The sequence below is a fragment of the Methylobacterium ajmalii genome (assembly GCF_016613415.1).
Lineage (GTDB): Bacteria > Pseudomonadota > Alphaproteobacteria > Rhizobiales > Beijerinckiaceae > Methylobacterium > Methylobacterium ajmalii.
Genome location: NZ_JACWCT010000170.1, coordinates 1 through 43,177 on the forward strand (window position 1 = coordinate 1; position 43,177 = coordinate 43,177).

General features: G+C 70.9%; 42 protein-coding genes, 1 other RNA gene and 2 pseudogenes. 22 read left to right on the top strand and 23 right to left on the bottom strand.

Annotation, left to right across the window (positions count from 1 at the left end; all coding sequences use genetic code 11):
- The 3 genes from HPY23_RS29985 to HPY23_RS29995 all read right to left on the bottom strand — a co-directional run.
- The coding region (locus HPY23_RS29985) for a transposase (protein WP_200647236.1) at positions 1–192 on the bottom strand (192 nt) is incomplete at its 3' end.
- 526 nt (positions 193–718) lie between these two features.
- Complete coding sequence (locus tag HPY23_RS29990; RefSeq protein WP_091889380.1) at positions 719–1,258, bottom strand: GNAT family N-acetyltransferase; 540 nt, start codon at positions 1,256–1,258, stop codon at positions 719–721.
- Between the two features lie 198 nt (positions 1,259–1,456).
- Positions 1,457–2,623: a type III PLP-dependent enzyme gene (locus HPY23_RS29995; RefSeq protein WP_091889392.1), complete on the bottom strand. Its 1,167-nt coding sequence runs from the start codon at positions 2,621–2,623 to the stop codon at positions 1,457–1,459.
- 693 nt (positions 2,624–3,316) lie between these two features.
- Between HPY23_RS29995 and HPY23_RS30000 the strand changes: the two genes are divergently transcribed.
- The 3 genes from HPY23_RS30000 to HPY23_RS30010 all read left to right on the top strand — a co-directional run bounded on the left by HPY23_RS30000 (position 3,317) and on the right by HPY23_RS30010 (position 6,049).
- Entirely contained in the window at positions 3,317–4,936 is a 1,620-nt protein-coding gene (locus tag HPY23_RS30000; RefSeq protein WP_060850693.1) for a glucan biosynthesis protein G, read from the top strand.
- On the top strand, positions 4,933–5,433 hold the full coding sequence (locus tag HPY23_RS30005; RefSeq protein ID WP_175540040.1) for a GNAT family N-acetyltransferase: 501 nt from the start codon (positions 4,933–4,935) through the stop codon (positions 5,431–5,433). Before HPY23_RS30000 ends, HPY23_RS30005 begins: the two co-directional genes overlap by 4 nt.
- Before the next feature lie 175 nt (positions 5,434–5,608).
- Complete coding sequence (locus HPY23_RS30010) at positions 5,609–6,049, top strand: hypothetical protein (protein WP_091889379.1); 441 nt, start codon at positions 5,609–5,611, stop codon at positions 6,047–6,049.
- A gap of 408 nt (positions 6,050–6,457) precedes the next feature.
- On the opposite strand, the gene secA is transcribed toward HPY23_RS30010, so the two are convergent.
- Positions 6,458–9,328: a preprotein translocase subunit SecA gene (secA, locus tag HPY23_RS30015; protein WP_091889377.1), complete on the bottom strand. Its 2,871-nt coding sequence runs from the start codon at positions 9,326–9,328 to the stop codon at positions 6,458–6,460.
- A gap of 245 nt (positions 9,329–9,573) precedes the next feature.
- Between secA and HPY23_RS30020 the strand changes: the two genes are divergently transcribed.
- The gene (locus HPY23_RS30020; RefSeq protein WP_060850689.1) at positions 9,574–10,809 is read left to right on the top strand and encodes an ABC transporter substrate-binding protein; all 1,236 of its coding nucleotides are present in this window, start codon (positions 9,574–9,576) and stop codon (positions 10,807–10,809) included.
- Positions 10,810–10,851: 42 nt separating this feature from the next.
- On the opposite strand, the gene phbB is transcribed toward HPY23_RS30020, so the two are convergent.
- Together phbB and HPY23_RS30030 are read right to left on the bottom strand one after the other, a co-directional pair.
- Positions 10,852–11,580 (bottom strand): acetoacetyl-CoA reductase, encoded by a 729-nt coding sequence (phbB, locus tag HPY23_RS30025; RefSeq protein WP_060850688.1) that lies wholly within the window; start codon positions 11,578–11,580, stop codon positions 10,852–10,854.
- A gap of 219 nt (positions 11,581–11,799) precedes the next feature.
- The gene (locus tag HPY23_RS30030) at positions 11,800–12,981 is read right to left on the bottom strand and encodes an acetyl-CoA C-acetyltransferase (protein WP_060850687.1); all 1,182 of its coding nucleotides are present in this window, start codon (positions 12,979–12,981) and stop codon (positions 11,800–11,802) included.
- A gap of 291 nt (positions 12,982–13,272) precedes the next feature.
- Between HPY23_RS30030 and phaR the strand changes: the two genes are divergently transcribed.
- Together phaR and HPY23_RS30040 are read left to right on the top strand one after the other, a co-directional pair.
- Positions 13,273–13,875, top strand: coding sequence for a polyhydroxyalkanoate synthesis repressor PhaR (gene phaR, locus HPY23_RS30035; protein WP_091889375.1), 603 nt, complete (start codon positions 13,273–13,275; stop codon positions 13,873–13,875).
- A 78-nt stretch (positions 13,876–13,953) separates the two neighbouring features.
- Positions 13,954–14,169, top strand: a complete 216-nt coding sequence (locus HPY23_RS30040; protein WP_060850685.1) for a hypothetical protein — start codon at positions 13,954–13,956, stop codon at positions 14,167–14,169.
- Positions 14,170–14,253: 84 nt separating this feature from the next.
- Here HPY23_RS30040 and HPY23_RS30045 read toward each other — a convergent pair whose 3' ends face one another.
- Positions 14,254–15,117 carry a LysR family transcriptional regulator gene (locus tag HPY23_RS30045; RefSeq protein ID WP_175540039.1) on the bottom strand — a complete coding sequence of 288 codons (864 nt, stop codon included), beginning with the start codon at positions 15,115–15,117 and terminating at the stop codon, positions 14,254–14,256.
- Positions 15,118–15,191: 74 nt separating this feature from the next.
- Between HPY23_RS30045 and HPY23_RS30050 the strand changes: the two genes are divergently transcribed.
- Positions 15,192–16,391 (top strand): YbfB/YjiJ family MFS transporter, encoded by a 1,200-nt coding sequence (locus HPY23_RS30050; protein WP_091889371.1) that lies wholly within the window; start codon positions 15,192–15,194, stop codon positions 16,389–16,391.
- An 87-nt stretch (positions 16,392–16,478) separates the two neighbouring features.
- Here the strand turns inward: HPY23_RS30050 and rpmF are convergent, their stop codons facing one another.
- A complete protein-coding gene (gene rpmF, locus HPY23_RS30055) occupies positions 16,479–16,664 on the bottom strand; it encodes a 50S ribosomal protein L32 (protein ID WP_048425702.1) in 186 nt (61 codons plus the stop codon).
- Between the two features lie 270 nt (positions 16,665–16,934).
- Between rpmF and HPY23_RS30060 the strand changes: the two genes are divergently transcribed.
- The 5 genes and pseudogenes from HPY23_RS30060 to HPY23_RS30080 all read left to right on the top strand — a co-directional run.
- A complete protein-coding gene (locus HPY23_RS30060; protein ID WP_091889369.1) occupies positions 16,935–17,333 on the top strand; it encodes a ComEA family DNA-binding protein in 399 nt (132 codons plus the stop codon).
- A gap of 105 nt (positions 17,334–17,438) precedes the next feature.
- Positions 17,439–18,053 carry a ribonuclease D gene (locus HPY23_RS30065; protein ID WP_060850682.1) on the top strand — a complete coding sequence of 205 codons (615 nt, stop codon included), beginning with the start codon at positions 17,439–17,441 and terminating at the stop codon, positions 18,051–18,053.
- Positions 18,054–18,244: 191 nt separating this feature from the next.
- Positions 18,245–18,979, top strand: coding sequence for an LPS export ABC transporter periplasmic protein LptC (lptC, locus tag HPY23_RS30070; RefSeq protein ID WP_244533677.1), 735 nt, complete (start codon positions 18,245–18,247; stop codon positions 18,977–18,979).
- Between the two features lie 4 nt (positions 18,980–18,983).
- Complete coding sequence (locus HPY23_RS30075) at positions 18,984–19,784, top strand: LptA/OstA family protein (RefSeq protein WP_244537655.1); 801 nt, start codon at positions 18,984–18,986, stop codon at positions 19,782–19,784.
- 328 nt (positions 19,785–20,112) lie between these two features.
- A pseudogene (locus HPY23_RS30080) lies at positions 20,113–20,294 on the top strand (transposase); the annotation flags it as partial.
- A 254-nt stretch (positions 20,295–20,548) separates the two neighbouring features.
- On the opposite strand, the gene HPY23_RS30085 reads toward HPY23_RS30080, so the two are convergent.
- From HPY23_RS30085 to HPY23_RS30100, 4 genes are all read right to left on the bottom strand, one after another.
- Positions 20,549–21,445 carry an alpha/beta fold hydrolase gene (locus HPY23_RS30085; RefSeq protein ID WP_091889367.1) on the bottom strand — a complete coding sequence of 299 codons (897 nt, stop codon included), beginning with the start codon at positions 21,443–21,445 and terminating at the stop codon, positions 20,549–20,551.
- A gap of 81 nt (positions 21,446–21,526) precedes the next feature.
- Complete coding sequence (locus HPY23_RS30090; RefSeq protein ID WP_091889365.1) at positions 21,527–23,764, bottom strand: xanthine dehydrogenase family protein molybdopterin-binding subunit; 2,238 nt, start codon at positions 23,762–23,764, stop codon at positions 21,527–21,529.
- An 8-nt stretch (positions 23,765–23,772) separates the two neighbouring features.
- Positions 23,773–24,786, bottom strand: a complete 1,014-nt coding sequence (locus HPY23_RS30095; protein WP_091889363.1) for an FAD binding domain-containing protein — start codon at positions 24,784–24,786, stop codon at positions 23,773–23,775.
- Entirely contained in the window at positions 24,783–25,304 is a 522-nt protein-coding gene (locus HPY23_RS30100) for a (2Fe-2S)-binding protein (RefSeq protein ID WP_048426467.1), read from the bottom strand. The genes HPY23_RS30095 and HPY23_RS30100 overlap by 4 nt, the downstream gene beginning before the upstream one ends.
- Positions 25,305–25,609: 305 nt before the next feature.
- Here HPY23_RS30100 and HPY23_RS30105 point away from each other — a divergent pair, with 305 nt between their 5' ends.
- The gene (locus HPY23_RS30105) at positions 25,610–26,992 is read left to right on the top strand and encodes a M20/M25/M40 family metallo-hydrolase (RefSeq protein WP_091889360.1); all 1,383 of its coding nucleotides are present in this window, start codon (positions 25,610–25,612) and stop codon (positions 26,990–26,992) included.
- 77 nt (positions 26,993–27,069) lie between these two features.
- Positions 27,070–27,777 carry an aspartate/glutamate racemase family protein gene (locus tag HPY23_RS30110; protein ID WP_280142909.1) on the top strand — a complete coding sequence of 236 codons (708 nt, stop codon included), beginning with the start codon at positions 27,070–27,072 and terminating at the stop codon, positions 27,775–27,777.
- Here HPY23_RS30110 and HPY23_RS30115 read toward each other — a convergent pair.
- Complete coding sequence (locus HPY23_RS30115) at positions 27,774–29,129, bottom strand: 8-oxoguanine deaminase (protein ID WP_091889357.1); 1,356 nt, start codon at positions 29,127–29,129, stop codon at positions 27,774–27,776. The genes HPY23_RS30110 and HPY23_RS30115 overlap by 4 nt on opposite strands.
- Before the next feature lie 118 nt (positions 29,130–29,247).
- Here HPY23_RS30115 and uraH point away from each other — a divergent pair, with 118 nt between their 5' ends.
- Positions 29,248–29,610, top strand: a complete 363-nt coding sequence (gene uraH / locus HPY23_RS30120) for a hydroxyisourate hydrolase (protein ID WP_060850674.1) — start codon at positions 29,248–29,250, stop codon at positions 29,608–29,610.
- 25 nt (positions 29,611–29,635) lie between these two features.
- Here the strand turns inward: uraH and HPY23_RS30125 are convergent, their stop codons facing one another.
- Complete coding sequence (locus tag HPY23_RS30125) at positions 29,636–29,938, bottom strand: hypothetical protein (RefSeq protein WP_060850673.1); 303 nt, start codon at positions 29,936–29,938, stop codon at positions 29,636–29,638.
- Positions 29,939–30,253: 315 nt separating this feature from the next.
- Between HPY23_RS30125 and HPY23_RS30130 the strand changes: the two genes are divergently transcribed.
- Entirely contained in the window at positions 30,254–30,532 is a 279-nt protein-coding gene (locus tag HPY23_RS30130; protein ID WP_060850672.1) for a DUF6894 family protein, read from the top strand.
- A gap of 198 nt (positions 30,533–30,730) precedes the next feature.
- Positions 30,731–30,982: a hypothetical protein gene (locus HPY23_RS30135; RefSeq protein ID WP_060850671.1), complete on the top strand. Its 252-nt coding sequence runs from the start codon at positions 30,731–30,733 to the stop codon at positions 30,980–30,982.
- Between the two features lie 196 nt (positions 30,983–31,178).
- Here HPY23_RS30135 and HPY23_RS30140 read toward each other — a convergent pair whose 3' ends face one another.
- The 7 genes from HPY23_RS30140 to HPY23_RS33950 all read right to left on the bottom strand — a co-directional run bounded on the left by HPY23_RS30140 (position 31,179) and on the right by HPY23_RS33950 (position 37,764).
- Positions 31,179–32,693 (bottom strand): Do family serine endopeptidase, encoded by a 1,515-nt coding sequence (locus HPY23_RS30140; protein ID WP_091889355.1) that lies wholly within the window; start codon positions 32,691–32,693, stop codon positions 31,179–31,181.
- Between the two features lie 160 nt (positions 32,694–32,853).
- Entirely contained in the window at positions 32,854–33,048 is a 195-nt protein-coding gene (locus tag HPY23_RS30145) for a DUF2065 family protein (protein ID WP_060850669.1), read from the bottom strand.
- A 174-nt stretch (positions 33,049–33,222) separates the two neighbouring features.
- On the bottom strand, positions 33,223–34,152 hold the full coding sequence (gene hflC, locus HPY23_RS30150; protein ID WP_091889353.1) for a protease modulator HflC: 930 nt from the start codon (positions 34,150–34,152) through the stop codon (positions 33,223–33,225).
- Positions 34,149–35,360: an FtsH protease activity modulator HflK gene (hflK, locus tag HPY23_RS30155; RefSeq protein WP_060850667.1), complete on the bottom strand. Its 1,212-nt coding sequence runs from the start codon at positions 35,358–35,360 to the stop codon at positions 34,149–34,151. The genes hflC and hflK overlap by 4 nt, the downstream gene beginning before the upstream one ends.
- A 208-nt stretch (positions 35,361–35,568) precedes the next feature.
- The gene (locus HPY23_RS30160) at positions 35,569–36,063 is read right to left on the bottom strand and encodes a dihydrofolate reductase (RefSeq protein WP_060850666.1); all 495 of its coding nucleotides are present in this window, start codon (positions 36,061–36,063) and stop codon (positions 35,569–35,571) included.
- Between the two features lies 1 nt (position 36,064).
- The gene (locus HPY23_RS30165; protein WP_091889351.1) at positions 36,065–36,859 is read right to left on the bottom strand and encodes a thymidylate synthase; all 795 of its coding nucleotides are present in this window, start codon (positions 36,857–36,859) and stop codon (positions 36,065–36,067) included.
- A gap of 161 nt (positions 36,860–37,020) precedes the next feature.
- Complete coding sequence (locus HPY23_RS33950; protein WP_091889349.1) at positions 37,021–37,764, bottom strand: CPBP family intramembrane glutamic endopeptidase; 744 nt, start codon at positions 37,762–37,764, stop codon at positions 37,021–37,023.
- A 33-nt stretch (positions 37,765–37,797) separates the two neighbouring features.
- Here HPY23_RS33950 and ssrA point away from each other — a divergent pair.
- Together ssrA and HPY23_RS30180 are read left to right on the top strand one after the other, a co-directional pair.
- Positions 37,798–38,162, top strand: a transfer-messenger RNA (tmRNA) gene (gene ssrA, locus HPY23_RS30175).
- Positions 38,163–38,206: 44 nt separating this feature from the next.
- Entirely contained in the window at positions 38,207–38,866 is a 660-nt protein-coding gene (locus tag HPY23_RS30180; RefSeq protein ID WP_060850663.1) for an SspB family protein, read from the top strand.
- A gap of 122 nt (positions 38,867–38,988) precedes the next feature.
- Here the strand turns inward: HPY23_RS30180 and HPY23_RS30185 are convergent, their stop codons facing one another.
- Positions 38,989–40,380, bottom strand: a complete 1,392-nt coding sequence (locus HPY23_RS30185; protein WP_091889347.1) for a cytochrome P450 — start codon at positions 40,378–40,380, stop codon at positions 38,989–38,991.
- Between the two features lie 103 nt (positions 40,381–40,483).
- Here HPY23_RS30185 and fumC point away from each other — a divergent pair, with 103 nt between their 5' ends.
- The 3 genes from fumC to HPY23_RS30200 all read left to right on the top strand — a co-directional run bounded on the left by fumC (position 40,484) and on the right by HPY23_RS30200 (position 42,569).
- On the top strand, positions 40,484–41,893 hold the full coding sequence (gene fumC / locus HPY23_RS30190; RefSeq protein WP_091889345.1) for a class II fumarate hydratase: 1,410 nt from the start codon (positions 40,484–40,486) through the stop codon (positions 41,891–41,893).
- Between the two features lie 77 nt (positions 41,894–41,970).
- Entirely contained in the window at positions 41,971–42,162 is a 192-nt protein-coding gene (locus HPY23_RS30195) for a DUF4169 family protein (RefSeq protein WP_060850660.1), read from the top strand.
- Between the two features lie 104 nt (positions 42,163–42,266).
- Positions 42,267–42,569 carry a ribbon-helix-helix domain-containing protein gene (locus tag HPY23_RS30200; protein WP_060850935.1) on the top strand — a complete coding sequence of 101 codons (303 nt, stop codon included), beginning with the start codon at positions 42,267–42,269 and terminating at the stop codon, positions 42,567–42,569.
- Between the two features lie 33 nt (positions 42,570–42,602).
- Here HPY23_RS30200 and HPY23_RS30205 read toward each other — a convergent pair.
- Positions 42,603–43,177: pseudogene (locus HPY23_RS30205) on the bottom strand (hypothetical protein); the annotation flags it as partial.

The following is a 43,177-nucleotide window of genomic DNA, read 5'->3' on the forward strand; positions in this document are numbered from 1 at the left end:
CTCCAGCTCCTTCATCCGGCGCACCTGGTCGGACTTCAGCCCACCGAACTCCTTGCGCCAGCGGTAATACGTGACCTCGGTCACGCCGATACCCCGGATCGCGTCAGCCACGCTCTGACCCTGCGAGACCAGCACGTCCACCTGCCGCAGCTTGGCCACAACCTCTTCCGGTTTGTGCTTCTTCGTTCCCATCGCGTCCGTCCTCCGTCGGCTCAAAGCCATACTTCAGCGCGGACCACTCCGATGGGGGCTGACCACTCTCGCCCGTCCAGTGCCCCTGCTGCCAGCACCGCTTCCGCTTGCCCTCTGATCTCAAAGTGCCCAAGTAGTGCTAGATCTCGCAGGGGAAGGTATCGACCTTAGGATTGTAAGCTAAAAAAGCGCACGAAACGAGTGTGGCCACCGGAACCGCTGCGACAAAACAGCAGATGCAGAATTTATTTCAGGCGTCGCGTCGCGTCGCGCCGACCGCCGCGTCATGCCCCGATGGAGCGAGTCCCCGATCCGCGAGGTACGTACCGGCTTCCGGCGGGCGACGTACGACTCGGGATGAGGCCGGACAGGACTCGTCCACCGGCCTCGGTTATGAAAGGCGATCGATGCCGTCCGCCGCCGTCGCGCCGGTTCGTCCCCGTAGCCAGCGCGGGCGTTGGAGACCCCGTACCGCTCCAAGGCGGATGGCCGGCGAGGGCACAGCCCTCGCCCCGGCTCCCCGTCGTCACGCCGCGGCGCGGTAGCCTTCGCCCGCCAGGCCGGCGGACGGATCGTGGCGGCCGGTCGCCCGCACCATGCCGTCGGCGCCGTCCAGCGTACCGGGCACGAGGTCAAGGGCGAGGAAGCGCTCCGGCGCGTAGGGGCCGGGCAGGCGCAAGCCGCCGACCCGCTCGCGGGTGAAGCCGAAGCGGGCGTAGTAGGGCGCGTCGCCGACCAGGATCACGGCCCGGTGACCGAGGGCGGCGGCGCGGGCGAGCGCCGCGCGCATCAGCCCGTGGCCGATGCCGAGGCCGTGGAGGCCGGGCTCGACGGCGATCGGTCCGAGCATCAGGGCGGGCGTGCCCCCGGCATCGACGTCCCACAGCCGCACGGTGGCGACCAGTCGGCCGTCGAGCTCGACCACGAGGGCGAGGCCCTCCGCGGGAAGGCGGCCCTCTCGCAGGCGCTCGCAGGTCTTGGTGAAGCGGGCCTCGCCGAAGCACGCGTCGAGCAGGTGCTCGCGGGCGGCGACATCGGCGGCGCGCTCGTCGCGGATCTGGATCATGGCCGTACCCTCCCGAGACTGACAGAAGACGGGCAAAGGACAGCCCTCGCACCCGCCGCATCGGCGGGCCGTCCGGGACTTGAGGATGGGTGACGAGGAGAGGCGTCGATGCGCCGGGCTCCCTAGAACGGGGAACCCGGCGCATCGTTCCGTTGGGTCAGCGCCGTGTCGGCCCCGGACCTCGATGGGAGACCCGGATCAGATCACGTAGGACTGGAGCGGCGGGAAGCCGTTGAACGCCACCGCCGCGTAGGTGGTGGTGTAGGCGCCCGCGCCCTCGATCAGCACCTTGTCGCCGATCGCGAGCGAGATCGGCAGCGGGTACGGGGTCTTCTCGTAGAGCACGTCGGCCGAATCGCAGGTCGGGCCGGCGAGCACGCAGGGGACCGTGCGGTCCTCGTCGTGCTCGGTGAGGATGCGGTAGCGGATCGACTCGTCCATCGTCTCGGCGAGGCCGCCGAACTTGCCGATGTCGAGGTAGACCCACCGCACCTCGTCGGTGGCGTCCGACTTCTGCGAGACCAGGACGACCTCGGCCTCGATCATGCCGGCATTGCCGACCATGCCACGGCCCGGCTCGATGATCGTCTCGGGGAGCTGGTTGCCGAAATGCTTGGTCAGCGCCCGGAAGATCGCGTCGCCGTAGGATTCCACGCCCGGCACCGCCTTGAGGTACTTGGTCGGGAAGCCGCCGCCGAGGTTCACCATCGAGAGATGGATGCCGCGATCGGCGCACTCGCGGAAGATCATCGCGGCCGAGGCGAGCGCCCCGTCCCAGGCTTCCGTGTTGCCCTGCTGCGAGCCGACGTGGAACGACACGCCGTAGGCGTGCAGGCCCGCCCGGGTGCCGTGCTCGAGCACGTCCACCGCCATCTCGGGCACGCAGCCGAACTTGCGCGAGAGCGGCCACTCGGCCCCGGCGCCGTCGCACAGGATGCGGCAGAACACCTGCACGTCCCCGCGGGGGACCTTGACCGCGTCGGCGGCGCGGGCGATCTTGTCGACCTCGGCCTGGCAGTCGACGGCGAAGAGCCGCACGCCGAGCTGCAGCGCGCGGGCGATGCAGCGCTCCTTCTTGATGGTGTTGCCGAACGACACCCGGTCGGCGGTGGCGCCGGCGGCGAGCGCCATCTGGACCTCGACCACCGAGGCGGTGTCGAAGCAGGAGCCCATCTCGGCGAGCGCGCGCAGCACCTCGGGGGCCGGGTTCGCCTTGACGGCGTAGAACACCCGGGTGTCCGGCAGGGCACGGGCGAAGGCGGTGTAGTTGTCGCGCACGACGTCGAGGTCGAGGACCATCACGGGACCCTCGTCCCGGCCGAGCTCGCGGCGCACGCGCAGGAAATCGCGGATGCGATCGGTCATGATCAGCCCCACCAAAGGTTCGAGAGGGCTCCCGCGGGAACCCGATGTCGAGATCAAGACGGCGCGCGTCGGCCGTCCGGCGTCAGGGGGCGATGCGGCGCGGCGCGGACGTGCTGTGGAGACACGCCGTGCGTCGCGGGCACAGAGCACCCGGAAGCTGCCTTTGCTTGGAACGGGGAAACCCGATCCGCACTCGGGGCAAGGAGAAACAAGCCTCTTCGGTGTCGGCCTTTGGAGGGCCGACGAGACCAAAAAAGCCCGTTCGTCGTTGCTTTAAGCTGCGTCCCCCGTGGAGAGCGGGGTTCGCCGGTTTTGCCTCCGGCTGCCGGTTGTTGTCGGGGTCCGGTGTTTCCACCTGGATGCCGGCCGGAGGGATCCACCCTTCCCGGCCATCGATCCTTTAAGACCCCTGGCGGCTGTCCGGCCTCTTGTCCGGATGCCCACCAACCGGCACGCGGCCACAGGCACGTGCGAAATTGGGCAAGGCGGTAGATACGGACCACGGCCCCCCGCCGCAAGCCCCATCGCGGGGTTTTTCGCCGGATTTCCCCGGCGTGGCCCGCGCGCCACGCCCCCTGGAGAGGCCGTCGCGCCGCGGGGCCTTCTCAAGCGGCGCCGGACGCGCCATTCAACCCGGCGACAGACAGCAAAGAGGCGCGCGTTCAGGACCCGCGCCCTATCCTCCGGGACACCATGACGATCTCGCCCTCGCGCCGCGCGCTCCTCGCCGGCCTGCTCTCCTCCGCCGCCCTCAGCCGGGCGGCCTCCGCCCAGGTCGGGCCGACCCAGCCCGGCCCGAGCGCCCTGCCGCCGCCCGAGCCCGCCCCGGCGCCCTCCGGCCCGCCGCGCTTCCGCTTCGACGAGGTGGTGCGGCGCGCGAAGGCCCTGGCCGGCGCCCCGTTCGAGGCGAGCGTCGCGCCGCTGCCGGCGCCGCTCGCCTCCCTCGACTACGATGCCTGGCGCGACATCCGCTTCCGGCCCGACAAGGCCCTCCTGGGAGACCAGGACGGGCCGTTCCGGCTCCAGCTCTTCCACCTCGGCTTCCTCTATACCCGCCCGGTCGTCGTGAACGTGGTGCGGGACGGGGTGCCGACGCCGGTGCCCTACCAGCCGGCCCTGTTCGATTACGGTCGCACCACCATCGACAAGCCGCTGCCGGTCAATCTCGGCTTCGCCGGTTTCCGGCTGCACTATCCGCTCAACAAGCCGGGCGTGCTCGACGAGCTGATCTCGTTCCTCGGCGCCAGCTACTACCGCTTCCTCGGCCGCGACCAGCTCTACGGGCTCTCGGCCCGGGGGCTCGCCGTCAACGTCGAGGGCGTCGGCGGGCCGGAGGAATTCCCGGTCTTCCGCGAGTTCTGGATCGAGATGCCGCCGAAGGGTGCCGACCGGGCGGTGATCTACGCGCTGCTCGACGGGCCGTCCTGCACCGGCGCGTTCCAGTTCCTGGTCTATCCGGGCGACGAGACCGTGGTCGACGTGCGCTGCACGCTCATTCCGCGCCGCGAGATGGCGACGGTCGGCCTCGCGCCGCTGACCTCGATGTTCTTCATCGGCGAGAACGACCGCCACCATTCGGACGATTACCGCCCCGAGCTGCACGATTCCGACGGGCTCCTGATGCAGTCGGGCGGCGGCGAGTGGATCTGGCGGCCCCTGCGCAACCCCAAGGAGCGCTGGGTCTCGGCCTTCGAGGACCGCAACCCGAAGGGGTTCGGGCTGATGCAGCGCGACCGGGTGTTCGAGGACTACCAGGACCTCGAGGCGTTCTACCACCGCCGCCCGGGCTACTGGGTCGAGCCGCAGGGCGAGTGGGGCGAGGGCACGGTGCGCCTCGTCGAGCTGCCGACCGAGAACGAGACCCACGACAACATCGTGGCCTCCTGGCAGCCGAAGCAGCCCTACAAGCCCGGCGAGGCGGTGGAGCTGTCCTACAAGATCCGCTCGCTCGCCGAGACCGACGACCTGCATCCCGGCGGGCGGGTGGTGAACACCTACGTCGCCCGCACCACGGCGAGCGGCGGCACGGCGGATGCGAGCGAGCCGCGCACCCGGCGCTTCCTCGTCGACTTCTCCGGCGGCGACCTCGCCTACTGGCTCACCGACCCGAAGGCGGTCGAGATCGTGCCCTCGACCACCGCCGGCAAGATCACCGCGATCTCCCTGGTGCCCAACCTCCACGTGAAGGGCTTCCGCGCGGCGATCGACGTGCGGCTCGACGGGGCCGGGCAGTCGACGGAGCTGCGCGCTTTCCTGCGCGCGCGCGGCCAGACCCTGACAGAGACCTGGACCTATCCGTGGAAGGCCGCGTGAGCGCGCGCCCCGCCCAGGCGCCGGCCGTCACCATCCGGCCGGCGCGTCCCGAGGACCTCGACGCCCTGGTGGCGCTCGAGGCCGCGGCCTTCGCCACCGACCGGGCGGAGCGCCGGGCGATCCGCCACGCCATCGGCTCGCCGTCGATCTCGCTGCTCGTCGCCCTCGACGACGCGGTCCTGGTCGGCGCTGCCACGATCGAGCGCCGCCGCGGCAGCCGGCGCGCCCGTCTGTCCTCGATCGCGGTGGCGCCGAGCCGGGCCGGCACGGGTTTGGGCCGGGTGCTGCTCGCGGCCGCCGAGGCCGAGGCCCTGGCGCGGGAGTGCGACCGGCTGCGGCTCGAGGTCCGCGAGGACAACGGCGCCGGCATCCGCCTCTACGAGCGCAGCGGCTACCGCCGCTTCGAGACCGTGACGGACTACTACGAGGACGGCACCACCGCCTGGCGCTACGAGAAGCCGCTGGCCGGGGAGGGGGGCGGGAGGCGCCGTCCCTGATCCGTCCTGATACAACCATGGAACGAGCGGGCCGGCGGCGGTACCACTGTTCGCCCTTGACGCAGCGAAATGTGCCGATCCGAAATGGTTTCCGATCGGTTACCGTTGGCACGCCGCACGCACAGATCCCGGAGACCGAGGCACAGGATGCCTCACATCGGGATGAGGTGCCACCATGGCCACGACGAACGCCGAACTCCGCCGGACGATCTTCGCGCAGCATAGCGGGATGATCGGGGCGGCAGCGCCCGCCATCGTGCCCGATCGGTTCTCTCAGCGTTTCGAGCCGGACTCTCGACGTCCGGCGCGCGGGCAGGATGGTTTCGCCGACCGTCCCGACGCGCGCGAGGTGCGCACCATCGAGATCGTCCTCGTGCCGGATCGACGGACCGGGGGCGGCTGGCTCCGGGGGCTCGGGACCGTCGCGAAGATCCTGGCGGTACCGGCCGTCATCGCCGGCGCGCTCCTCGCCGAGCCGGTCTACGATTGCCGCAAGCAGAAGAGCTACGGGATGCTGTATTACGGCACCACCGTGCAGATGTGCGTGAGCGAGCGCCTGTCCGGCCGCTTCGGCGGCGTGCAGGCGGCCGTGGACCGGACGATGCGGGCGATGTGAGGATCACGGTCCCCACCCCGCGGAGCAGGGCTGTCCGGGGAAAGGAGGAGACGCGTGTTTCCCCTCTCCCCGCGGGCGGCTAGAGCATTTTCCGACGAAGTGGAAACCGGCTCGTCGCAGAAAATGCGACAAAACAATGACTTGGAGAGCTTCGCGATTGCAGCGCGATCGTGAAGTGCTCTAGCGTATTCACACAACTCGGTTCGAGCGGTTTACCCATTGAAGGTCGCGCGCCTCTCCTCCCCCTTGTGGGGAGGAGTTGGAGGTGGGGTGGTGCCGCGTAGAACTCGACGCCCCATTCTGCACCACCCCCACGCGGGATCTTCGATCCCCATAACCCCTCCCCACAAGGGGGAGGGGGCAGGCGCACGGCAGCGAGAGGCTTGGGAGAAAGGCCTCGGGGGCCGATCACTCGTCCGCGGCGAAGCGACCGTGGCAGTGCTTGTACTTCTTGCCCGAGCCGCAGGGGCAGGGCTCGTTGCGGCCGACGCGGCCCCAGGTGGTGGAATCGTCGGGGTTGCGCTCCAGCACCGGCGCGTCGGCGGCGAGCGCCTGGCCGGCGAACTCGTAGGCGCCGCCCCCGCCGCCCGCCGCGCCCTCCGCGAAGGCGAACTCGTTCTCGCCGGTCACGGGATCGAGGTGCTGGGCGAACATCGGCGGCAGGCTCGGCTGCTCCGGCTCCTGGTACATGATCTCGACCCGCATCAGCTGGCCGGTCACCTGCTCGCGCAGGGAGCCGACGAGGCTGTTGAACAGGTCGAACGCCTCCGACTTGTACTCGTTGAGGGGATCGCGCTGGGCGATGCCGCGCCAGCCGATCACCTGGCGCAGGTGGTCGAGGGTGACGAGGTGCTCGCGCCAGAGATGGTCGAGGCTCTGAAGCAGCACCTGCTTCTCCACGTAGGCCATCACCTCCGGGGTGTTGCGGGCGGTGCGCTCGGCATAGGCCTCGTCGGCCGCCTTGCGCAGGCGCTCGCGGATCTCCTCGTCGGCGATGCCCTCTTCCTTGGCCCAGTCCTCGACCGGGACGTCGAGGTTGAGGTCGCGGGTCACGCTCTCGCGCAAGGACGCGATGTCCCACTGCTCCGGATAGGCGTCCTCCGGGATGTGGCGCGCCACCACGTCGTCGATCACGCCCTGGCGCATCTCGTCGACGGTCTCGCGGACGCTCTCCTGCGCCATGAACTCGCGGCGCTGCTCGAACACGACCTTGCGCTGGTCGTTCATGACGTTGTCGTACTTCAGCACGTTCTTGCGCATGTCGAAGTTGCGCGCTTCGACCTTCTGCTGCGCCTTGGCGATCGCCTTGTTGATCCAGGGATGGATGATCGCCTCGCCCTCCTCGAGCCCGAGGCGCTGGAGCATGCCGTCCATGCGGTCGGAGCCGAAGATCCGCATCAGGTCGTCCTGAAGCGAGAGGTAGAACTTCGAGCGGCCGGGATCGCCCTGGCGGCCGGAGCGGCCGCGCAGCTGGTTGTCGATGCGCCGGCTCTCGTTGCGCTCGGTGCCGACGATGTAGAGGCCGCCGGGCAGCGCGGTCTTGCGTCCCGCCTCCGGGTCGGCGGGCTCGCCCGAGGCCAGGACCTTGGCGCGGTTCTGGTCGATCTCGGCCTTCAGGGTCGCGATGCGGGCGTCGCGCTCCGGCCCCTCGGGGACGTTGGCGAGCTCCTGCTCGATGCGCATGTCGAGGTTGCCGCCGAGCTTGATGTCGGTGCCGCGGCCGGCCATGTTGGTGGCGATGGTGATCGCGCCGGGCACGCCCGCCTCGGCCACGATGTAGGCTTCCTGCTCGTGGAAGCGGGCGTTCAGCACCGCGAAGCGCTTGGTCACCCGGCCCTCGCGGGCCGCCGCGTAGACGTCCTCCAGCGCCGACGGGTCGCTGTAGTCGAGCGGCGTGTAGCCGTGCTTCACCAGGAGGCCGGCGATGTGCTCCGAGCGCTCGATCGAGCCGGTGCCGACCAGCACCGGCTGCAGCCGGGCATGCGCCTTGTCGATCTCCTTGATGATCGCGGCGTACTTCTCGTCGACGGTGCGGTAGACCTCGTCGTCCTCGTCGACGCGCTCGACCTCCTTGTTGGTCGGGATCTCGACCACTTCGAGGTTGTAGATCTCGTGGAACTCGTCCGCCTCGGTCGAGGCGGTGCCGGTCATGCCGGCGAGGTGCTTGTAGAGCCGGAAGTAGTTCTGGAAGGTGATCGAGGCGAGCGTCTGGTTCTCGGGCTGGATCTCGACCCGCTCCTTGGCCTCGAGCGCCTGGTGCAGACCCTCCGAGTAGCGCCGGCCGGGCATCATGCGGCCGGTGAACTCGTCGATGATCACCACCTCGTCGTTGCGGACGATGTAGTCCTTGTCGCGGGTGAACAGGGTGTGGGCGCGCAGAGCCTGGTTGACGTGGTGGACCAGCGTCACGTTGTGGGCGTCGTAGAGGTCGCCCTCCTTGAGGATGCCGGCCTCGCGCAGCAATTCCTCGATGTGCTCGTTGCCGGCCTCGGTCAGCGAGACGGTGCGCTGCTTCTCGTCGAGGTCGTAATCCTCCCGCACCAGGCGCGGCATCACCGCGTCGATCATGGTGTAGAGGTCGGAGCGGTCGTCGATCGGACCGGAGATGATCAGCGGGGTGCGCGCCTCGTCGATCAGGATCGAATCGACCTCGTCGACGATCGCGAAGTTGTGGCCGCGCTGGACCATCTGGCCCAGCTCGTACTTCATGTTGTCGCGAAGGTAATCGAAGCCGTACTCGTTGTTGGTGCCGTAGGTGATGTCGCAGGCATAGGCGGCCTTGCGCTCGGCGTCGTCGAGCCCGTGCACGATGATGCCGGTGGTGAGGCCCAGGAAGCGGTAGACCCGCCCCATCCATTCCGCGTCGCGGCGGGCGAGGTAGTCGTTGACCGTGACGACGTGCACGCCCTTGCCCGACAGGGCGTTGAGGTAGGTGGCGAGCGTCGCCACCAGGGTCTTGCCCTCCCCGGTCTTCATCTCGGCGATGCCGCTCTCGTGCAGCACCATGCCGCCGATCATCTGCACGTCGAAGTGGCGCTGGCCGAGCACGCGCTTGGCCGCCTCGCGCACGGTGGCGAAGGCCGGGACCAGGATGTCGTCGAGGGTCTTGCCGGCGGCGAGCTCGGCCTTGAGCGCGTCGGTGCGGGCGCGCAGGGCCTCGTCGGACAGGGCGGCCAGCTCGGGCTCGAGGGCGTTGATGGCCTGGACGCGGGGTCGGTATCCCTTCACCCGGCGGTCGTTGGACGACCCGAAGATCTTCTTGGCAAGGGAACCCAGCATCGTGAACCTGCGATCGATCGTAGCGGTAGTGGCGCGCGCCGCGGGCGCCTTATAGGCCCATATAGGGAGCCGTGCACCCAAAAGGCAGCCGTCGCCCGGCACGAGCGTGGCCGTGCTGCGAAAGACGGGGGGAGGGGGCGGACGACGCCGCTTGATTCCCGCCCCGGCACCGCCCTAGCTGCCGTGCTGCGATCAGCAAGGACGACGGCCGGCGGGGAAACAACCGCGGCCCGGGGAGGAACATCATGACACGCTTGAGCCGGGCGCTCGCCCGCACCACCGCCCTCGCCGCCGGGCTGGCTTTCGCCGTCGCCGCCCAGGCCCAGAATGCCGCACCGAAGGGCGCCTCCGACGGCGTGGTGAAGATCGGCATCCTCAACGACCAGTCGGGCGTCTACGCCGATTTCGGCGGCCGCGGCTCGGTCGAGGCGGCCAAGATGGCGGTCGAGGATTTCGGGGGCAAGGTCCTCGACGTGCCGGTGCAGATCGTCGACGCCGACCACCAGAACAAGCCCGACATCGCCTCGAACGTCGCGCGCCAGTGGTACGACACCGACAAGGTGGACGCGATCATGGAGCTGACCACCTCCTCGGTGGCTCTCGCCGTGCAGGGCCTGTCGAAGGAGAAGCGCAAGATCACCATCGTGGACGGCGCCGCCACGTCCGATCTCACCGGCAAGCAGTGCACGCCCTACGGTTTCCACTGGGCCTACGACACCCACGCGCTCGCGGTCGGCACCGGCGGCTCGCTGGTCGAGACCGGCGGCGACACCTGGTTCTTCCTCACCGCCGACTACGCCTTCGGCACCGCGCTGCAGGCCGACGTGACGCAATACGTCACCCAGAAGGGCGGCAAGGTGGTGGGCGCGGTGCGCCATCCGCTCAGCGCCCAGGACTTTTCGTCGTTCCTGCTCCAGGCGCAGGGGTCGGGCGCCAAGATCATCGGGCTCGCCAATGCCGGGCTCGATACCTCGAACGCGATCAAGCAGGCGGCGGAATTCGGCATCGTCCAGGGCGGGCAGCGGCTCGCCGCCCTGCTGTTCACGCTCTCGGAGGTCCACGGCCTCGGCCTCAAGGCGGCCCAGGGCATCGTGCTGACGGAAGGCTACTACTGGGACCTCGACGACCAGGCCCGGGCCTTCGCCAAGCGGTTCATGGCCAAGACCGGCAAGATGCCGAACATGATCCAGGCCGGCACCTATTCCTCGGTGCTGCACTACCTGAAGGCCGTGAAGGCCGCCGGCACCGACGACACCGACGCGGTGGCGGCCAAGATGCGCGAACTGAAGGTCGACGACTTCTTCGGCCGCGGCGGCACGGTGCAGGCCAACGGCCGCATGGTCCACGACATGTACCTGTTCCAGGTCAAGTCGCCGGCCGAGTCAAAGGCGCCGTGGGACTACTACAAGCTGCTCGCGACCATTCCGGGCGACAAGGCCTTCCTGTCGGCCAAGGCGAGCGGGTGCCCGCTGACGCAGTAACCACGGAAGCGGGGGCGCCGGACCGGCGCCCCCGCTCTTGCATCAGGCGAAGTACTGGCCACCGTTGATCGTCAGCGTCGAGCCGGTGATGAAGCCCGCCTGCTCGCCGGCCAGGAACTCGACCGCGCGGGCGATCTCCTCGGCCTCGCCGAGGCGGCCGACCGGGATGTGCGGCAGGATCTTGGCCTTCAGCACCTCCTCGGGGATCGCCTTCACCATCTCGGTGCCGATGTAGCCGGGCGCGATCACGTTGACGGTGATGCCCTTGTTGGCGTTCTCCTGCGCCAGCGCCTTGGCGAAGCCGATCACGCCGGCCTTGGCGGCGGAGTAGTTGGTCTGGCCCATCTGGCCCTTCTGGCCGTTGATCGACGAGATCAGGATGATGCGGCCGAAGCCGCGCGAGCGCATGCCGTCGATCAGCGGACGGGTGCAGGTGAACATCGAGTCGAGGTTGGTGCGGATCACCGCCTGCCACTGCTCGAAGGTCATCTTGTGGAACATGCCGTCGCGGGTGATGCCGGCATTGTTGACCAGGATCTCGATCGGGCCGAGCTCGGCTTCCGCGGCGCGGATGCCGGCCTCGCAGGCGGCCGGATCGCCGACGTCGAACTTGAAGACCGGGATCCCGGTCTCGGCCTTGAAGGCCTGCGCGGCCTCGTCGTTGCCGCCGTAATTCGCCGCGACCTTGTAGCCGGCCTCCTTCAGCCCCTTCGAGATCGCGGCGCCGATGCCGCGGGTGCCGCCGGTGACCAGTGCGACGCGTTCTGCCATGTGCCCTCTCCTCTTGGACGTGCGAGCGGTTTCATCCCTCGGCGCATCTCCGTGGTACTTTACGGAAGGCCGACGTTCCACAACGAAGGCGGGTGCTGTCCCGCTTCTTTAAGTACTAACTGTAAGGGGCGGCCGGACTTCCGGCCGCCCCTCGTCGCGCGGCTAATATTTCAGCGCGACTTGATCGATCGATCGAGCCTGTGCCGACGCGTGCGGCGTTCAGCGCTCGAGGCACATGGCGACGCCCATGCCGCCGCCGATGCAGAGCGTGGCGAGGCCTTTCTTGGCGTCGCGGCGCTGCATCTCGTGCAGCAGCGTGACGAGGACGCGTGCGCCGGACGCGCCGATCGGGTGGCCGATGGCGATGGCGCCGCCGTTCACGTTGACCTTCGCATCGTCGAAGCCCAGGTCCTTGTTGACCGCGAGCGCCTGGGCGGCGAAGGCCTCGTTGGCCTCGATCAGGTCGAGGTCGGAGGCCTTCCAGCCGGCCTTCTCCAGCGCCTTGCGCGAGGCCGGGATCGGGCCGGTGCCCATGATCTTCGGGTCGACGCCGGCGGTGGCCCAGGAGGCGATGCGGGCGAGCGGCTTGAGGCCGCGCTTCTCGGCCTCCGCCGCCGACATCAGCACCAGGGCGGCGGCGCCGTCGTTGATGCCCGACGCGTTGCCGGCGGTGACCGTGCCGTCCTTCGAGAAGGCTGGCTTCAGCTTGGCCATCCCCTCGGGGGTCGCGCCGTCGCGGATGTACTCGTCGGTGTCGACCACCACGTCGCCCTTGCGGCCGGGCACGGTGACGGGGGCGATCTCGTCCTTGAAGCGGCCGTCCTTCTTGGCGGCCTCGGCCTTGTTCTGCGAGCGGGCCGCGAAGGCGTCCTGCTCCTCGCGGGTCAGCTGCCACTGCTGGGCGATGTTCTCGGCGGTGTTGCCCATGTGGTAGCCGTTGAAGGCGTCCATCAGGCCGTCCTTCAGCATCGTGTCGACGAGCTTGAGGTCGCCCATCTTCTGGCCGCCGCGCAGGTACTGGGCGTGGGGGGCCATCGACATCGATTCCTGGCCGCCGGCCACGATGATGTCGGCGTCGCCGTTGGCGATCTGCTGCATGCCGACCGCGACGGTGCGCAGCCCCGAGCCGCAGAGCTGGTTGAGACCCCAGGCGGTCTTCTCCTGCGGGATGCCGGCGGCCATGGCGGCCTGGCGGGCCGGGTTCTGGCCCTCGCCCGCGGCGAGCACCTGGCCGAAGATCACCTCGTCGACCTCCTCGGGGGAGACCTTGGCGCGCTCGAGCGCCGCCTTGATGGCGACCGCGCCGAGCTTGTGGGCCGGGACGGTGGCGAAGGCCCCGTTGAACGAGCCGACCGGGGTGCGGGCCGCACCCACGATGACGATATCTGCCTTCTCAGCCATGCGCCTCTCCTGACCCTCTCCCAGCGTCGTGGGCTGCCGCCGGCGCGATCTCCCGGCGGCCGCGCCTCACGCGCTTTGGGGTGGATGAAAGCTTTGCCCTCCGGGAAGTCAAGGCATGCTCCGTCCGTTATCGCGCTGGCAGCGCGGCCAGTTTGCGTGGACGGCGCGCAGATTGCTGTTTTCGCCGGCACACGAAGGCTTTAAGGTCGGTTCATGAGACACGGTGAAAATTCGGCTCGCCCGGTACCGTCCAGTTCCCGCCGGGTTCGCCAAGAGGGAGACAACGCACCGATGGCGGACAGCGGCAAGTCGACACCCACCGTCATCAAGAAGTACGCCAACCGGCGTCTCTACCACACGGGCACCTCGACCTACGTCACCCTCGAGGACCTCGCCGCGATGGTGCAGGCCGGCGAGGACTTCGTGGTCTACGACGCCAAGTCGGGCGAGGACATCACCCGATCGGTGCTGACCCAGATCATCTTCGAGCAGGAGAACAAGGCAGGGGCCGAGAACCTCCTGCCGGTGGCGTTCCTGCGCCAGCTGATCCGCTTCTACGGCGACAGCATGCGGGCGATGGTGCCGAGCTTCCTCGAGCATTCCATGCACCACCTCGCCCGCGAGCAGGACGGCCTGCGCGAGAAGATGTCCCAGACCTTCGGCCCCACCGCCTTCCAGCACGCCATGGAGGAGCAGGTGCGGGCCAACATGAGCTTCTTCAACGAGGCCATGCGGATGTTCACGCCGTTCGGCCCGGGCGGCCAGCCGGGGAGCCCCGACGCTCCGGCCGAGGCGCCGGTCCCGGCAGCCCCGGCTCCGAAGGCCGAGCTCGACGACATCAAGCGCCAGATGGCCGAGATGCAGAGCCGGCTCGAGGCGCTGGCCAAGAAGTAGCGCGGGACCGCGGGGGAGGGCGGAACACGGCAGGGCCCTTGCGACGTTGACGGCGCATCGATCCGCGGAGTCCGTGCCATGTCCCAGCCCGACACGCCCGTCCCGCACCCGGACCCGCCCGGGCGGGCCCTCGTCCCGATCCAGGCGCCGACGCCCGTCCCCGCGGTGCCGGCCCGCCCGCTCGCCACCTTCCTGGTCCAGCTCATCGACGGGCCGGACGGGGGCTTGCGGCCCTCGCGGCTTCATCGCTCGCAGGTCGCCTCGGCGCGCTACGCGGCGGGCGGCGATCTCTGAGCCGGCGTTCGGCTCCCGGGGGATTTCACGAACACGGGGCGTCGGGCGTGACCCGGCGAACGGCCGCGCGAGAACGTCGACGGGCTACGATCGCCTCGCGCGCGCCTCCGGCTCCAGCAACGTCATCAGCGAGCGCAGCGGCGGGCTGGCCTCCCCCGACCAGACGAGGTGGGTGCGGCTGAGCCGCAGGTGGTCCGGCAACGGGTGGCGCGCGACCGCCGTGGCGAGCACGGCATGGTCGAGCACCGCGGCCGGCACGATGGCGGCTCCGGTCCCGGCGGCCACGCAGGCCACGATGGCGTGGTACGAGCTCATCTCGAGAATCCGCTCCGGCGACCGGCCCGCCTCGGCGAGCCAGGCGAACAGGCGCTGGCGGTAGGAGCAGCCGTGCGGGAACGCCACCACGGTCCGGGCCCGCTCCGGCCCCGCCTCCGCCGTGCCCTTCGCGGCGATCAGCACCAGCTCCTCGTCGAAGGCCGGCATCGACGACAGCGGGCCGTGCTCGAACGGCTCGGACACGAAGGCCGCCTCGACCTCGTGACGTTCGAGCTGGCGCAGCATCGCCCGGGTGGTGCCGGTCTGCAGCTCGATCGTCACGTCGGGATGGTGCGCGTGGAAGGCCGAGAGGATCGGCGGCAGCCGGGCACCGGCGGCGCTCTCGATCGAGCCGAGCCGCAGCACGCCCCGCACGCCGCCGCCGCGCAGCTCGCGCTCGGCGAGGTCCGCCAGCTGCAGCAGCTTCTCGGCATGGCCGAGCAGGGTGCGGCCGGCCTCGGTGAGGGCGAGCGACCGGCCCTCGCGGCGAAACAGGGGGACGCCCAGCCGCTCCTCGAACTGCTTGATCCGGGTGGTCACGTTGGACGGCACCCGATTGAGCAGGCTCGCCGCCCGCGTCACCCCGCCCTCCCGCACCACGCAGCGGAAGATGTGCAGATCGTCGAGATCCATCGTTCTCATAGAGAGAACGATATATCAGAAAAATTCATTTTCCAAGAATGAGTGCCCGGGTGTCTGATCCCGGCATGCACACGCCGCTTGCGTCCCCCGCCCGCTCCGCCCCGCGACCCGCGACCTGGCCCGTCGTCGCGAGCGGCGTCCTCGCCCTCGCGGTCGCGATGGGCATCGGCCGTTTCGCCTTCACGCCGCTGTTGCCGTTGATGCTGCGCGACGGCACCCTGACCGCGGAGGCCGGCGCCGAGTGGGCGGCGGCGAACTATCTCGGCTACCTCGCCGGTGCGCTGACCGCGGGTCGGTTCTCCGGCAATCCGGGTCGTGGTCTGGCCGCGAGCCTCGCCGGCGTGGCGCTGACGACCCTCGCGATGGCGCTCGCCGGCGCGCCCGCGCCGGCCCTCCTCGGCACGGCGTTACGCGCCGCGGCCGGCCTGTTCAGCGCCTGGGCGCTCGTCTGCGCCAGCAGCTGGTGCCTGGCCGCGCTCGCGCGGGGTGGGGCGGGGCGCCTGGGCGCCTGGATCTATACCGGGGTGGGCCTCGGCATCGCGCTTGCCGGAGCGCTCGCCTGGCTCGGCGGGCGCCAGCCGGCAGCCCGGCTGTGGCTCGAGCTCGGCGGTCTCGCCGTCGCCGGCGTGCTGCTCGCCGGATTCCTCGCCCGGGGCGCCGACGCGATCCCGGCCGGAACCCCGGAGCGCGAGGCCGCGGCGGTCGCGCGGGGTGCGGCCGACGGGCAGGGCGCGCTGATCCTGTGCTACGGCCTGTTCGGGTTCGGCTACATCGTGCCGGGGACGTTCCTGCCGGCGATGGCGCGCGACCTCGCGCCCGATCCGCTGGTCTTCGGCCTGGCCTGGCCGCTCTTCGGCCTCGCGGCGATCCTGTCGGTGGCGGGCGCGGCCCGCTACCTCGCGGCCGTTCCGCGCCGGCGGCTCTGGGCGGCGGCGCAGGGCCTGATGGCGCTCGGCACCGCCCTGCCGGTCGCGATCCACGCCCTCTGGGCGGTCGCCGCCTCGGCGCTCCTCGTCGGCGGCACCTTCATGATCGCCACCATGGCGGGATTGCAGCTGGCGCGCGAGGCGCGGCCCGACGACCCGACGCCGCTGCTCGCCCGGATGACCGCCGCGTTCGCGGCCGGGCAGATCGCCGGCCCGCTCGCGGTGCGCGCCTTCGGGGCCGGCGGCGGGGACGGGCTCGGCCCGACGGGGGCGGTCGCGGCCTCCCTCCTCGGACTCTCGGCCCTGTGGCTGTGGCGGGCGGGGCGCCGCCCGGTCTGAGACGGCCCACAAACGAGAACGGCGCCCGCGAGGGGCGCCGTCATCCCGTGCCGGTCAGCGGCGGCGCGGAGGCGCCGCCGAACCGCATCACGCGTCGGACTTGACCTTCAGGACCTGGCGACCGCGGTACATGCCGGTCTTCAGGTCGATGTGGTGGGGGCGGCGCAGCTCGCCAGAATCCTTGTCCTCGACGTAGGTCGGGGCCTTGAGGGCGTCGGCGGAACGGCGCATGCCGCGCCGCGACGGGGAGGTCTTTCGCTTCGGAACGGCCATTGGAACTGTATCCCGTGCAACAAAATAGGCGCGAAGCTGCTCCCGGGCGGAGCCGCCGCGCGCGTCGCGATCCTGATCGGAGCGGGGTCTATAGAGGAGACGCGCGCTCCTGGCTAGGGGACCGATCTCAGAAATCCGCCCGGCCCGTCATACACCCATTCATGCACCCATTAAGGTGCCGTTCAACGGCGAAGGTCGCATGATGGGTCCAGCCGCTCCGGACTGCCCAGGCCCGGGCACCCGAGGGCGGCACGATCGGAGCTCTTCCCGATGACGCGCTTTCCCCGCCTGACCCGCGCCCTGGCGCTGACCGCCCTTCTCGCTGCGGGCCCCGCTCTCGCCCAGACCCCGGCGCCGTCGACCCCGACGACGCGGCCCGCTCCCAGCACGACGGCCCCGGCGGCGCCGGTCGCCCCCAAGGCGCCCGAGGCCCCGAAGGCCGCCCCCGCCGCGCAACCGGCGCAAGCCGGCAAGCCCGCCCTCATCGACCTCAACAGTGCCAGCAAGCAGGAGCTCGAGACCCTGAAGGGCATCGGCGCGGCGCGCTCCGAGGCGATCGTCAAGGGCCGGCCCTATCGCGGCAAGGACGAGCTGTTGTCGAAGAAGATCGTCCCGTCGAACGTCTACGAGGACATCAAGGACAAGGTCATCGCCCGCCAGAAGTCCTGACCGCCCGGATTCCCGGCGCAGCCTTGGGCGCATCCTTGCCGGCCCGGGGGAGGGGTGCTAGGCGCCGGGGCAACCCCTCTCGACGTTGCCCCGGACGCGCCTCCCATGCCCCATCGCCTGCACCGCGGCGACCTGCCCGACGATTACGTGCCGGGCCCGGCCATCGCGGTCGACACAGAGACCCTCGGCCTCCAGCCCCACCGCGACCGGCTCTGCGTGGTGCAGATCTCCCGCGGCGACGGCGAGGCCGACCTGGTGCAGATTCCCAAGGCCGGCCCCGAGCCGGTGGTGCTCAAGCGGGTCATGGCCGATCCGGCGGTCACCAAGATCTTCCACTACGCCCGCTTCGACCTCGCGGTGCTCTACCATCGCCTCGGCGTGATGCCGGGGCCGGTCTACTGCACCAAGATCGGCTCGCGGCTCGCCCGCACCTACACCGACCGGCACGGCCTGAAGGACCTGGTGCGCGAGCTCCTCGGCGTCGACCTGTCGAAGCAGCAGCAATCCTCCGACTGGGGCGCCGACACCCTGACCCAGGCGCAGATCGACTACGCGGCCTCGGACGTGCTGCACCTCCACGCCCTGCGCGCCCGCCTCGACGCGATGCTCGCCCGCGAGGACCGCGCCGCCCTGGCGCAAGCCTGCTTCGACTTCCTGCCGACCCGCGCCCGCCTCGACCTGCTCGAATGGGACGAGACCGACATCTTCGCGCATAGCTGAGTGCATTTCACGACGCTCCCGATCGCCGTCGGCATCCGGTGGGGCGGTGGCCCGACGGGAGTGTCGTGAGACACTGGGCCGAGACAGAAACCTGGCCGTTCTGTTAACCTTCCGGCCATAACTTCGACACCGGACCGGGGCAGGGGTGGGGCGTGTCCCGCGCACCCCGCCCGGGTCTCGGCATGACGCAGGTGGCCACAACCTTGCTCGACGCGGTCCCGTCCCCGGCCGGCCCGGCCCTCGATTCCCGGCGCCTGCGCGCCCACACCCGCGCCCGCCGGCACAGCGCCCAGGTGCGCTGGCTGCGCCGCGCGATCCCCCTCGGCGCGGGCGCGGCCGGGCTGGCCATCGTGGTCGGCACCTGGCTCAACCCGTTCGCCGATCTCGGCGTCTCGGTCAGCCTCGGCTCGATCGGCGTCTCGGGCTCGAAGGTGACGATGGAGAGCCCGCGCCTCTCGGGCTACCGCTCGAAGGACAACCGCCCCTACGTGGTCACCGCGAAGGCCGCGCTCCAGGACGTGCGCAAGCCCTTCGTCATCGAATTGCAGAACATGCTCGGGCGCCTCACCACCGACGAATCGGGGGGGCTCGCCCATATCGAGGCGACGGCCGGCATCTTCGACACCCAGAAGGAGGCGCTGGAGCTGAGCCAGCATATCCGCCTCTGGACCGACAAGGGCCAGGAGGCGCGCCTCACCTCGGCCCATGTCGACTTCAAGGCCGGCGCGATGTCCTCGCGCGAGGCTGTCACCGTCACGATGCCGACCGGCTCGATCCGGTCCGACGGCCTCGAGGTGACCGAGAGCGGCAAGACCATTTCGTTCGTCGGCAACGTCAAGGCGGTCTTCTCCAACCACGCCCCTTCCGAGACCTCGGAGCAGGATCCGCCGCTGCGGACCACCGAGGCCCAGATCAAGGACGATTGAGCCCGTGCCCCGTCTCCCGGCCCTCGCGGCGCTCGGCTGCCTCACCCTCGCGACGCTCGCCCTGCCCTCCGTCCCGCGGGCCGAGACCCCGGCCGCGCCCGCCATCAAGAAGAAGGAGGCGGGCTCCGGCTTCGGCGCCTTCGGCAGCGGCGGCGGCAAGGAGCCGATCAAGATCGACGCCGACCGCCTCGACGTGTTCGACCGCGAGAACAAGGCGATCTTCGCCGGCAACGTCGTGGCGGTGCAGGGCGAGAGCACCATCCGCTGCTCCAGCATGACCGTGCACTACCAGCGCAAGGAGAAGGAGCCGAAGGGCAAGGCGGAGGCGAAGGCGCCCGAGGCCAAGCCCGACGCCAAGGCCTCCCTCACCCAGCCCCCGGATGCCAAGCCCGTCGAGAAGGCCGTGAAGGTCGAGGCGAAGCCCGAGCCCAAGGTCGAGAAACCCGAAAAATCGTCCGATCCCACCGACGGCAGCGCGATCCGCCAGGTGGTCTGCGCCGGCCCGGTCACGGTGGTGTCGAAGGATCAGGTGGCGAGCGGCGACAACGCGGTGTTCGACCGGGTGGCGAACCGCGTCGTGCTCACCGGCAACGTGGTGCTGAGCCAGTGCCAGAACGTCACCCGCGGCTCGCGCCTCGTCTACGACATGAATACCGGCCGGGCGAACATGGACCCGGTCGCGGGCGGCCGTGTTTCGGCGATGTTCGTGCCGGGCGGCAAGGACGACAGCGCCAAGGGCAAGCAGGCCGGCTGTGCCCAGCCGCCGGGACAGGCGGGCAAGGCGGCGCCGAAGCCCAGGGGATAAGCCGGGCACCGAGGGGATCGATTGGCGGCGAAGCCGCATGTCCTGCGGAGGTGGGCCCGAAGGAGGCGGTACGAGGGCCGAGCGGCCCGTCACCTGTCGGCAAGCGCCTGTTGTCCGACAGAGGTTTCGATCGCAGGTGAGCCACCGGACCCGGCCTCCAATCGAGGAGGGAATGGCGCCTGCCATGCCGTTGCCGTCGGCGGTCTCGACTCCGGTGGAGAGGGGTCGGATGAGAGCCATCACGTAGGCCTCACCGCCGCGCCACATCGCTCTCACACTGAATGAGACCACCTAACTAACAGAACGGCTCGATCGGGTCGGTTGGGCGTTGTCTGGTAGGGCTCGCCCGCTTCTTCCCGACGATCTCTGGACTGCGATCGCCCCGCTTCTGCCACCGCACCCACCTCGCCCGGAGGGTGGGCGTCCTCGGCTGGACGATCGCGCCGCCCTGACCTGCATCCTGTTCGTGCGGCGCTCGGCATCCCCCGGGAGATGCTGCCGGCCGCGATGATGTCGTGGACCAGGCGGCCGGAATCCTGCGGTGCTTCGAGAATACCATCGATCGGCGACCCGGTGCGCCCGAGGGGCGTGCGCCTCGGGCATGCTCGGTCGAGCGATCCTGGGCGACGCGGTCGACGTCGGGGCGCCGCTCGAGCCGGCCCTGCGCGGGCGGGAAATGGGGAGGCCCGCGCTCGGCGGGTCTCCACGCGAATCAGGATGGCGTACGGCAGGAGCTACGAGGACCGAGCCGGCGTGCCCGCCCATCAATGCTCCCCGACCTCGCCCAGATGCGCCAGCAGCGCCTCGGCGACCTTCTCGGGCGCCTCGCGGGTCGGGAAGTGGCCGACGCCCTCCAGCTCGACCTGGCGGTAGGTGCCGGTGAAGAACTGCTTCTGGCCCTCGAACGAGGCCGGCAGCAGGCAGGTATCGGCGGCCCCGTGGATCACCAGGGTCGGCACGTCGATGCTGCGGGCCTCCTCGGCCGCCTGCCGCAATTCCGCGAAGCGCGGGTCGGGCGCGTCGGCGCCCCAGCGCGAGCGGTAGAAGTTGAGGGTGATTGCGGCCCAGTCCGGGTTCTGGAGCGAGGGCGCGGTCTTCGAGAAGGTCTCGTCGGTGAACCACGGGCCGGGCGGGCTCCAGGCCACCCATTGCTCGCGGGCGAAGGCGAGCGGGTTCTCGCGCACGAAGGCGGCGCCCGGCTCGGTGTTCATGAACCATTGGTACCAGAAGGCCCGCACCTGCGGCAGCGGCGGCACGCCGAGGCGGCCGGGCGCCCAGGGCACCGAGAGGGCGGTTATCGAGGTGACGCGCTGCGGCCGGGCGGCGGCGATGAGGTAGGCGACCCGCGCGCCCCAATCGTGCCCGATCACCGGCAGGCGCGAGAAGCCGAGGGCGTCCATGAAGGCCAGGATGTCGGTGGCGAGCGCCGCCGGCTCGCCGGTCCGAGGCGTGTTCGCGTCGAGGAACTTCGTCGGCCCGCAGCCGCGCCAGTAGGGCACGATGGTGCGCCAGCCGGCGGCGTTGAGGAGCGGCACCACGCGATCGAAGGTGCGCGGATCGTCCGGCCAGCCGTGCAGCAGCAGGACCGGCTGGCCCATGTCGGGTCCCGAGGCCTCGTAGGTGATCTCGACCTCGCCGGCGGCGACGCTGTTGACGTCCATGGGCGGTACTCCCCGTGCAAAAACGCGAAGGGCGAGGCCCGAAGGCCCCGCCCCTTGCAAACCCTCACCCGTCGAGATGGGTCAGGCGATGATCTTGTCGATGGTGATCGGCAGCTCGCGGATCCGCTTGCCGGTGGCGTGGAACACCGCGTTCGCCACTGCCGCCGCCGCGCCCACGATGCCGATCTCGCCCAGCCCCTTGACGCCGAGCGGGCTGACCTTGTCGTCGTGCTCGTCGACGAAGATCACGTCGATGTCGTGGATATCGGCGTTCACCGGCACGTGGTACTCGCCGAGATTGTGGTTCATGATCCGGCCGAGGGTGTGGTCGAGCATCGACTCCTCCTCGAGCGCCGCGCCGATCCCCATCACCACCCCGCCGAGGATCTGGCTGCGGGCGGTCTTGAGGTTGAGGATCTTGCCGGCCGCGATGGCGCTGACCACCCGGGTCACCCGCACCACGCCGAGATCCTCGTCGATCTTCACCTCGGCGAAAACCGCCGAGTGGGTGTAGGCCGAGAAGCGCATGTTGGTGAGCATGCTGGGCTTCACCTTCTCGGTCGCCTCGACCCGCTCGACGCCGCCGGCCCGCATCGCCGCGGCGATTCCGACCTTTCGCGCGGGATCGCTCTGGAGCCGGATCTCGCCGCCCGCGAAGGTGACGTGGGCGAAGTCGGCGTTGGCGAGCGGCGAATCGGCCATGCCGCGGGCGTAGCCGAAGAGCTTTTCCGCCACCGTGCGGCAGGCCGCCTGCACGGCCGCGCCCGAGGAGGCCGCGGTCCAGGAGCCGCCGGCGAGCGGCGCCTCGGGGAGTGCGGTGTCGCCGAGCCGGGTGGTGACGTGGTCGAGGTCGAGGCCGAGGGCGTCGGCGCCGATCTGGGCGAGGATCGTGTAGGTGCCGGTGCCGAGATCGGCGGTGGAGCAGGCGAGTTCGAGCTTGCCGTCGGGCGTGAGCGTGGCGCTCGCGCTCGACTGCATCATCATGGCCTCCCACACGCCGGTCGCCATGCCCCAGCCGACGAGCTCGCGCCCGTCGCGCATCGAGCGCGGCTCCGCCTTGCGCTTCGACCAGCCGAAGCGTTGCGCGCCCTGCTCGTAGGCGGCACGCAAGGCCTTGGAGGTGAAGTCCTTGCCCTCGCCCTCGTCGCGCTCGGCGTAGTTGCGCAGCCGCAATTCCAGCGGATCGACGCCGGTGGCGTAGGCCAGCTCGTCCATCGCCGATTCGAGGGCGAAGATGCCGGTGACCGCGCCCGGCGCCCGCATGTCGGACGGGGTGTAGGTGTCGATCTTGGCGAGCTTGTAGTCGAGGGTGACGTTCGGGCAGTGGTAGAGCAGGCCCGACCAGTTGACGACCGCCTCCTGGTAGTCCTCGAAGGTCGAGGTCCCGGCCACCGCGTCGTGGGTGAGCGCCTGGAGCCGGCCGTCCTTGTCGGCGCCGAGCGCCACCGTCTGGTAGGTCTCGGGCCGGTAGCCAAAGGTGAACATCTGGTCGCGGGTCAGCACCACCCGGACCGAGCGCTCGAGGTCGAGGGCGGCCGAGACCGCGAGGTAGAGCTGGTATTGCGGCCGCAGGCCCGAGCCGAAGCCGCCGCCGACGTAGGGCGTGATCACCCGCACGTCGTCGGGCTTCAGGTCGAACACGCTGCAGACGTAACCCTGGGTGTTGTTCACGCCCTGGATCTTGTCGTGGATGGTGAGCTTGCCCTTGCCCTCGTACACCACCGTCGAGGCGTGCGGCTCCATCGGGTTGTGGTGCTCGATCGCCTGCTTGTATTCGTGGCGCAGCTGGATCGGGGCCGCGTCGTAGGCGCCGGCCGCATCGCCGCGCGGGTCCGGCGGCGGCTTGATGCCGGAACGCTTCTTGGGCGGCACGTAGGCCGCGTCGCGGTTCTTCGCCAGATCGGTGTTGGGCACCTCCTCGGCGTAGGTCACCTTGACGAGGCTGGCGCCGTGGCGGGCGAGCTCGAAGCTCTCCGCCACCACCAGCGCCACCGGCTGGCCGCCATAGACGATCTCGGGCCCGTTCAGCGCCCGGAACGGCGAGCCGGGGGGCGCGACCTGATCGCGGTAATTGTAGTCGAGCCAGGCGGTGCGCGGCCGGTTCTCGTGGGTGAACACCTTGATCACCCCGGGCACCGCCTCGGCGGCCGTGGTGTCGATCGCCGTGATGCGGCCCTTGGCGATGGCGCTCGACACGACGACGCCGTGGGCGAGGTCGGGGGCGGTGAACTCGGCGGCGTACTTGGCGGCGCCCGTCACCTTGGCGGGGCCGTCGAGCCGGCTCCGGGCGGTGCCGACGTAGTGGGAGGGGGTGGCCATGGCTTACCTCAGGCGATGCGCTTGTCGGTCTGGGATTGCGGCGTGCCGGCGGCGGCCTGAGACAGTCCCCGCACGATGGCGCGCCGCGCCAGCTCGACCTTGAAGGCGTTGTGGGCGTAGGGCCGGGCCTCGGCCAGGATCACGTCGGCGGCCTCGCGGAAGGTCTGTTCGGTCGCCGGCTTGCCCTGGAGGCGGCTCTCGGCTTCCGCGTTGCGCCAGGGCCTGTGGGCGACGCCGCCGAGCGCCAGGCGCGCCGTGCGGATCGTGTCGCCGTCCATCTCGAGGGCGGCGGCCACCGAGACCAGCGCGAAGGCGTAGGACAGCCGGTCGCGCAGCTTCAGGTAGGTGTAGTGCTTCGAGAAATCCTCGTCCGGCAGGTCGACCGAGAGCACGATCTCGCCGTGCCGCAGCGTGGTGTCGCGCTGCGGCTCGTCGCCGGGCAGGCGGTGGAACTCGCCGAAGGGAATGCTGCGCCGGCCGTTCGGCCCCTCGACCTGCACGGTGGCATCGAGGGCGGCGAGCGCCACGCACATGTCGGAGGGGTGGGTGGCGATGCAGGTATCGGAGGCGCCCAGGATCGCGTGGATGCGGTTGACCCCGGTCATCGCCGGGCAGCCGCTGCCGGGCTCCCGTTTGTTGCAGGGCGTGCCCTCGTCGTAGAAGTAGTAGCAGCGGGTGCGCTGGAGCAGGTTGCCGCCGGTGGTGGCGGCGTTGCGCAGCTGCGGCGAGGCGCCGGCGAGCAGCGCGCTGGCGAGCAGGGGATAGCGCTCGTTGACCAGCGGGTCGTAGGCGACCGTGGCGTTGGGCACCAGCGCGCCGAGGCGCAGGCCGCCGTCGTGCTGGACGATCTCGTCGAGGGGCAGGCGGGTGATGTCGACGATGCGGCCGGGCCGCTCGACATTGTACTTCATCAGGTCGACGAGGTTGGTGCCCCCGGCGATGAAGCGCGCCGCGGGATCGGCGGCCAGCGCCTGCACGGCCTCCTGGACGGTGCCGGCGCGGGTATACTCGAACCGGTTCATTCCGCGGCCTCCTTGAACGACGAGGTCTTGCTCTTCAGGACATCCTCGACCGCGTCGACGATGTTGGAATAGGCGCCGCAGCGGCAGATGTTGCCGCTCATGTGCTCGCGGATCTCCTCGCGGGTGCGGGCCCGGCCCTCCTCGATCAGGGCCACCGCCGACATGATTTGGCCCGGCGTGCAGTAGCCGCACTGGAACGCGTCGTGCTCGACGAAGGCGGCCTGGACCGGGTGGAGGGCGCCCGACGACAGGCCCTCGATGGTGGTGACCTCGGCCCCGTCCTTCTGCACCGCCAGCGCCAGGCAGGAATTGATCCGCTTGCCGTCGACGATCACCGTGCAGGCGCCGCACTGGCCGTGGTCGCAGCCCTTCTTGGTGCCGGTGAGGTCGAGTTCCTCGCGCAGGAGGTCGAGGAGCGTGGTCCAGGGCGCGACCTGGAGCTGGCGCTCCTGCCCGTTGACCGTGAGGGTGATCGGGATCGTGCCCGTTCGGGCGGAGGAGCCGCTGTCGCTCAGCATGGGCGTGACCGTCTTTCGAAACACGGGGAGCCCGGTGCCGGCGCGCGCCGAGACGGCGCGCCACCCCGCCCGGGCTGGCGTACCCGATAACCGTTCCAGGGTGCGGGCGTTCCGCAAGGTCGAACGCCGGGGGTTAGGTGGGGCAGGCGGGTGTTGCGCGAGTCTGGGCGGAACGGTGCATGGGCGTATCCCGGGCCATGCGCCGGAAGCCGCGTTCCACGGCTTCTGGCCGCTCTCCGGCTGGGCTAGTGATGACGCCGTGACGATCGGGCCCGCGGGGCCCTGATAAAGACCGGAGACACCGCATGGCCGCGCTTGACCGGATCCTCGACGACATCGACCGCGACCTCGACAATTCCCTGGAGCGGCTGTTCGCCTTCCTGCGCATCCCGTCGATCTCGACCGATCCGGCCTATGCCGCGGAGTGCCGGAAGGCGGCGGAGTGGTTGAAGGGCGACCTCGCCGCCATGGGCTTTGCGGCCTCGTTGCGCGAGACTGGCGGCCACCCGGTGGTGCTTGCGCATTACGCCAAGCCCGGCGCGCCGCACGTCCTGTTCTACGGCCATTACGACGTGCAGCCGGTCGATCCCCTGGACGAGTGGGAGACGCCGCCCTTCGAGCCGCGGATGGCGACCCTGGCGGACGGCCGCCAGGTGATCAGCGCGCGCGGCGCCTGCGACGACAAGGGCCAGGTCATGACCTTCGTCGAGGCCTGCCGGGCCTTCAAGGCGATCGACGGCGAGCTGCCGGTCGGCGTCACCCTGCTGATCGAGGGCGCGGAGGAGGACGGCTCGAAGTTCCTGCCCGAATGGGTCGCGCAGAACCGCGACGAGCTGAAGGCCGACGTGGCGCTCGTCTGCGACACCGGGATGTGGGACCGCGACACCCCGGCCATCACCTCGTCGCTGCGGGGGCTGGCCTATTTCGAGGTCACGGTCGCGTGCGCCGACCGCGACCTGCATTCGGGCCTGTTCGGGGGCGCGGCCGCCAACCCGATCCGGGTGCTCTCGCGCATCATCGCCGACCTGCACGACGACCAGGGCCGGGTGACCGTGCCGGGCTTCTACGACGGCGTGCACGACACGCCGGACGACGTGCTGGAGCAGTGGCGCGGCCTCGACCTGACCCCCGAGAACTTCCTCGGCACCGTCGGCCTGAATACGCCCGCCGGCGAGCGCGACCGGATGCTGATCGAGCAGATCCAGTCCCGCCCGACCTGCGACGCCAACGGCATCATCGGCGGCTATACCGGCGAGGGCACCAAGACGGTGATCGCCGCGAAGGCCAGCGCCAAGATCTCGTTCCGCCTCGTCGGCGACCAGGACCCGGAGGCGCTCGACCGCAACTTCCGCGCCTTCGTCGTGGCCCGCATCCCGGCCGATTGCTCGGTCGAGGTGATCACCCACAAGGGCTCGCGGGCGCTGGCGCTCCCCCACGGCATGCCGGCCCTGGAGGCCGCCAAGGGCGCGCTCGCCGAGGAATGGGGCCGGCCCCCGGTGACCATCGGCTCGGGCGGCTCGATCCCGATCGTCGGCGACTTCAAGCGCACCCTCGGCCTCGACACGCTCCTCGTCGGCTTCGGTCTCGACGACGACCGGGTGCACTCGCCGAACGAGAAGTACGACCTGCAGAGCTTCCACAAGGGCACGCGCTCCTGGGCGCGGATCCTGACGGCTTTGGCGAAGTAGGACGGCGTGGGTTCCGCCGCCGGGACGACCGGCGGTGGACGGCCCGCGGCGCATCGTCGACCGGGAGGGGCCCCGAGGTGCAGCAGAAGGTCATCGGCCTGATCGGCGGGATGAGCTGGGAGAGCTCGGCCGAGTACTATCGCATCGTCAATGAGACGGTGCGGGCCCGCCTCGGGTCCTTGCGCTCGGCGCGCTGCCTGATGTGGTCGTTCGACTTCGGCGAGATCGAAGCGTTGCAGCATGCCGGGCGCTGGGACGAGGCGACCGCCGCCCTGATCGATGCCGCCCGGCGGCTGGAGCGGGGCGGGGCCGATATCGTGGTGATCTGCACCAACACCATGCACCGCATGGCCGACGAGGTGCAGGCCGCGATCGGCCTGCCCTTGCTGCACATCGCCGACCCGACGGCGGAGCGCATCCGCGCCGCCGGCCTGTCCCGGGTGGGCCTGCTCGGCACCGCCTTCACCATGGAGCAGGACTTCTACAAGGGCCGCCTCGCGACGCGCCACGGCCTCGAAGTTCTGGTGCCCGAGGCCGGGGACCGGGCGCAGGTGCACCGGGTGATCTACGAGGAACTGGTCCAGGGACGGGTGTTGCCGGCCTCGCGCGAGGCCTACCGGGCGGTCATCGCTCGGCTGGTCGCGCGGGGCGCGCAAGCCGTCATCCTCGGCTGCACGGAAATCATGCTGCTGGTGCGGCCGGAGGACAGCCCGGTGCCGCTGTTCGACACGACGGCGCTCCACGCCGAGGCGGCGGTGGATTGGGCGCTCGACCCGGGCGCCTAATCGCCGTTCACCAATCGCCGGCTGAGACCATTGTGCCGCTCCGCCAGCCGCTCGGTCTCCAGCGTCAGCAACTGGCCGTCCCGCACCACGATCCGCCCGTTGATCACGCTCAGCGCCACCGCGGGCGGTGCGCAGAACACCAGCGCCCCGACCGGATCGTGCAGGGCGCCGGCGGAGGACAGCCCCCGCAGGTCGAAGGCGACGCAATCGGCGGCCATGCCGGGTTTCAACGCTCCAATATCGTCGCGCCCGAGCACCTTGGCGCCGCCGAGCGTCGCGATCTCCAGGGCCTCCCGGGCGGTCATCGCGGCGGGGCCGTGGCCGACGCGGGCGAGCAGCATCGCCTGGCGCGCCTCGCCGAGCAGGTGGCCGGCATCGTTCGAGGCCGAGCCGTCGACGCCGAGGCCGACGGGCACGCCCTCGCAGCGCATCCGCGGCACCGGGGCGATGCCGGAGGCGAGCCGCATGTTCGAGCACGGGCAATGCGCCACCCCGGTCCCGGTGCGGGCAAACAGCCGGATCCCGTCCTCGTCGAGCTTGACGCAGTGGGCGTGCCAGACGTCCGGCCCGACCCAGCCGAGATCGGCGGCGTACTCGGCCGGCGTCTTCCCGAATCGTTCGCGGCTATACGCGACGTCGTCCTGGTTCTCGGCGAGATGGGTGTGGAGCGACACCCCGTAGGACCGGGCGAGGGCGGCGGCATCCCGCATCAGGCCCTCGCCGACCGAGAAGGGCGAGCACGGCGCCACCACGATCCGGCGCATCGCGTAGCGCGCGGGGTCGTGCCAGGTCTCGATCAACCGGCGGGTGTCGGCGAGGATCGCGGCCTCGTCCTCGACCAGGGCGTCGGGCGGCAGGCCGCCGGCACTCTCGCCGAGGCTCATCGCCCCGCGGGCGGCGTGGAAGCGCAGGCCGATCTCATCCGCCGCTTCGATGCTGTCGTCGAGGCGGCAGCCGTTGGGATAGAGGTAGAGGTGGTCGCTCGACGTGGTGCAGCCCGACAGCATCAGTTCGGCCATCGCGACCTGCGTCGACACCCGCACCATCTCGGGCGTGAGCCGGGCCCAGATCGGGTAGAGCGCCTTCAGCCAGCCGAACAGGTCGGCGTCCTGCGCCGCCGGCACGGCGCGGGTGAGCGACTGGAACATGTGGTGGTGGGTGTTGACGAGGCCGGGCATCAGGACGTGGCCGGGCAGGTCGATCACCGCGTCGGCGCCCTCGGGCAGCGCCTCCGGGCCGCCGACCGCGACGATCCGGTTGTCCTCGATCAGCACGAACCCGTCGGCGACCTCGCGCCGGTCGGCGTCCATGGTGACGACGCGCGCGGCGTTGCGCAGGAGAAGCGTGGCCATGCGGGGCTCCGGCGGGGAGGGCGGCCATGCTCGGGCCCGGCCGCGGCCCGGTCAAGCCGTGCTTGACCGCCGGGCAGGCCTCGGGCACCCCGAACGAGCCCGAGACGGAGGCCCCGACATGTCGCCCGAGACGCCGCGCCTGACCACCCACGTGCTCGACACCGCCCATGGCCGCCCGGCCGCGGGCGTCGCGGTCGGGCTCTGGCGCCTCGCCGAGGGCAGCCGGGAGGAGGTCGCCCGCACCGTCACCAACGCCGACGGGCGCTGCGATGCGCCGCTTCTGGCCGGCCCGGCCCTGCAGCCGGGCATCTACGAGCTGGTCTTCGCGGTCGGTGCGTATTTCGCGGGTGTCGGCGATGCCGGGGCCAGCGACTTCCTGGACGACGTGCCCGTGCGCTTCGTGGTCCGGCCGGGCCTCGACCACTACCACGTCCCCCTGCTGATCGCGCCCTATTCCTACAGCACCTACCGGGGCAGCTGAGGCCCCGGGCGCGGCTCTCCGGCGGTCAGAGCATGCCCGCCTTCTGCCAGCCGCGGCGGCGCTCCATCAGGCCGTGCTCGCGGTAATGCAGCAGCGGGTTCACGCCGGCCCGCGCCACGTCCGGGTTGGCCGAGAGGTAGCCGCTGGTGCTGAACTCGGCGGAGGGGTCCCGCCCCTCGCGCCAGCCGAAATACAGGTAATGCTCGAACGGGTCGCAGCCCTCGGCCGCCACGTCCGGGTTCTTGCGGAGGTAATAGGCCGGGTCGAACCCCCCGATGAGAGCGGGCGGGCTGGCCTTGCGGCTCCAGTTGACGATGCGCCACAACATCGGACGTTTCGGGCTCCCACGGGAGGGCCGAGCGACGCCGGTATTCGATGACCTAGCGTTCCGCCGGATTCCCGAACCACAGCAAACCTGAATCGCAGGCTCCGTGCAAGTGGCCGGATCACCGACTTACGATCGCAGCGGCCCCCCTTTTCGGACGAGGATTATTTTTGCGTTTGCGAGATCGGAACGGGTCCGCCGGCCGGCCGGTCGCGCGGCGGCCCGGCCCCGGCTCGGCATTGCACCACCGGACGGGGGGGTGGTGCCGGCGGAGCGGACCGGGCAGGAAGAGGACGGATGCAGACGACAGGATCAGCCATGCCGCGATACTTCTTCAATACGCAGATCGGCGAAGACGTCATCACCGATCTGAACGGCGAGGAGCTGCGCGATCCCGATCATGCCTGGGAGGCGTCGCGCGCGATCATCCACGCGATGGTACAGGATCCGAAGATGGCGCAATCCGGCAACCAGGACCGGCTGCTTGCCGCCATCCTGGTGGTGACCGACGAGGCCGGCGAGGTGGTGCTGGAATTCCCTTTCGCGGAGGCGCTGGCCGCCGACGCACCCTTGGCCGACGCGCCGAGCCTCCATTAGCCCGCGGCCTGCGGCCCCGCCCGGGCAAGATCGGCTGTCAGTCCTCGCCGGGGCGAATCGGCGCGCCGGCGTGACAAATCGCGGCCGCGCCCCATATGTCCAAGTGGCGCCCGGGGGCGAGCCGCACCCGGCGGCCCGTTCGGCCCGGCCGCCCCCCGGGGTCGCGGCTCGCCCGCGCCCCGTACGAGGGATGACGTCATGGCGACCCAAGACAGCACTGCGCGCGGACAGGCCGAGACCCGCGCGGCTCGGGCCCAGATGCAGGCCGAGATGGCAGCGCAGGCCTGGGCCGACCTCGCCAGCGCCGAACGCAACCGCGACGACAACACCGCCCGCCTGAAGGCCCTGCGCCTCGCCCGCGAGGCGGAGGCCGAGGCCGTCGTCGCCGCCAAGCCCGCCCCGAAGCCGCGGGCGAAGAAGGCCACCGTCCGGGCCCGCGCGGCGACCTGATTTTCTGAGCCTTCGCCCGGCGGCGCGAACGGCCCCGGTCGCAGCAAAGCCCGGGATCGTCCCTTCCTGCGGGGAGGGGGCGATCCCGGGCTTTTCCGTGTCTGCGAGACGGGAGGAGGGGGCGGTCCGGCCGGGCGGGAGCGAGGCCGGGACGCGCCGTGCGTTCGGCGGGCACGGGGGCCCGCCGCCCTCACCGCTACTCGAGGCTGAGCGCCACGAACCGCACCTCGCCGTCCTTGTTGGCGACGAGAAGCAGCGCCGACTTGCGGCCGTCCTTCTTGATCTGGTCGATGCGCCGGGTGACGTCGGTGGGCGAGGTCACCGCCTCCTGGCCGACCTCGACGATCACGTCGCCGGGCTGGATGCGCTTGTCGGCGGCGTTGGAGTTCGGGTCGACCCGGGTGACCAGCACGCCCTTGACGCTGTCCTTGACGCCGAAGCGCTTGCGTCCCTCGTCGGACAGGCCCGAGAGGTTCAGGCCGAGCGCCTGACGGGTGACGTCGGCGTCGGGCTGCGGCTTGCTGAGGGCGGCCTGCTGCTGCGGCTTGTCGCCATCCTCCAGGCGGCCGAGCGTGACCTGCTTGGTCTGCTCCTGGCCCTTGCGGATCGTGGTCACGTCCACGACCTTGCCGACCGGGGTCGAGGCGACGATGCGGGGCAGGTCGCTCGAGCTCTTGACGTCGACGCCGTTGAACTTGGTGATCACGTCGCCGACCTCGAGGCCGGCGGTGCGGGCCGGGCCCTTGTCGTCGACGCCGGCGATCAGCGCGCCGCGGCCGCCGCCCTTGAGGCCGAGCGCCTCCGCGGTGGTGTCGTCGACGTTCTGGATCCGCACGCCGAGCCAGCCGCGGCGCACCTCGCCGAACTGCCGCAGCTGGTCGATCACCGGGCCGGCGGTGGCGGTGGGGACGGCAAAGCCGATGCCGACCGAGCCGCCGGTCGGCGACAGGATCGCGGTGTTGATGCCGATCACCTCGCCGTTCATGTTGAACAGCGGACCGCCCGAGTTGCCCTTGTTGATGGCCGCGTCGGTCTGGATGTAGTTGTCGTAGGGGCCCGACTCGATGTTGCGGCCGCGCGCCGAGACGATGCCGGCCGAGACCGAGCCGCCCAACCCGAACGGGTTGCCGATCGCGATCACCCAGTCGCCCGGGCGCATCTTCTCGGAATCGCCGAGCGGGACGGACTTCAGCGGCCGGTCGGGATCGGGCTTCACCCGCAGCACCGCGAGGTCGATCTTCGAATCCTTGCCGATGATCTCGGCCTTTAGCTTGCGGCCGTCGTGCAGGATCACCTGGATGTCGTTGGCGTCGCCGATGACGTGGTTGTTGGTGACGACGATGCCGGACGAGTCGATGATGAAGCCCGAGCCGAGCGAGTTCGAGCGGCGCGGCGCGCGCGGCTGGCTCTCGGCCCCGCCGCCGCCGCCCTGGCCGCGGCGGTTGAAGAACTCCTCGAACAGGTCCTCGAACGGGGTGCCCTGGGGCAGCTGCGGCAGGGTACGGCCGCGCGCCTCCACGGTGGTCGAGGCCGAGATGTTGACCACCGCATCCGTCACCTGGTCGGCGAGGTCGGCCAGCGATTCCGGCCCCTTGGCCAAGGCGACGCCGGGCAGCGACGCGGTGCCGACGGAGAGCGCCAGGAGCGCACCGGCGAGGGCGGGCAGGCGCCGTCTCGCGAAGGCGGAGTTACGGCGCGAGGAAGCGGCCATCTTGGGAACCTCGTTGGGCAATAGGCGTCAAGGGTGTCACGGCACGGGCCGGCGCAGGGACGCGTCGGTCCCGCTCGCGCGGCCCGGGCAGCCCCGGCGCGGAGCCGGGAGCGTGCCTTAAGATCGTCTCCCGGCGGAACGGTTCAAGTCCCGCGACAACTCAGCCGAAGAGCAGGCGCACCACGCCGACCACGACGACGCCCGCCACCGCCGAGACGAGGCCGACGAGGCGCATCCGCTCCATCGGGGATTGCGAGGCTTCCTGCATCGCCCGGCGCATCGCCCCCGGGAAGGCGGCGCAGAGCAGGCCCTCGATGGCGAGCGCGAGGCCGAGCGCCGCGGCGAGGTCCTTCACGGTTTCCCCAAGGCGCGTCGCGCCCCTTCCGTTTCCCCCTGCGGTCGCATCTTCGTGTCGTCTCCGCCGCCCGGCCGGCCCGTACGGCCGCCGTCACACGCAAATGCGCCCCGCCGAGGCGGGGCGCTGGATGTCGTCACAGGTCGAGCCGGTCCCGTGCGGGGCTCCGGCCGATCACTGGCCGGCTTGTGCCGGGGCTTGAGCCGGGGCGGGCCGGGCCCGGCCCTGCGGGTCGTTGAAGTAGCGGAAGAACTCCGAGCCGGGGCTGATCACCAGCCGCGTGTCGGGCCCGGTCAGGCCCTTCTCGTAGGCCTGCATCGAGCGATAGAAGGCGAAGAAGTCCGGATCCTGGCCGAAGGCCTCGGCGAGGATGCGGTTGCGGTCCGCCTCGCCCTGGCCGCGGAGCTGGTCCGCCTTCTGGTTGGCCTCGGCGAGCAGGACCGTCACGTCGCGGTCGGCCCGCGCCTTGATGGTCGCCGCCACCTGGGCGCCGTTGGCGCGCAGGTCCGCCGCCTCGCGCTCGCGCTCGGTGCGCATCCGCTGGTAGACCGCCTGCGAGTTCGCCGCCGGCAGGTCGACGCGGGTCAGGCGCAGGTCGACGATCTCGATGCCGAGGTTCTTCGCCTGCCGGTTCACCTCTTCCTGGATGCGGTTCATCAGGGCCTCGCGCTGGGTGCGCACGATGGCGTCCCGCGAGGCGCTGGCGAGCACGTTGCGCATCGCCGCGTTGGTGAAGCTGCCCAGGCGCTGGTTGGCGACCTGGATGTTGTTCACCGCCTGGTAGAAGCGCAGCGGATCGATGATCTTGTAGCGGGCGAAGGCGTCGACCTCGAGGTTCTGGCGGTCGGCCGACAGCACGGTCTGCACCGGCAGGTCGAGGTCGAGCAGCCGCTTCTCGAACATCGTGACGCTCTCGAGGAACGGCACCTTGAAGTACAGGCCCGGCTTGTCGGTGCCGGCCTGGTTCAGCACGGTGCGCACCCGGCCGAACTGCAGCACCAGGGCCTGCTGGGTCTGCCCGACCGTGAAGGCCGAGGCGTAGATCACCACCAGGACGAGGGCGCCGAGGACGACGAGGCCGGTGCGGAGGGCGTTGCCGTTCATCGGGCGCTCCCCTGGGCCGAGGTGCCGGGACGGGTGGCGAATTCCTGCAGCGGCAGGACCGGCACCACGCCGGCGGCGGCAGCGCCGGCGCCCGCCGTGGCGCCCTGGTCGATGATCACCTTGTTCACGCCGCCCAGAACCTTCTCCATCGTGTCGAGGAACATGCGCTCGCGGGAGACCGCGGGCGCGAGCTTGTAGGATTCGTAGACCTCGCGGAAGCGCTGGGCCTGGCCGGTCGCCTCGGCGGTGGCCTGGGACTTGAACGCCTCGGCCTGCTGCACTGCCTGCGCGGCGCGGCCGCGGGCCTCCGGCACCATCCGGCTGGCATAGGTCTCGGCCTCGTTGCGGGCGCGGGCCGCGTCCTGCTGGGCCGCGTTCACGTCGACGAAGGCCTGGCGCACCTCGACGGGCGGGCTCACGCCCTGGAGCTGGACCACGTTGATCAGCACGCCGGCGCCGTAGGAATCGAGCGCCTTCTGGATGATCTGCTGCACCTCCTGCGCCACGCTCGACTGCTCGGTGGTTAGGATCGCCTGGATCTGGCGACGGCCCACCACCTCGCGCATCGCGCTCTCGGCCACCGACTTGATGGTGCCCTCGGGGTTCTGCAGGTTGAACACGAAGTCCTCGGCCTTGGCCGGGTTGACGCGCCACTGCACGTCGAAATCGATGTCGACGATGTTGTCGTCGCCCGTCAGCATCAGGCTCTCCTCGGGAACGTCCCGGGAGCGCTGGGCGCCGATGCCCGAGCGGTAACCGATCTGGATGCTGCGCGACTCGCCGACATTCGGCTTGACCACGGCGCCGATCGGGTAGGGGAAGTTGTAGCGCAGGCCCTCGCCGGACTGGCCGGTGTAGCGGCCGAACACCGTGTTGATGCCGACCTGGTTGGGCAGCACCGTATACCATCCGGTCATCAGCCAGAGCGCCAGCACGACCAGCACCGCCAGGGCCGCGCCCTTGGCGCCGACCGAACCGCCGCCGGGCATCAGGTTGCGCAGGCGGTCCTGGCTCCGACGCAGCAGATCCTCGAGGTCCGGCGGCTGGTTGCCGCCGCCCGATCCCCCGCCGCCGCCCCACGGGCCGCCGCCGCCACCGCCGCCCGAGCCGCCGCCCCAGGGGCCGCCGCCATTGCCGCCGCGGTTGCCCCAGGGACCACCCCCGTTGCCGCCGCCGCCGCTACCGCCGCTCTGATTGCTCCAAGGCATGCTCGCCCACGTCCTTTCCCGGCCGGCACGCCCCGCGCTGTCTCTCGCGTCCCGCACGGCACTCGCATCACTCTGGTACTCGCTCCCTTGCGATATCGGACGAGCCCCACGCGAAAGCAACCTCCGGTCCCGCTCCAATTCTCAAGGTTCCTGCGCCGCCGCGGGAGTACCATCGCCGCACCCGGGGAATTGAGATGGCCGGACCGTCTCAGACGTGCCGTTCCAGCGTCGCGAACCGGAAGGCGTGCTCGTCCTCCGGCCCGGCCGGGTGGGCCTCGGACGCGACCTCGCGGAAATCGGCGGGGATCTCGGGGAAGCGCGCGTCTCCGTCCGGCGCCGTATCGACCTCGGTGAGGTGGATGCGGCCGGCCCGTGCCATGGCCAGCGCGTAGATCTCGCCGCCGCCCGCCACCATCACTTCCTCGACAGGCCCGGCGAGCCGCAGGGCGTCGTCGAGACTCGTCGCCCGCTCCACGCCGGGCGCCGTCCAGGCGGGATCGCGGGTCATCACGATCACCCTCCGCCCCGGCAGCGGCCGGCCGATCGAGTCCCAGGTCTTGCGGCCCATCACCACCGGCTTGCCCATGGTGAGGGCGCGGAAGCGGCGGAGGTCGCTGCGCAGGCGCCAGATCAGCGAGTTGTCGCGGCCGATGACGCCGTTCCTGGCGACCGCGGCGATCAGGGTGACGAGGGGAGGGGACATCCTAGACGGCCACCGGCGCCTTGATCGCCGGGTGCGGGTCGTAACCCTCGATGGCGATGTCGTCGTAGCGGTAATCGAACAGCGAGCGCACCGACGGGTCGAGGTGCAGGCGCGGCAGCGGGCGGATCTCGCGGGAGAGCTGCTCGCGGGCCTGCGCGACGTGGTTGGAATAGAGGTGCGCGTCGCCCAGCGTGTGGACGAAGTCGCCGGGGGTGAGGTCGAGCACCTGCGCCATCATGTGGGTGAGGAGCGCGTAGGACGCGATGTTGAACGGCACGCCGAGAAACACGTCGGCCGAGCGCTGGTAGAGCTGGAGCGAGAGCCGGCCGTCGGCGACGTAGAACTGGAACAGGCAGTGGCAGGGCGCGAGCGCCATCCGATCGAGGTCGGCCGGGTTCCAGGCCGAGACGACGAGGCGGCGCGAATCCGGGTTGCGGCGGATCTCGTCGAGCACCCAGGCGATCTGGTCGACGCTGCCGCCGTCGGGCTTCGCCCACGATCGCCACTGCCGGCCGTAGACCGGGCCGAGGTCGCCGTGCTCGTCGGCCCACTCGTCCCAGATCGTCACCCCGTTCGCCTGCAGGTAGGCGACGTTGGTGTCGCCGGCGAGGAACCATAGGAGCTCGTGGATGATCGACTTCAGGTGCAGCCGCTTCGTCGTCACGAGGGGAAATCCCTCGGCGAGGTCGAACCGCATCTGGTGCCCGAACACCGAGAGCGTGCCGGTGCCGGTGCGGTCCTGCTTCTCGACGCCGTCGTCGAGGATGCGCTGGAGGAGGGCGTGGTAGGGGCGCATGGCGGGCTTCCGCGTGGAGAGGGAGGGCCCCGGGAGCCGCGCGGCGCCCGGGAGGCTTCCCCTGTGTCGATGCGTCGGTGGAGGAACGGTTCCCGGCCCGGCCGCGTGATGGATCAGGATAGCGCGTCGCCGGCCCGGGCGTGAGACGCGCGGCGGCGGATTCAGCCGGTGCTCCACACCCGCGCCAGCACCACCGCTCCGTTGCTGAGCGCGTGGAGCGCGATGCAGGGCCACAGGCTGCCGGTCCACAGCCGCATCGCGCCGAGCGCCACCCCGAGCGGCAGGACCGAGACCGGCTGGAGCAGGCCGCGCTCGGCGTGGCAGAGCCCGAAGACCAGGGCGCCGACCGCGACCGTGGCGGCCGGCGGCAGGAGGACGCGCAGGCGCGAGAAGAGGTCGCCGCGAAACAGCATCTCTTCGGCGAGTGGCGCCAGCACCACCAGCCACAGCGTCCAGGCCACGAAGACCTCGCCGGTGAGGAACGGCGACAGGCGCCAGGCCCGGACCGGCATCGTCCCCGACAGGAGCAGGAGCCCCGCCGTCCAGGCGACCTGGAGCGGCGGCCAGAGAATCAGCAGGAGCACCGCGCGCCGGGGCAGCGCCGGCCGGGCGAAGCCGATCCTCCCCGGGGCGAACCGGGCGGCGGCCAGGACGAGGAGCGCCAGGGCGGCAGGCGGCAGCACCGTGAGGGCGAGCGCCGCCCGCTCAGGTCCGGTCAGGTCCGCGAACGGCAGCAGGCCGGGCGGCGGGGACGGCAGGCGCCGGGCGAGGGCGAGCGCGCCGAGAACGAGGCCGAACGCGGCGAGCTGGAGCAGCAGCGCCCGCAGGATCGCCGCCGCGACGGCCCAGGCCCGGCGGGGTCCGCCGTCGGGGTTCGGGGGAGCATTTCCGGGCGCCGGAGCCACGCTTTGCGAAACGGATGCAGAATGGTGCGGGGCGGGCTTCAAAAGCGGCACGGAACCCCCTATATTCACCTTGCCGGTCGCGAGGCCGGCTATGGCGATAAACGTTCTTCGGAATAAACCTATCGGACCCGGGGGCGGTACCCGGCGCCTCCACCCAAGCCCGGAACGGCCCGTTCGGTTCGGGCTTCGGCGGGGGCGAAATAGGATCGACGAGGGCGTAAAGGTTGAGCTTTCGCTCGGCATGGTTCCGCCGTTATCGGGCCAATGCAATAGTTGCCAACGACAACTTTGCTCCGGTGGCGGTGGCCGCGTAAGCGGTCCCCAATACCAAACGAAGTCCTACCGGGTAGCACCGAATAGGCGGGGTTCGGAGGCACCTGGCAACAGAAGCCTCCACTTCGAATTCTCTTCCCGCGAGCGATGCGGCGCCAGGCAACGGTTGATGGCAGACGATCTGATTCGCTACGATCTCCTGGTGCAGGATGCCCTGCGCAACGTCGTGCGCAAGGTTCTGGGCGATGCGGCGCGCGACGGCCTGGCCGGCGAGCACCATTTCTACGTCTCGTTCCGGACCGACTATCCTGGCGTGCGGGTCTCGCAGCGCCTGCGGGAAAAGTACCCGCAGGACATGACGATCGTCCTCCAGCACCAGTTCTGGGACCTCGGCGTCACCGAGCACACCTTCGAGGTTGGGCTGTCGTTCTCGGGTGTGCCGGAGCGGCTGCTGGTGCCGTTCGAGGCGGTGACCGGCTTCTTCGATCCGTCGGTGCAGTTCGGCCTCAAGTTCGAGCTGAACGACGGCACCGCGACCGCCGAGGACGCGGCCCCGACCCCGGCTCCCTCGCCCCTGCGGGCGATCCGCGGCGCCGGCTCGGAGCCGAGCGAGTCGCTGCCCAAGGTCCCGGCGATCGGCAGCAACGTGCCCAAGATCCTGCCGGCCGCGAAGATCGACCTCAAGGCCGACGCCAAGGCCAAGGACGGCGCGGGCAACGACGAGACGGATGGCGGCGAGGCCAAGCCCGACGAGGCCGCCGAACGAACCGACGCCCCTCAGGAGGGTGCATCCGTCGTCAGCCTGGACGCGTTCCGCAAGAAGAGCTGAGCCGAGCCGCCGGTAGCTTTCCGGCCCGCTCGCTCCCTTCGCCTTCACCATCAGAGCCGTTCGGACGCCGTCTTCAGCGGCCTCCGAACGGCTCTTTGCGTTTGGCCTGGCTCGGGTGCGCCTCACCCCCGCGCCGTCACCCGCATCCGCAAGCCGTCCTGCGGCCGGAGCGTCACCCGGTGCAGCGGCACCACCGGCCCGGCCTCCGGCGCCCGGTCGAGTCGCACGGCGTGCAGGACGTGGGCGAGCACCAGGGTCGCCTCCATCACCGAGAAGCTCGCGCCGATGCAGACCCGCGGGCCGGCCCCGAACGGCAGGTAGGCGTAGCGGTCGATCCGGGCACGGTTCTCCGGCAGGAAACGCTCGGGGATGAAGGCGTCGGGCTCCTCCCACAGCCGGCGGTGGCGGTGGAGCACGTAGGGGGCGACCGTCACCAGCGAGCCGCGTGGGATCTTGATCCGGCCGATCCGGTCCTCGGCCAGCGCTTGCCGGCTCATGAACGGCACCGGCGGAAACAGGCGCATCGCCTCCTCCAGCGCCGCCTTGGTGCGGGGCAGGGCCTCCAGGCCCGGGGCCGAATCTTGGGCGAAGGCCGCGTCGATCTCGGCCTCGACCGCCTCGCGCGCCGTCTCGTCCTGCGACAGGCAGTAGAGCGTCCAGGTCAGGGCGTTGGCGGTGGTCTCGTGGCCTGCGCCGATGAAGGTGACGATGTTGGCCCGCACCTCGAGGTCGGAGAGGCCGCGGCCGGTCTCCGGGTCCTGCGCCTGGAGAAGGAGTGTCAGGAGGTCGTGCGGCGCCTCCTTGCCGGAGGCGACGAGGGCGCGGCGGCGCTCGATCAGCTCGTCCACGACCTCGGCGAAGAAGCGCAAGGCCGGCCGCGCCTTGAGCCGGCCGATCCGCGGCAGCCAGTCGGGCATGCCGAACACGTCGAGGGGGTCGATCGGCCCGAGCGCCTCGAAGTAGCGGGTGATCGCGCGCCCGAGCGCGTCGGGCTCGCGGGCGAGGCCATGGGTGAAGATCGTGCGTTCCAGAACGTCGAGGGTGACCCGGGTCATCTCGAGGCCCGCATCGACGCTCTGGCCGTCCCGGCGCTCGAGCCGGCGGGCGAGGCGGGCGGCGGCCTCCGCCATCGGTGCCTCGAAGCGGGCGACGTGGCGGGGCGAGAAGATCGGCGCGAGGGTGCGCCGCTGCAACCGCCACTCGTCGCCCTCCGCGGTCAGCAGCCCGTTGCCGAGGCCCGGCGCCAGCACCCGGCGCTGCAGGTCGTCCTTGCGGTAGTTGGCGGCGTTGTCGACCATCACGTGGCGGATCGCCGAGGGCTCGCTCACCACCGTGACGCGGCCGAGCGCCCCCTCGCCGGTGACGATCGGCTTCTCGAAGTGTTCCTCGTACCAGGTGGTCAGCGGGTTGGCGCGCGCCGCGCGCAGGAAGCTGAACAGCCCCATCGGCTCGGTCCGCGGGCGGGGCACGGCGGGACGGAAGGGGGCGGCCACGGCCGCCGCGGGGGAGGTCATACGGACTCCTTGAGCGTGGCGTGATTCGGGGCGTGCCGGGGCATCGCGCAATCGCCGCTCATGGCTTAAGTAGGCGCCGTTTCGCACCGCCAAAGAGGCCAAGATGTCGCCGACCGAGACAACCACCCGCACGGAATCCGATACGTTCGGGCCGATCGAAGTCCCGGCGCACCGCTACTGGGGTGCCCAGACCCAGCGCTCGATCCAGAACTTCCGCATCGGCACCGAGCGGATGCCGGCGCCGCTCGTCCACGCGCTGGGCCTCGTCAAGCAGGCCGCGGCGCTGGTGAACCGCGACCTCGGCGTGCTCGATCCGAAGCTGGCCGAGGCCATCGCGGCCTCCGCCGCCGAGGTGGTCGAGGGCCGCTACGACGACGAGTTCCCGCTGGTGGTCTGGCAGACCGGCTCGGGCACCCAGTCGAACATGAACGCCAACGAGGTCATCGGCAGCCTCGCCAACGAGCGTCTCGGCGGCCAGCGCGGCGGCAAGTCGCCGGTGCACCCCAACGACCACGTCAACCGCGGCCAGTCCTCGAACGACGTCTTCCCGACCGCGATGCACATCGCGGTGGCGCGCGAGATCAACGACCGGCTGATGCCGGCGCTCCGGCACCTGCACGGCGCCCTCGACGCCAAGGCGAAGGATTTTGCCGAGATCGTCAAGATCGGCCGCACCCATCTGCAGGACGCGACCCCGGTCACGCTGGGCCAGGAATTCTCCGGCTACGCCGCGCAGGTGGCGCTCGGTGGCGCCCGCGTCGGAGCGACCCTGCCGGGCGTGCTGGCGCTGGCGCAGGGCGGCACCGCGGTCGGCACCGGCCTCAACGCGCATCCGGAATTCGCCGAGAAGTTCGCCGCCAAGGTGGCGGAGCTGACCGGGCTGTCCTTCACCTCGGCCGAGAACAAGTTCGAGGCGCTGGCGACCCACGACGCCCTGGTGTTCACGCAAGGCGCGCTCAACGCGCTGGCGAGCGGCCTGTTCAAGATCGCCAACGACATCCGGCTGATGGGCTCGGGGCCCCGCTCGGGCCTCGGCGAGATCTCGCTGCCCGAGAACGAGCCCGGCTCGTCGATCATGCCCGGCAAGGTCAACCCGACCCAGGCCGAGGCGCTGACGATGGTGTGCTGCCAAGTGATCGGCAACGGCACCACCGTGTCGATGGCCGGCAGCCAGGGCCACCTCGAGCTCAACGTCTACAAGCCGGTGATCGCCAACGCGGTGCTGCAATCGGTGCGGCTCTTGGCCGACGCCGCGGTGAGCTTCGCCGACAACTGCGTCGTCGGCATCAAGCCGAACCAAAACCGCATCGCCGACCTGATGAGCCGCTCGCTGATGCTCGTCACCGCGCTCGCGCCCTCGATCGGCTACGACAAGGCCGCCGAGATCGCCAAGACCGCGCACAAGAACGGCACCACCCTGAAGCAGGAGGCCTTGCGCCTCGGCTACGTCACCGAGGAGCAGTTCGACGCGGTGGTGCGGCCGGAGGACATGCTGGCGCCGAGCGCCGAATAGGCCCACTCTGACGTCGAGCCCCGCGCAGCCGGACGCCGCGCGGGGCGTTTCCACCACGGGGGCGCGGAGGATCGGGCATGGCCGAGATCATCAACCTGAAGCAGGTCCGCAAGGCCCGCGAGCGCGCCGCCAAGGACGCGCAGGCGGCGGAGAACCGCGTCGTCTTCGGCCGCCCCAAGGCGGCGAAGACCCGCGAGGAGGCCCGCAAGAGCCTGGAGTCCGCCCGCCATGAAGGCCACCGGCTGAAGACGCCCGACGGCGAGGCATGAGCCCGAAGGGCGGTCCGAGCGACGAGAGCCCGGAGGGCGGTTCGAAAGACAAGAGCCCGGAGGGCGGTCCGAGAGGCGCCGCCCCGGAGGACGACCTCGCGGGCATGGACCCGGACAGCCCGCCGCCGGGTCGCCTGCCCGAGGGCGGGCTTCTCAAGCGCTCCCTCGTCATCGCCGGCCACCGCACCAGCGTCTCTCTCGAGGCGGCGTTCTGGGAGGCCCTGCGGCGGCTCGCGGCCGCCCGCGGCCTGTCGATCCAGGCGCTGGTCGGGCGGATCGACGCCGAGCGGGGCGAGCAGAACCTGTCCTCGGCGATCCGGGTCTTCGTCCTGCGGGCGGTGTGGCCCGGCGAGGATTCGGCCGGGCCCGCGGACATCCGGCGTGAGGCCCAGCCGGTCCGCGGGTGATTCCGCGTCTCGGTCCGGCGGCCGTGCCGGCCGTCAGCGCCGGCCGGTCGCGGATCCGCTGAAGCTGCCGGTCTTCGTGGTCTCGTCGGTCGCGTCGCGGTGGAAGCGGGTGGCGACTTTGCCGGCCGGGGCGACGACGAGGCCGGCGGGCGGGGCGCCGCGCTGAACCTTCTGCGAGACGTGGACGGGCGGGTGGGCCGCAGCCCCCTTGGCAGGCGGCGAGACCGGGGCGCCGGCGTTGAACGGGGCCCGCATCTGCGTCTTGATTTGCGTCTTGCCGTCGGCGCCGACCTTCGGCAGCGCGAAGGACGGGCTGATCGACGGTATCGCGCCGAGGCGCGGGCGGAGCATGGCGCCCAGGACGGCCGGATCGGCGTCGGCGGAGGCGACGTGGATCGAGGCGGGTCGCGCCGGAGGCAGCGGCACCGAGACGAGGGCAGCGGCGAGCGCGGTCGTCGGGGTCGCCGCCGCGATCGCGGTCGGCGCCGGGCCGGCGAATTCGGACGGCCGCCGGGGCGGCAGCGGTGCCGTCGCGAGGCGCGGCTTCCCGGGTTTCTCCGGCGCCTCGGGGGCCTCCGGCTCGGCGGCGCCGGTCGTCGCGTCGGGCG

Bases quoted from the DNA above. Each gene is read 5' to 3' on its own strand.
- HPY23_RS29990 (WP_091889380.1), bottom strand. From the start codon at position 1,258: ATGATCCAGATCCGCGACGAGCGCGCCGCCGATGTCGCCGCCCGCGAG.
- HPY23_RS29995 (WP_091889392.1), bottom strand. From the start codon at position 2,623: ATGACCGATCGCATCCGCGATTTCCTGCGCGTGCGCCGCGAGCTCGGC.
- HPY23_RS30000 (WP_060850693.1), top strand. From the start codon at position 3,317: ATGACGATCTCGCCCTCGCGCCGCGCGCTCCTCGCCGGCCTGCTCTCC.
- HPY23_RS30010 (WP_091889379.1), top strand. From the start codon at position 5,609: ATGGCCACGACGAACGCCGAACTCCGCCGGACGATCTTCGCGCAGCAT.
- secA (WP_091889377.1), bottom strand. From the start codon at position 9,328: ATGCTGGGTTCCCTTGCCAAGAAGATCTTCGGGTCGTCCAACGACCGC.
- HPY23_RS30020 (WP_060850689.1), top strand. From the start codon at position 9,574: ATGACACGCTTGAGCCGGGCGCTCGCCCGCACCACCGCCCTCGCCGCC.
- phbB (WP_060850688.1), bottom strand. From the start codon at position 11,580: ATGGCAGAACGCGTCGCACTGGTCACCGGCGGCACCCGCGGCATCGGC.
- HPY23_RS30030 (WP_060850687.1), bottom strand. From the start codon at position 12,981: ATGGCTGAGAAGGCAGATATCGTCATCGTGGGTGCGGCCCGCACCCCG.
- phaR (WP_091889375.1), top strand. From the start codon at position 13,273: ATGGCGGACAGCGGCAAGTCGACACCCACCGTCATCAAGAAGTACGCC.
- HPY23_RS30040 (WP_060850685.1), top strand. From the start codon at position 13,954: ATGTCCCAGCCCGACACGCCCGTCCCGCACCCGGACCCGCCCGGGCGG.
- HPY23_RS30045 (WP_175540039.1), bottom strand. From the start codon at position 15,117: ATGGATCTCGACGATCTGCACATCTTCCGCTGCGTGGTGCGGGAGGGC.
- HPY23_RS30050 (WP_091889371.1), top strand. From the start codon at position 15,192: ATGCACACGCCGCTTGCGTCCCCCGCCCGCTCCGCCCCGCGACCCGCG.
- rpmF (WP_048425702.1), bottom strand. From the start codon at position 16,664: ATGGCCGTTCCGAAGCGAAAGACCTCCCCGTCGCGGCGCGGCATGCGC.
- HPY23_RS30060 (WP_091889369.1), top strand. From the start codon at position 16,935: ATGACGCGCTTTCCCCGCCTGACCCGCGCCCTGGCGCTGACCGCCCTT.
- HPY23_RS30065 (WP_060850682.1), top strand. From the start codon at position 17,439: ATGCCCCATCGCCTGCACCGCGGCGACCTGCCCGACGATTACGTGCCG.
- HPY23_RS30085 (WP_091889367.1), bottom strand. From the start codon at position 21,445: ATGGACGTCAACAGCGTCGCCGCCGGCGAGGTCGAGATCACCTACGAG.
- HPY23_RS30090 (WP_091889365.1), bottom strand. From the start codon at position 23,764: ATGGCCACCCCCTCCCACTACGTCGGCACCGCCCGGAGCCGGCTCGAC.
- HPY23_RS30095 (WP_091889363.1), bottom strand. From the start codon at position 24,786: ATGAACCGGTTCGAGTATACCCGCGCCGGCACCGTCCAGGAGGCCGTG.
- HPY23_RS30100 (WP_048426467.1), bottom strand. From the start codon at position 25,304: ATGCTGAGCGACAGCGGCTCCTCCGCCCGAACGGGCACGATCCCGATC.
- HPY23_RS30105 (WP_091889360.1), top strand. From the start codon at position 25,610: ATGGCCGCGCTTGACCGGATCCTCGACGACATCGACCGCGACCTCGAC.
- HPY23_RS30115 (WP_091889357.1), bottom strand. From the start codon at position 29,129: ATGGCCACGCTTCTCCTGCGCAACGCCGCGCGCGTCGTCACCATGGAC.
- uraH (WP_060850674.1), top strand. From the start codon at position 29,248: ATGTCGCCCGAGACGCCGCGCCTGACCACCCACGTGCTCGACACCGCC.
- HPY23_RS30125 (WP_060850673.1), bottom strand. From the start codon at position 29,938: ATGTTGTGGCGCATCGTCAACTGGAGCCGCAAGGCCAGCCCGCCCGCT.
- HPY23_RS30130 (WP_060850672.1), top strand. From the start codon at position 30,254: ATGCCGCGATACTTCTTCAATACGCAGATCGGCGAAGACGTCATCACC.
- HPY23_RS30135 (WP_060850671.1), top strand. From the start codon at position 30,731: ATGGCGACCCAAGACAGCACTGCGCGCGGACAGGCCGAGACCCGCGCG.
- HPY23_RS30140 (WP_091889355.1), bottom strand. From the start codon at position 32,693: ATGGCCGCTTCCTCGCGCCGTAACTCCGCCTTCGCGAGACGGCGCCTG.
- hflC (WP_091889353.1), bottom strand. From the start codon at position 34,152: ATGAACGGCAACGCCCTCCGCACCGGCCTCGTCGTCCTCGGCGCCCTC.
- hflK (WP_060850667.1), bottom strand. From the start codon at position 35,360: ATGCCTTGGAGCAATCAGAGCGGCGGTAGCGGCGGCGGCGGCAACGGG.
- HPY23_RS30160 (WP_060850666.1), bottom strand. From the start codon at position 36,063: ATGTCCCCTCCCCTCGTCACCCTGATCGCCGCGGTCGCCAGGAACGGC.
- HPY23_RS30165 (WP_091889351.1), bottom strand. From the start codon at position 36,859: ATGCGCCCCTACCACGCCCTCCTCCAGCGCATCCTCGACGACGGCGTC.
- HPY23_RS30180 (WP_060850663.1), top strand. From the start codon at position 38,207: ATGGCAGACGATCTGATTCGCTACGATCTCCTGGTGCAGGATGCCCTG.
- HPY23_RS30185 (WP_091889347.1), bottom strand. From the start codon at position 40,380: ATGACCTCCCCCGCGGCGGCCGTGGCCGCCCCCTTCCGTCCCGCCGTG.
- fumC (WP_091889345.1), top strand. From the start codon at position 40,484: ATGTCGCCGACCGAGACAACCACCCGCACGGAATCCGATACGTTCGGG.
- HPY23_RS30195 (WP_060850660.1), top strand. From the start codon at position 41,971: ATGGCCGAGATCATCAACCTGAAGCAGGTCCGCAAGGCCCGCGAGCGC.
- HPY23_RS30200 (WP_060850935.1), top strand. From the start codon at position 42,267: ATGGACCCGGACAGCCCGCCGCCGGGTCGCCTGCCCGAGGGCGGGCTT.